The sequence below is a fragment of the Paenibacillus pasadenensis genome, from assembly GCF_023715725.1.
GTDB classification, from domain to species: Bacteria; Bacillota; Bacilli; order Paenibacillales; family Paenibacillaceae; genus Paenibacillus_O; species Paenibacillus_O pasadenensis_A.
This window is the reverse complement of the sequence record NZ_JAMBOT010000002.1, coordinates 228,706-286,376: the sequence shown is the minus strand read 5'-3', so window position 1 is coordinate 286,376 and position 57,671 is coordinate 228,706. Positions and strand designations below refer to the sequence as shown.

At 51.9% G+C, this 57,671-nt stretch carries 40 protein-coding genes (2 of these 40 only partly in view); 8 read left to right on the top strand and 32 right to left on the bottom strand.

Translation table 11 applies throughout. The features are described from left to right. From M3223_RS06615 to M3223_RS06590, 6 genes are all read right to left on the bottom strand, one after another. Positions 1 to 788: the 5' portion of a carbohydrate ABC transporter permease gene (locus tag M3223_RS06615; RefSeq protein ID WP_251560283.1), read on the bottom strand. It extends 103 nt beyond the left edge of the window; only the first 788 of its 891 coding nucleotides appear in the window; the start codon lies at positions 786 to 788; the stop codon falls past the left edge of the window. Continuing rightward, the gene (locus M3223_RS06610) at positions 781 to 2,262 is read right to left on the bottom strand and encodes a HAMP domain-containing sensor histidine kinase (RefSeq protein ID WP_251560281.1); all 1,482 of its coding nucleotides are present in this window, start codon (positions 2,260 to 2,262) and stop codon (positions 781 to 783) included. Before M3223_RS06610 ends, M3223_RS06615 begins: the two co-directional genes overlap by 8 nt. Next, positions 2,259 to 2,939 carry a response regulator transcription factor gene (locus M3223_RS06605; RefSeq protein WP_251560279.1) on the bottom strand — a complete coding sequence of 227 codons (681 nt, stop codon included), beginning with the start codon at positions 2,937 to 2,939 and terminating at the stop codon, positions 2,259 to 2,261. Before M3223_RS06605 ends, M3223_RS06610 begins: the two co-directional genes overlap by 4 nt. A gap of 224 nt (positions 2,940 to 3,163) precedes the next feature. Further along, positions 3,164 to 7,048 carry a discoidin domain-containing protein gene (locus tag M3223_RS06600; protein ID WP_251560277.1) on the bottom strand — a complete coding sequence of 1,295 codons (3,885 nt, stop codon included), beginning with the start codon at positions 7,046 to 7,048 and terminating at the stop codon, positions 3,164 to 3,166. 226 nt (positions 7,049 to 7,274) lie between these two features. After that, entirely contained in the window at positions 7,275 to 12,077 is a 4,803-nt protein-coding gene (locus tag M3223_RS06595; protein WP_251560275.1) for a discoidin domain-containing protein, read from the bottom strand. Positions 12,078 to 12,239: 162 nt separating this feature from the next. Further along, positions 12,240 to 13,577 carry an ABC transporter substrate-binding protein gene (locus M3223_RS06590; protein ID WP_251560273.1) on the bottom strand — a complete coding sequence of 446 codons (1,338 nt, stop codon included), beginning with the start codon at positions 13,575 to 13,577 and terminating at the stop codon, positions 12,240 to 12,242. A gap of 265 nt (positions 13,578 to 13,842) precedes the next feature. Here M3223_RS06590 and M3223_RS06585 point away from each other — a divergent pair, with 265 nt between their 5' ends. Beyond that, the gene (locus tag M3223_RS06585; protein WP_251560272.1) at positions 13,843 to 16,530 is read left to right on the top strand and encodes a family 78 glycoside hydrolase catalytic domain; all 2,688 of its coding nucleotides are present in this window, start codon (positions 13,843 to 13,845) and stop codon (positions 16,528 to 16,530) included. A 73-nt stretch (positions 16,531 to 16,603) separates the two neighbouring features. Here M3223_RS06585 and M3223_RS06580 read toward each other — a convergent pair whose 3' ends face one another. The 12 genes from M3223_RS06580 to M3223_RS06525 form a co-directional block, all read right to left on the bottom strand. Further along, positions 16,604 to 18,172 (bottom strand): response regulator, encoded by a 1,569-nt coding sequence (locus M3223_RS06580; protein WP_251560270.1) that lies wholly within the window; start codon positions 18,170 to 18,172, stop codon positions 16,604 to 16,606. Further along, complete coding sequence (locus tag M3223_RS06575; RefSeq protein ID WP_251560267.1) at positions 18,165 to 19,955, bottom strand: cache domain-containing sensor histidine kinase; 1,791 nt, start codon at positions 19,953 to 19,955, stop codon at positions 18,165 to 18,167. The genes M3223_RS06580 and M3223_RS06575 overlap by 8 nt, the downstream gene beginning before the upstream one ends. Positions 19,956 to 20,011: 56 nt before the next feature. Beyond that, positions 20,012 to 20,839 (bottom strand): carbohydrate ABC transporter permease, encoded by an 828-nt coding sequence (locus tag M3223_RS06570; protein ID WP_251560265.1) that lies wholly within the window; start codon positions 20,837 to 20,839, stop codon positions 20,012 to 20,014. After that, entirely contained in the window at positions 20,839 to 21,729 is an 891-nt protein-coding gene (locus M3223_RS06565; protein ID WP_251560263.1) for a carbohydrate ABC transporter permease, read from the bottom strand. The genes M3223_RS06570 and M3223_RS06565 overlap by 1 nt, the downstream gene beginning before the upstream one ends. 218 nt (positions 21,730 to 21,947) lie before the next feature. Continuing rightward, entirely contained in the window at positions 21,948 to 23,576 is a 1,629-nt protein-coding gene (locus M3223_RS06560; RefSeq protein WP_251560261.1) for an extracellular solute-binding protein, read from the bottom strand. 83 nt (positions 23,577 to 23,659) lie between these two features. Beyond that, positions 23,660 to 24,436: a response regulator transcription factor gene (locus tag M3223_RS06555; RefSeq protein ID WP_251560259.1), complete on the bottom strand. Its 777-nt coding sequence runs from the start codon at positions 24,434 to 24,436 to the stop codon at positions 23,660 to 23,662. A 34-nt stretch (positions 24,437 to 24,470) separates the two neighbouring features. After that, positions 24,471 to 26,102 carry an extracellular solute-binding protein gene (locus tag M3223_RS06550; protein ID WP_251560257.1) on the bottom strand — a complete coding sequence of 544 codons (1,632 nt, stop codon included), beginning with the start codon at positions 26,100 to 26,102 and terminating at the stop codon, positions 24,471 to 24,473. A gap of 96 nt (positions 26,103 to 26,198) precedes the next feature. Further along, the gene (locus M3223_RS06545) at positions 26,199 to 27,089 is read right to left on the bottom strand and encodes a carbohydrate ABC transporter permease (protein ID WP_251560255.1); all 891 of its coding nucleotides are present in this window, start codon (positions 27,087 to 27,089) and stop codon (positions 26,199 to 26,201) included. 16 nt (positions 27,090 to 27,105) lie between these two features. Continuing rightward, a complete protein-coding gene (locus M3223_RS06540; RefSeq protein ID WP_251560254.1) occupies positions 27,106 to 28,008 on the bottom strand; it encodes an ABC transporter permease in 903 nt (300 codons plus the stop codon). A gap of 501 nt (positions 28,009 to 28,509) precedes the next feature. Further along, positions 28,510 to 29,355 carry a carbohydrate ABC transporter permease gene (locus tag M3223_RS06535; protein ID WP_251560252.1) on the bottom strand — a complete coding sequence of 282 codons (846 nt, stop codon included), beginning with the start codon at positions 29,353 to 29,355 and terminating at the stop codon, positions 28,510 to 28,512. Between the two features lie 12 nt (positions 29,356 to 29,367). Continuing rightward, positions 29,368 to 30,297 carry a carbohydrate ABC transporter permease gene (locus tag M3223_RS06530; RefSeq protein ID WP_435367993.1) on the bottom strand — a complete coding sequence of 310 codons (930 nt, stop codon included), beginning with the start codon at positions 30,295 to 30,297 and terminating at the stop codon, positions 29,368 to 29,370. 55 nt (positions 30,298 to 30,352) lie between these two features. Next, positions 30,353 to 31,615 (bottom strand): ABC transporter substrate-binding protein, encoded by a 1,263-nt coding sequence (locus tag M3223_RS06525; protein WP_251560248.1) that lies wholly within the window; start codon positions 31,613 to 31,615, stop codon positions 30,353 to 30,355. Between the two features lie 467 nt (positions 31,616 to 32,082). Between M3223_RS06525 and M3223_RS06520 the strand changes: the two genes are divergently transcribed. From M3223_RS06520 to M3223_RS06505, 4 genes are all read left to right on the top strand, one after another. Then, the gene (locus M3223_RS06520; RefSeq protein WP_251560246.1) at positions 32,083 to 32,961 is read left to right on the top strand and encodes a radical SAM/SPASM domain-containing protein; all 879 of its coding nucleotides are present in this window, start codon (positions 32,083 to 32,085) and stop codon (positions 32,959 to 32,961) included. A gap of 34 nt (positions 32,962 to 32,995) precedes the next feature. Further along, complete coding sequence (locus M3223_RS06515; RefSeq protein WP_251560244.1) at positions 32,996 to 34,594, top strand: response regulator transcription factor; 1,599 nt, start codon at positions 32,996 to 32,998, stop codon at positions 34,592 to 34,594. Positions 34,595 to 34,914: 320 nt separating this feature from the next. Beyond that, positions 34,915 to 36,777: a family 16 glycosylhydrolase gene (locus tag M3223_RS06510; protein WP_251560242.1), complete on the top strand. Its 1,863-nt coding sequence runs from the start codon at positions 34,915 to 34,917 to the stop codon at positions 36,775 to 36,777. Between the two features lie 151 nt (positions 36,778 to 36,928). Next, positions 36,929 to 38,692, top strand: coding sequence for a cache domain-containing sensor histidine kinase (locus M3223_RS06505; RefSeq protein ID WP_251560240.1), 1,764 nt, complete (start codon positions 36,929 to 36,931; stop codon positions 38,690 to 38,692). A 67-nt stretch (positions 38,693 to 38,759) separates the two neighbouring features. On the opposite strand, the gene M3223_RS06500 is transcribed toward M3223_RS06505, so the two are convergent. From M3223_RS06500 to M3223_RS06440, 13 genes are all read right to left on the bottom strand, one after another. Continuing rightward, entirely contained in the window at positions 38,760 to 40,007 is a 1,248-nt protein-coding gene (locus M3223_RS06500) for a copper amine oxidase N-terminal domain-containing protein (protein WP_251560238.1), read from the bottom strand. 522 nt (positions 40,008 to 40,529) lie between these two features. After that, on the bottom strand, positions 40,530 to 42,101 hold the full coding sequence (locus tag M3223_RS06495) for an extracellular solute-binding protein (protein ID WP_251560236.1): 1,572 nt from the start codon (positions 42,099 to 42,101) through the stop codon (positions 40,530 to 40,532). A gap of 47 nt (positions 42,102 to 42,148) precedes the next feature. Then, on the bottom strand, positions 42,149 to 43,027 hold the full coding sequence (locus tag M3223_RS06490) for a carbohydrate ABC transporter permease (protein WP_251560234.1): 879 nt from the start codon (positions 43,025 to 43,027) through the stop codon (positions 42,149 to 42,151). Between the two features lie 10 nt (positions 43,028 to 43,037). Beyond that, on the bottom strand, positions 43,038 to 43,991 hold the full coding sequence (locus M3223_RS06485) for an ABC transporter permease (RefSeq protein WP_251560232.1): 954 nt from the start codon (positions 43,989 to 43,991) through the stop codon (positions 43,038 to 43,040). 42 nt (positions 43,992 to 44,033) lie between these two features. Next, positions 44,034 to 45,905 (bottom strand): glycoside hydrolase family 97 protein, encoded by a 1,872-nt coding sequence (locus tag M3223_RS06480; protein WP_251560231.1) that lies wholly within the window; start codon positions 45,903 to 45,905, stop codon positions 44,034 to 44,036. A 162-nt stretch (positions 45,906 to 46,067) separates the two neighbouring features. Beyond that, positions 46,068 to 46,502 carry a DUF1801 domain-containing protein gene (locus M3223_RS06475; RefSeq protein ID WP_251560229.1) on the bottom strand — a complete coding sequence of 145 codons (435 nt, stop codon included), beginning with the start codon at positions 46,500 to 46,502 and terminating at the stop codon, positions 46,068 to 46,070. Between the two features lie 70 nt (positions 46,503 to 46,572). Further along, a complete protein-coding gene (locus tag M3223_RS06470; RefSeq protein WP_251560227.1) occupies positions 46,573 to 48,468 on the bottom strand; it encodes a beta-N-acetylhexosaminidase in 1,896 nt (631 codons plus the stop codon). 33 nt (positions 48,469 to 48,501) lie between these two features. Further along, positions 48,502 to 50,709: a helix-turn-helix domain-containing protein gene (locus M3223_RS24445; protein WP_251560225.1), complete on the bottom strand. Its 2,208-nt coding sequence runs from the start codon at positions 50,707 to 50,709 to the stop codon at positions 48,502 to 48,504. A 62-nt stretch (positions 50,710 to 50,771) separates the two neighbouring features. After that, positions 50,772 to 52,406, bottom strand: a complete 1,635-nt coding sequence (locus M3223_RS06460; RefSeq protein ID WP_251560223.1) for an extracellular solute-binding protein — start codon at positions 52,404 to 52,406, stop codon at positions 50,772 to 50,774. A gap of 32 nt (positions 52,407 to 52,438) precedes the next feature. Next, positions 52,439 to 53,350 (bottom strand): carbohydrate ABC transporter permease, encoded by a 912-nt coding sequence (locus M3223_RS06455; protein ID WP_251560221.1) that lies wholly within the window; start codon positions 53,348 to 53,350, stop codon positions 52,439 to 52,441. 11 nt (positions 53,351 to 53,361) lie between these two features. Further along, positions 53,362 to 54,297 carry an ABC transporter permease gene (locus M3223_RS06450; RefSeq protein ID WP_251560220.1) on the bottom strand — a complete coding sequence of 312 codons (936 nt, stop codon included), beginning with the start codon at positions 54,295 to 54,297 and terminating at the stop codon, positions 53,362 to 53,364. Positions 54,298 to 54,528: 231 nt separating this feature from the next. After that, entirely contained in the window at positions 54,529 to 55,128 is a 600-nt protein-coding gene (locus M3223_RS06445) for a GNAT family N-acetyltransferase (protein WP_251560218.1), read from the bottom strand. Positions 55,129 to 55,131: 3 nt separating this feature from the next. Then, entirely contained in the window at positions 55,132 to 55,728 is a 597-nt protein-coding gene (locus tag M3223_RS06440; protein WP_251560215.1) for a TetR/AcrR family transcriptional regulator, read from the bottom strand. Between the two features lie 152 nt (positions 55,729 to 55,880). Here M3223_RS06440 and M3223_RS06435 point away from each other — a divergent pair, with 152 nt between their 5' ends. The 3 genes from M3223_RS06435 to M3223_RS06425 all read left to right on the top strand — a co-directional run bounded on the left by M3223_RS06435 (position 55,881) and on the right by M3223_RS06425 (position 57,440). Next, complete coding sequence (locus tag M3223_RS06435; protein WP_251560213.1) at positions 55,881 to 56,273, top strand: VOC family protein; 393 nt, start codon at positions 55,881 to 55,883, stop codon at positions 56,271 to 56,273. 100 nt (positions 56,274 to 56,373) lie between these two features. Then, positions 56,374 to 56,853 (top strand): small multi-drug export protein, encoded by a 480-nt coding sequence (locus M3223_RS06430; RefSeq protein ID WP_251560211.1) that lies wholly within the window; start codon positions 56,374 to 56,376, stop codon positions 56,851 to 56,853. A 125-nt stretch (positions 56,854 to 56,978) separates the two neighbouring features. Continuing rightward, positions 56,979 to 57,440, top strand: a complete 462-nt coding sequence (locus M3223_RS06425; RefSeq protein WP_251560209.1) for a hypothetical protein — start codon at positions 56,979 to 56,981, stop codon at positions 57,438 to 57,440. Positions 57,441 to 57,477: 37 nt separating this feature from the next. Here M3223_RS06425 and M3223_RS06420 read toward each other — a convergent pair whose 3' ends face one another. Further along, a protein-coding gene (locus M3223_RS06420) for a TetR/AcrR family transcriptional regulator (RefSeq protein WP_251560207.1) crosses the window boundary here: on the bottom strand, positions 57,478 to 57,671 show its 3' portion. The gene runs 397 nt beyond the window's last position; the window shows 194 of its 591 coding nt (coding positions 398-591); its start codon lies off the right edge, out of view; its stop codon occupies positions 57,478 to 57,480.

Here is a 57,671-nt window from a genome sequence, read left to right as displayed (position 1 = left end):
TCGAGCTGCTGGAACATGTTATTCATAAAATGCTGCAGCATGTACAAGCTCTGATGCGGATAAGGGCCTGCAAGCATGTACGTTTCGCGGAATACCTTAAACGAATTGATGATTGACATGATGAAGACGAAGAATGTAGTCGGGGTCAAATAAATGATGGTGATGGAGCGCCACTGCCGCCATTTTCCCGCTCCGTCGATCCGGGCTGCTTCATAAAGATGCTCCGGCACGTTTTGCAAGCCTGCCAAAAACAACAACATATTGTAACCTACATTTTTCCAAATATAGATTAAAATCGCGATGTACAGCGCCGAATTGCTGTCCAGCCAATCAACCGGCGCCATACCCCAAGCTTCCAACCAGCCGTTCAAAGTTCCATTTCGTTCAAAGAAAATCTGCCAAATCAACACGACGGAAGCAACCGGTATGACTAGCGGCGAGATAAAGGATAGGCGGAACCAGCGCTGCCCGTATACCTTTCCGTTCAGCAGGCTGGCAAGCAGCAGGGAAAGAACCATATTGATCGGTACGCATAGAGCGGTGAATAAAAACGAATTCCACAGCGCTCTTTTAAACGAATTGTTGCTTAACAGATCCAAGTAGTTGCGGATGCCGACCAGTTTCCCGTCGATCGGCGTATCCACAAGCGAATAATAAAAGCCGATCCCGAAGGGCAGGAAGAAAAACAGCGTCACTCCTGCCAGGCTCGGAATTAAAAACAATGCGGCGTACGACCCGTCGGAGCGGAAAACCCGCAGGAGACGTCGGCCGAAATTCATCTTATCCATCGGATGGTTCCTCCTCCGGCAGTGCGATTCTAAATGCAACTCCGGTCTTTTTATTCACGACTTCAATTTGCGCGCCGATGCTGTTTAAGATCTGTTTGACAATCGCCAATCCAAGTCCAAATTTGCCGTAAGGCCCCGTCCGGAAAGTGGAAAACATGTTCGCCAGCAGCGACTCCTCCACCTGAGGCCCGTCATTATAAATCTCAATGATCATGGAACGGGGGCCCTCGCCTTTAACTGCGGAAACTTTAATTTCTTTTGAAGCATAACGGATAGCGTTGTCGATAATATTCTCGAAGACAACCTTCCACTGTTCCCGGCTGCCCTGAATGATCCACGGCTCCAAATCAACGCTCCATTCCAGATTGGCTCTGCGATACCGAAGACGCTGTACAACATCCTCCAGCACCTCTTTGATCTCAAGCGGCTTCATCTCGCTTTTACGGGTTGTCGACGTCACATATTGGAGCCGGTTGAGCCGCAAAAGACTATGAATTTGCTCATCCAATCGGTCAGCCTCCGAAATGATCGTTTCAATGCTGCTTTCCAAAGAGCCCTTTGGGAAAACCCCGTCTTTAATGGAATGCGCATAACTATGAATGACCATTACCGGTGTTTTCAGCTCGTGAGAGGTATGCTGCAAATAGGACTGCTGCGCCTGATCCTGCTGGACGAGCCGCTGGCGCATCGTTTCAAACGCTTTAGCCAGCCGCCCAATCTCATCGCGGCGCTGCAGATCAACCGGCTCATGCCAGTCGCGATCTGCGATGCGGGTCATCTGTGTCTCCATTTCGTTAATCGGCTTGGAAAGATATCTGGACAGCCATATACATGGAATCCAGCATAGGAGCATCAGCGCAACCAGCAGCAGGCTGAGATTTTTAAATAACGCCCCCGCCTGTTCGTTCCGGTAGCTTCCCCATGTGTATGAAACAAGCGAATCGGTGCTGCTTCCGTTTTTTTTGTTAATGACGTAAAAGAGAGTTTGGCCGCCGACACGCCCCTCGTAGGTAGCTATCGTCTCCTTCTGCGATGCGGCCTGCTGCGCGATCTGGTAGTACATATTCTGGGAGAGCTCTTGCCCGGAATTGAACAAAAGGTAGATCTGGTCACCGCTTAAATACAGATGACGAATATCCGGCCCCCCTGTTGTAGTAGTCTGAGCCACACCGCTAAACTCTCTGCTTCCATTAGACGGGAGAGCCACTTTAGTTTCTGAGCTCACCGGGATTCTCGGTATAGCCTGTAGAGAAGCGGTTCCGTTATCGTCCATTTTGCTTATAAAAACCCCTTGTGCAGGGTCAAAGGTCAGATTTTCAAACGGCTGCTGCGAATCCTGAATCATACCGTAAATCTGACCGGTAAAAAAGTCTCGCAACATGGATGGCAGCAGTGAAGACACGGCAATGAACAGACATAACATCACAGCTGCAAAAACCGACCAGATCTTCACTGCCATAGGCCAGTTTTTCATGCTTTCACCAGCCTGTAGCCGGAGCCGTATACCGTTTCGAGCCTAAGTTCCGGCATTTTTTTGCGCAAACGCCGAATCAGGTCGTCGACGACGCGGTCCGTTCCGTAGAAGTCCTCCCCCCAAATTTGCCTCAGTACCTGCTCCCGCTGAATTAGCTGTCCGGGATGAAGCACAAAATACATAAGCAGATCAAACTCTCTTGCCGTCAAATCAATGTTTTCTCCAAGCTCATTTTTGACGCTTCTGGCTCGCCCTTCAATTAAATAAGCGGCTACCTTAAATGTCTTGAGCGTGGCGCTTTCCCGGTCGGGCTGGCCATATATGCGCTCCAGCAGCTTGCGGGCGCGAATGACAAGCTCCCGCGGCAGAAACGGCTTGGCCAAATAATCGTCGCTTCCAAGCTCCAGGCCGACAATGCGGTCCAGATCGGCGTCCCGGGCCGAAATAAAGATAATCGGCGCGCTGTTATTCTGAAGCTTGATTTCTTTGAGCAGCTGGTAGCCGTCCATGCCCGGCATCATTATATCGAGAATCCACAGCTGCGGATTGTCGCCGATTGCCTGTTTGGCGTCTTCTCCATTCAAAAAGGTAACGACATCCCAGCCTTCCTGCTGTAAATAATAAGCAAGAATTTGATTTAGGTTCATATCGTCTTCGACAAGGTAGATCGTATACATGAGGAAGTAGCTCCTTTTCGTTCCTGGCCTAAGTCTAACAAACGATTTCAGCCAAAATATCAAAAGATTATGTGAAATTATGTGAATGCATTGATATGTCGTTATGAACCCATTATAAGGATAATAAGCAGCAAATGCGGCAAAGGGAATAACAAAATTTTGCTCCATCGTGTACATTTCGATACAAAAAATCCGGCTCCGGTATGCCCGGAGCCGGAACCATATTAGGATATCGATGCAACTGCGTCGCTAAACGAATTGGACACGCTCGAATAGGAAGCGAGGCCGCCGGTCAGCGTGCCCGTAAAGCTTACCGTAACGGAAGATTGCGCGGCATTCGTTTTAATCGGAACCCACGACGTTCCCTTTTTATAATAACCCGTGACCGTGTTAGCTTGTTTCTCCAGCTTAAGCTCAACCGGCAGTTTTACATAATCGCCGTTGATTGTTGTTATTGTCCCCGACGAGTTGCGGTAGGACAGCTCTGTCCGTCCTTCAGCGTTGACGGACAGCAACACGCTGGACGGCTGAGGAGCCGTGCCGGCGCTGCGCAGCATAATGCCTGTTTTGCCGCTTGAGATTCCCGCACCTGCATAACGCAGCGATTCAATGTTAGACGTCAGTGTTACTGGCGAAGTATTGTTCACCGTATTGTTCACCGTTTTATTCACAAATACAAATTGCTCGCTTGTCTGCCCGGTCCCGCTGCCGGACGCCTGAATACGATAACTTCCGTTTGGCTGAACGTCGGCTTTGCCGTCGGCGCCGCCGATAAAGCTAACGCTCCACGGGGCTGCAAATTGTCTCACTGTAACCGCGAAGCTTTTCGTTTCCGTGCCGCCGCCTGCTCCCGGTACTGTAACGGCAATGGTGGTCGTTCCTGCGGCAACTCCTGTTACAACGCCTTGAGCATTAACCGAGGCAACGGACGGGTTGCTGCTGCTGAAGCTTGTTTGGCCGCTGATCGTTTGCAAAGTACCGTCCGTTTGCAGGCGTCCAAGGGTCAGCGTGCTTTGCGCGCCTACGTACAAGTCGGATGGAAGCTGCTTCGCTCTTAAATTGGAGAAACCCGCAGCATCTTTATACACCTCAACCTCCGCAAACTGCATACGGAAATTATTGTAGTTATCCTTGCCTAGTTCGGTCGCTTCGACCTTGACATATCTGGCATTGACGGAAGGGAACGTTATGTTCCGCCTTGTTGCCGGTCTCTCCGTGTAGTCCTGAGTTGTATGAACAGTCGTCCAGTTTACGTTGTCGGAAGATACCTGAACGGTGTAATCAACCGGGAAGCCTGTTCCTTCATGCCATTGATCCGTTCTCGGGAATAGGCTGACCGCGCCAATTTGCTGGGTGGAGCCCAGATCGATCGTAATCCACTCCGTATGATTGACGCCAAGATCAAGCGAATTGCTCCAGCCGTATGAAGACTGGGTTGAATTGCGTTTGCCGTCAATGGCAAACGGCGCGTTCCAGCCCCATTCCACGCCTGTGTCGGTGCTTCCAACCGCTTTTTTGCCAAAGGCCAGATTATCCGGCGATGGATTATTCAGCTGCGATACATCCGCTAGCGCCGGATAGTGGCGAATGAACGTTTCCGGCATGGCGTACAGTCTGCCCTCGCCCGGCTGGAAGCTGGCCGACAGCTGCGAAGTGGCCGGGTTGAAGTTCGTGGCGATTTCCGCGCCTGTTACGTTTGATACCTCGGTAACGCTAGTGATGCCGGTAGTGCTGTTTATGGCAAAAGTGAAGTTTTTGCTCGTTGTCATCGATTTGTTCACGACCATCACATAACGCCGTCCGGTATCTTTGTGGACAAAATTCGAAATGACCATGTCGTCTCCGGAGTTCGGTGCGGACACCGGCTGGAAGTAGAAGCTGGACGGCAGCTGAACGGTGTTCTCTGGAATCTGGCCATAATGGTAGACATCCTTTGCGTCCAGGTTCAGCAGCGTGGTGCCCAGCTTCAGCATGACGCTGTTCATCTGTTTGACCGGCTCGAACAGATCGGTCTTTTGGCCGTCCGCCGTAATGATCGCCGTCGTGAACGGCTCGCCGCGGTTCGTCGGTGTCCACCAGGTGAACCAGGTCAGCTTTTTGAGGCCGTAGGCCAGGTTCAGGTATACTTCGTAACGGATAATTTCCGGAGTCGGCCGGATCAGCCGGTTGTCGATACCGACGCTTTGCAGATATCCCGCCGTTTTATAATTGTTTTTCAAGCCTAATTTGCGAATTCGGTCAAGCAAGTAGTAAAAATCCTGGCCCATGCCGTTAATGCCGAACGGATAGGAGTCAAACGTCAGAAACTCGATATTTTCGGCACCGACAAGACCGGTCCAGGTCGCCCAGTGATCGCTGCCCGGCAGCAGATTCAGATGCGCAAGGCGGGCCGGGTCCATCTCTTTGACTTTTTTGTACAGCCGCGCGGAATCATGGAAATCCTTAAACGCCACCGGTTCATCCCGGATGAAGTAACCGCCGGTTGCCGGATGCGGCTTGAAGTGATTCACAAACTCCTCAACCTCGTGATCGGACACGCTGGACAGGTCCTCAGTGTTCGTCACGCTGACCTTCATACCTCTTTCTCCGGCCAGATCAAGCATTCTGTCGTTCACTTCGACCGAGGTGAGGTCACCTGTTTCCACCACTTCGATGAAATTCACGTTTGCTTCCTGCAAGTAATCATACTGCTGCGCGTTCACGTAATCCTTCGTTGGCGGCCAGAATACGGCAACCTTAAACGTGTTTGGAGCCTCCGGAGCCACGTTCGGATACGGCTTTAGTGTGACGGGGAAGTCTTTCGTTTTGCTTGCCGTTCCTTTTTTCACCGTTGCCGTGAGCGTTACCGTCAGCGCGCCTTCATTCCAGGCAGGCCGGTTCATTAATTTGCCGTCGCCGCGCAAATAGGCGGGGTGTGAGCTTGCCCAGGTAACCTGCGTATTCTCCATACTAAATGTCGGCAGCGTCATATTGGTATAAATATTAGTCGTGCCCGTCAGCGTCAGCCATTGATGTCCGGCGTCCACCGCTTCCTGATCGGTCAGCTGGCTGATCGCCTGCAGAACCTCAAGCTCGGCCAATTGCATGACGTAGGCGTTGAAGTCGTCCTTAGACAGCTCCGTCGCCTCGATTTTCACATAACGGGCGTAAGCGGAGGTGAAGCCGATTGCCTGTCCGCCTGCTTGCGATGGAGCCGGATAATCCGTTTTGGTTGCGACCGTTGTCCAAGTCGTTTTATCCGTGGAGGCTTTGATAGTAAAATCAATCGGAAAACCGCTGCCGATATGCTGGCCCTCGTCGTTTCGCGGCCATAAAACCACTTTGTCGATCCGGTCCACGTAGCCAAGATCTACCATGATCCACTCGGAAGCGGGGGCGCTGGATTTCGGCTGGCTCGTCCAGCCTTTATCCCCGGTCGCCGTATTGGAGCCGATTTTAACACCGTCCACGGCCAGCTCCGGTCTCCAGCCCGAGCCGACGTAGCTGGAGGAAGCTTCGATTGGTTTATTCAGCGCAAGATTTGCCTGGACAGTCGGAACTGGATAGATCTCTACCTCCGCCAGCTGCATCACATACGCCTGAAAAACATCCTTGGACAAAACGGTGCCCTCTACCTTAACGTAACGGGCGTTGGCCGCGCTGAAGCTGAACGTTTGCGCGCCGCCGCTGACAGGCGCAGGATAGTTGGTCTCGTTTGCCACCGTGGTCCAGGTTAAATTGTCGGTTGATACTTTGATGTTGAAGCTGGCCGGGAAACCCATCCCTACATTTTGCCCCTGGTCGTTACGCGGCCAGAGCACAACTTTATCCATGCTGTAGGACGCTCCAAGATCAACGGTTAGCCATTCCGTTCCCGGGTTGCTGGCAACTGGCGTGCTGGTCCAGCCCTTGTCGCCGCTTGCCGTGTTGACGCCGGTCCGTTGGCCGTCTACGGCCCGCGCCGGACTCCAGCCTGAACCGACATAACTGCTTGATGCGGTTACGGTCTTGCCGAGAGCAAGATTTGTTTGCATCTCCTCGGCAGCCGCCTTAGACGGCCCGAATGGAGAGACGGCTCCGAGCATAAGCGCAACCGCCAAGAGCATGGAAAGCACCGCTCTTCTTTTCATCAATGATCCCTCCTCGAAAATTGAACTGATAAAGCGATGGTACGAACTCTATTGTAAGAGCTTTCAATCCGGCGAAAAGGACAGATAATTCGGAATCGGTCTGTTTTATTCGGTGAAAGATGTCGCTGCGCCATAGGCCGGCCTTAGAAGACGTACTGCCACAAAAAAACGGGAGAAAGCTGAGCTTAACTCACCTCCTCCCGTTATTGTTTTTTCCTTAGATGTTCTATTTGTTCATTAGTTCCAGCAATCTCATAATCATGGTAACTGCCTCCGCACGAGTGGCGGATGCGCCGGGATCAAACTGCCCGTGTTCCTTCCCTTGCACAAGCCCGGCATCATAAGCCGCAGCGACATAAGGTCCAGCCCATGACGGTATTTGCGCTGCATCGGTAAACATGGATAATTGCGCTGACTGGTCCGCCTTGATCCCCAGCGCTTTTACCACGATAACAACCATTTCGGTCCGAGTCATCGATTTCCCAGTTCGGAAGGTATTATCCTCGAATCCGTTAATTACGCCCTTTTCGACCAATTGGGATACAAACGGCCTGGCCCAATCCGGTATGCTGGCTTGATCGGCAAAAGCTGGAGCTTCGTTTGAGGCTTCATCCAGCTTAAGAGCCCTTCCCAGCATGGCCGCAAACTCTCCGCGCGTCGTTTCTTTGTTCGGCTTAAACGATCCGTCCGTGAACCCTCTGACAATGTTTAGCTCAACCGCTTTTTGAATGAGCTTTGCCGCCCAGTGCCCGACAGTCAGGTCCGTCCACGGCACTGGTGTCGATGATGGCGTTGGCGTCGCTGTCGGCGTTGGCGTCGCTGTCGGCGCTGGCGTTGGCGTCGTGGTCGGCGCTGGTGTTGGCGTCGTTGTCGGCGCTGGCGTTGGCGTCGTGGTCGGCGCTGGTGTTGGCGTTGTTGTCGGCGCTGGTGTTGGCGTTGTTGTCGGCGCTGGTGTTGGCGTTGTTGTCGGCGCTGGTGTTGGCGTTGTTGTCGGCGCTGGCGTTGGCGTCGTGGTCGGCGCTGGCGTTGGCGTTGTGGTCGGCGCTGGTGTTGGCGTCGTTGTCGGCGCTGGCGTTGGCGTCGTGGTCGGCGCTGGCGTAGGTGTTGCCGACGTTGAAATAACAGGCGCTGTTGCAATCGAGCTGCTGTAGCTGCCTTCCGTATTTGACGCTGCTGCAATACCTCCAAGGGTCAACGCAATCTCACTGGATACAGCCAAAGTAGAAGCAGCAGAAGTTCCGTTGATTGGAATCCAATCGTTGGCTTTTTTATAGTATCCGCTGACTTGATTGCCGCTTCTAGATAGCTTCAGCTCAATCGGGAAGGCGGCATAATCACCTTCGATACTGGTCCCGTTGCCGCTGCTGTCTCGAACCGTTAATTCCGTTCTGCCTTCCGAATTCACGGACAAGTAAGCATAAGGAGAGCTGCTCGCGTCGGAAGGAACCGCACTCAGCATAACGCCGGTTTTGCCGTTTAATCCAGCCGTTCCTGTACCCGCATAGAGGACAGATTGGATTTCGGATGTCACCGTAATCTGCGAAGCAGTGCTAACGGTTTTATTTACAAACACGAATTGCTCGTTCAATGCTTCAGCTCCGCTGCCCGCAGCCTGAATTTGAAAACTTCCGCCAGGCAGCGAGTCTACTTTTCCGTCGGCTCCGCCTTTAAAGGCAACGTTCCAAGAATCCGCCAGCTGCCGCACCGTTACGGAGAAGGTTTTTGTTTCTTCCCCTCCGGCTTCACCCGGAACTGTGACGGATATGACAGCCACGCCTGGGGCTGCTCCCGTTACGACGCCTTGAGCGTTAACTGCGGCGACGGATGAATCGCTGCTGCTGAAAGCCGCTGGACCGCTAATCGCTTGCACGGAGCCGTCCGGCTGCAGTCGTCCGAGAGTAAGTTCAGCTTCCGAGCCTGCATACAGATCCGACGGCAGCTGTTTTGCCCGAAGATTGGAGAAGCCTGCAGCATCTTTATACACTTCGACTTCGGCAAACTGCACTCTGAAATTATTGCCGTTGTCCTTGCCAAGCTCGGTTGCTTCTACCTTGACGTATCTGGCGTTGACGGAAGGGAACGTTATGTTCCGTCTTGTTGCCGGTCTTTCCGTGTCATCCTGGGTCGTATGAACAGTCGTCCAGCTCACGTTGTCAGTGGAGACCTGGATGTTGTAATCAACCGGGAAGCCCGTTCCAGCGTTGCCTTGATCCGTTCTCGGGAACAGGCTGACCGCTCCAACTTCCTGTTCGGAGCCCAGGTCAATCGTAAACCATTCCGTATGATTCACACCTGTGTCAAGCGTGTTGCTCCACCCGTTAGCAGCCGGTGTTGAGTAACGCTTGCCGTCTACCGCAAACGGCGCGTTCCAGCCCCATTCCACGCCAATATCGCTGCTTCCGGCTGCTTTTTTGCCAAAAGCCAGATTATCCGGCGAAGGATTGGTCAGCTGCGACACGTCCGCCTGCACAGGATAGTGGCGGATGAACGTTTCCGGCATGGCGTACAGTCTGCCCTCGCCCGGTTGGAAGCCGGCCGAAAGCTGCGAAGTGGCCGGGTTGAAGTTCGTGGCGATTTCCGCGCCTGTTACGTTTGATACCTCGGTAACGCTAGTGATGCCGGTAGTGCTGTTTATGGCAAAAGTGAAGTTTTTGCTCGTTGTCATCGATTTGTTCACGACCATCACATAACGCCGTCCAGTATCTTTGTGGACAAAATTCGAAATGACCATATCGTCTCCGGAGTTCGGTGCGGACACCGGCTGGAAGTAGAAGCTGGACGGCAGCTGAACAGTATTCTCTGGAATTTGCCCGTAATGATAGACGTCCTTCGCGTCCAGGTCCAGCAGCGTGGTGCCCAGCTTCAGCATGACGCTGTTCATTTTTTTGACCGGCTCAAACAAATCGGTCTTTTGGCCGTCCGGGGTAATGATCGCCGTCGTGAACGGCTCGCCGCGGTTCGTCGGTGTCCACCAGGTGAACCAGGTCAGCTTTTTGAGGCCGTAGGCCAGGTTTAGGTATACTTCGTAACGGATAATTTCCGGAGTCGGCCGGATCAGCCTGTTTTCGATGCCGACGCTTTGCAGGTATCCCGCCGTTTTATAATTGTTTTTTAAGCCTATTTTGCGGATGCGGTCCAGCAAGTAGTAAAAATCCTGGCCCATGCCGTTAATACCGAACGGATAAGAGTCAAAGGTCAGAAACTCGATATTTTCCGCACCGACAAGACCGGTCCAGGTCGCCCAGTGATCGCTGCCCGGCAGCAAATTCAGATGCGCGAGACGGGCCGGGTCCATCTCTTTGACTTTTTTGTACAGCCGCGCGGAATCATGAAAGTCCTTAAACGCCACCGGTTCATCACGGATGAAATAACCGCCGGTTGCCGGATGAGGCTTGAAGTGATTCACAAACTCCTCAACCTCGTGATCGGACACGCTGGACAGGTCCTCGGTGTTCGTCACGCTTACCTTCATGCCTCTTTCTCCGGCCAGATCAAGCATTCTGTCGTTCACTTCGACCGAGGTAAGGTCACCCGTTTCCACCACTTCGATGAAATTCACGTTTGCTTCCTGCAAGTAATCATACTGCTGCGCGTTCACGTAATCCTTCGTTGGCGGCCAGAATACGGCAACCTTAAACGTGTTCGGTGCCTCCGGAGCCACGTTCGGATACGGCTTTAGCGTGACGGGGAAGTCTTTCGTTTTGCTTGCCGTTCCTTTTTTTACCGTTGCCGTGAGCGTTACCGTCAGCGCGCCTTCATTCCAGGCCGGGCGTTTCATCAGCTTGCCGTCACCGCGCAAATAGTCGGAATGCGAGCTTTCCCATGTAACTTGCGTGTTCTCCATGCTGGAGGTTGGCAATGTCATATTCGTATAAATGTTCGTCGTACCCTCAAGCGTCAGCCACCCATGTCCGACGTCAACCGCTTCCTGATCGCTAAGCTGGCTAATCGCCTGCAGCACCTCAAGCTCGGCTACCTGCATGACGTAGGTATTAAAATCGTCTTTGGACAGCTCCGTCGCCTCGATTTTGACGTAACGGGCGTAAGCGGAAGCGAAGCCGAACGCCTGCCCTCCCCCTTGCGTTGGAGCCGGATAATCCGTTTTCGTCGCAACCGTAGTCCAAGTCGTTTTGTCTATGGAAATTTGTACGGTAAAATCTACCGGAAATCCGCCGCCGATATGGTGGCCTTCGTCGTTTCGCGGCCAGAGGACGATTTTGTCAATCCGGTCCATGTAGCCAAGATCAACCATGATCCACTCGGAAGCGGGGGCGCTGGATTTCGGCTGGCTCGTCCAGCCTTTGTTCCCCGTTGGCGCATTGGAGCCGATTTTTTCGCCGTCAACGGCCAGCTCCGGTCTCCAGCCCGAGCCAACGTAACTGGAAGACGCCTCAATCGTTTTGTTCAGCGCCAGATTGGGCTGTTCCACCACTGGAACGACGGTTTCATATACTTCAACCTCTGCCAGCTGCATGACATATTTATGAAAAACATCCTTGGGCAGATCGGTACCTTCCACTTTGACATAACGGGCGTTTGCAGCGCTGAATTCGAACGTCTGCGCGCCGCCGCCAACCGGAACCGGATAGTAGGTTTTGCTCGTTACGGTCGTCCATTCCGCATTGTCGACCGAAATTTTGATGTCAAAGCCAACCGGGAAGCCGGCTCCAACGTTCTGTCCCTCGTCGTCGCGCGGCCAGAGCATAACTTTATCGATGTTGTAAGCTGCGCCAAAATCAATTGATAGCCACTGGGGCGTATTGGTGTCGGCGGGATTGCTCGTCCAGCCTTTGTCGCCGCTTCCCGTATTGATTCCGGTTCGTTGTCCGTCCACAACCCGCTCCGGGCTCCAGCCGGAGCCGACATAACTACTTGAGGCAGTAACGCTTTTGCCAAGCGCAACATTTGTTTGGCCCTCCGTCCCTCCGGACGGCTCCTCGGCTGCCGCACTGGACGGCCCAAACGGGGAAACAGCGCCCAATACAAGCACAACCGCCAAGAGCATGGAAAGCACCGCTCTTCTTTTCATCAATGATCCCTCCTCAAAAATTGAACTGATGAAGCGATGGTACGAACTCTATTGTAAGAGCTTTCAACCCTTTGGACGTGAAGCTTTTTATAGAAGGAGAGGAAAGAGCCGCCCTAGTGTCATCTGCGATGTAGGGCGGCTCTTTGCGGAGTTAAGATTCAATTATTTCGTTTGGCTGGCAGCCTGCTTCCATGCCTTATCCATATTCTCCAGCATCTCTTGAGGAGAGATTGCTTTCAAATAGACTCCTTGCGCGGAAGTCATCATCTCGGCGGTAGCTGCGCCGCCGTTTATCCAGCCCTGATCCAGGAACGGATAGCTTTTGCCGGCCGCGACAACTGCAGCGACTTCGCTGAATGCCGGATCGAGATCGCCCGTCTCGCCTTTAATCGTCATGAACGCTTGCTGGCTTTTCGCCCATGCCGTTTGAGTTTCCGCCTTGCTCCAGAATTCAAGGTATTTCTTCGCCGCATCGAGCACTTTAGTATCTTTATTGATGGCAAATGTCGTTCCAACTGCCGCGGAAGCAATGACGTCTTTGCCGGCTGCGTTGGAAGGCATCGCGAACATGCCGACCTCAAGATCCGGGTTCGTTTTTTTGATTCCTGAGAGCGACCAGCTGCCGTCAATATACATGGCCGCTTCGCCTTTGGCGAACGCCTGCTGCGCTTGGTCGAGGCTGACGCCGGTGCTTTTTGGCGTAAGATAGCCCTTCTCGTCCAGCGAGAACCAGTTTTTGTTCATTTCCTGCCATCCCTGCGCAAAAGTTGCTGTGCCGCCATTCAGCTGGCTGTCAAAATCCGGCGTGCCGGTGTAGACCAGGGATGGAGCCATCGTATAAAGCGCGGCCAGCGTCATCCAGCCGTCGTTGTTGCCGATCGAGATCGGAAGCTTGCCGGAAGCTTTGATTTTTTCGGCTGCGGCAAGGAATTCATCCCAATTTTGCGGCGTCGCGATCGACAGCTCGGAAAACAGCTTTTTGTTGTAGTACACGCCGAGAACATTCATATCATTCGGGATTGCAAATATTTTGCCCTCGCCCGTGGTAGCTTTAAGCGATGCTTCGGTAAAATTTGAGATCCATGGCTCGGCGGTCAAATCGTACAAATAACCGGCTTTGCCGTAGGAGATTACTTCCGACAGACCCGGATGCAGCATGATGACATCGGAAGCGTCGTTTGAGGCAAAACGTGTTTTGATAAATTCCTTGAATTGCCCGCCCGGCATTCCCTCGTACTCTACTTTAATGTCCGGATTCTCCTTCATGAACTTATCGTTTAACTCCGGAAGAGCGCCAAGCTCGGACCCTGATTTAAAGCCCGTCACCTTCAGCGTAACCGCTTCTTGCGGTTCCGGCTGTGCGCTGGCGGCCGGGGCGGATGGAGCCGGACTCGCCCCCTTATCGGTATTGCCCGGGTTGTTTCCGCTTCCGCTGCTGCATGCGGTCAAAGCCAATGCAAGCGCTGCCGTTAATGCTGCCGCTGATCCCTTTTTGCTCAATTGATGCATCCCCCTCGTGTGTAAGTTCATCTCTCAAACACTATGTTAGGTAAAAGACTCTCAAAAAAACAGGACTAGAATTTCATGTTTTTTCCTTTATTTTCGGATCGTTCGTCCTTATTGAACAGCTCCGTCCCAATTGCCTCCTAAAGCCAGAAAAAAACGAACCGTTTCGCAATTTTGCACACTAGGTCATCCCGAACTCTGCCTCTATAATGAGGAAAGATTCAAGCGACTAAGACCTAACGCAAGGAGAAGATGTCCTTTGAACGACAAGGAACATATACAACTCGATTCTCTGGCTATAGATGGGAACCCGAACCGGATCGGCGCCGACCCTTCCGAATTCTCGTTCAGCTGGAAGCTGGTCAGCGACAAACGCGGCGTTAAACAGAAGAGCTTCCAGCTCTCTCTATTTCCCCTTCATGCGGACGGAACCCGGGAGCCTGAGCTGTGGAACAGCGGCGTAACCAGATCCCGCATGACCTTTCACCGTTATCTCGGCCCCCGTCTGCAGCCGCATCGGGCCTACGGCTGGAAGCTGCTTGTTTGGGAAACGGGCGCTTCGGATCCGGTTGAGGCGGAAAGCCGCTTTGTGACGGGTCTGGCTGCTGAAGATTGGAGCGCCGAATGGATTTGGGACGGCGGCTCTCTGTCTCGCAACCAATTTGTCTACTTTCGCAAGGAATATTTGCTGGAGCAGCAGGCGGAATCGGCTTACGTATCCATTAGTGCCCATCATTACTTTCAGCTGTATGTCAACGGAGAAAGAGCTGGCGGATATGTCAGTCCCGCTCCATCCGACCCGGCCAAAGGCAAGCTATACGTTACGTACGATATCGCTCCGCTGCTGAAGCCGGACGGCCGCAACTGTTTGGCGGTCATCGCACTTTACACCGGAGATGGCGGGCAAAATAACGTAGACGGATTGCCGGGCTTAATCGTTCAGGCGGAATTGCAGCTGCAGGACGGCAGCAGGCGGAGATGGGCCACCGGAACGGACTGGCAGCATCTGTCGAGCGGCGCTCATCAGAGCGGCGCGGCATTTCAGCAAAACCGGAAAATTACGCCGATTGAAAGCGTAGATGCGCGTCTCCTGCCGTCCTCCTGGATGGAGTACAATTTTCATCATAAGGGGCTCAAGCCCGCATCCCTCTCGCTTGCCCCGGATACGAGCTGGCAGCTGACGCCACAGCTCATACCCGAGGGAATAATCGATGAGGAGATACAGCCAAAGCTAGTATTCTCGCAGCCTACGGAGGACGGGATCTGCCACATTTATGATGCCGGCCGCATTGTCTCGGGCTGGGTGAGGCTGCTGGCGCCAGGCGTAAGAGATGTTCAAGTGCGCGCCCGATATGCCGAGCAGCTCGGCGAAGACGGCTTGGTAGAGCGCAAGGTGGCCAATGAGTGTTCCGAGCGTTACTACGACGAATATACGATGCGCGGCGATGCGCTGGAGGAATGGCAGCCCGCCTTTACCTACAAGGCTTTTCGTTTTATTGAGGTCACCGGTTATCCGGATACGCTGCAGCAAGGCCAGCTGACCGTTATCGCTGCCCGCACCGGATTGAAGGAGCTTGGTTCATTTCGCAGCTCGGATGATTTCCTGAACAAGCTGTTCTCCGCCTCAATTAAAACCCAGAAAAACAATATTTTAGGCCAGGTCGTGGACTGCCCGCATCGCGAGCAAGCTCAGTATTTGGCCGACAGCGATCTTCAGGCGGAGCTGCTGCTCTATCATTTCGGATCGGCGGTCGGCATGCTGGACAAAACGCTCACCGACTTCCAGAACGCGCAGGATACGGACGGCGCTTTTCCTTTTGTCGCTCCATGCAATGCCGGCAATCCCGACTTTTCCATCCGCATACCGGAGTGGGATCTGCACTTCATCAGCCTGCTCTGGAAGCTGTATGAGGCATCCGGGGACGAAAGCCTGCTGCGCAAACATTACTGGACGGCCAAACGCACGGCGAATCGCTGGCTGGCGATGCGCGGCGACAACGGACTCGTGCCCAAAAGCGAATGGTGGCATATTAGCGACTGGCCTTATCCCGTTGTGGATGACAGCGGCTCGGCGCTCACGGTGCAAAACACGAAGCTGTACCAAGGGGTGCGTGATCTGGAGCGGATCGCAGCTTTAATCGGGTTGGGAAAGGAAAGCCGGCAGTGGAAATCGGATGCCGATGCTCTATCGGCTGCAATTGCCGATTCCCTGTTTGACATCGAGACAAACGGCTTCATGGACAGTTACGGCTCGCCGGCGAGGCATCAGGGCGTCAACGCTTTGGCCGTGTTGGCCGGACTTGCGCCTCCGTCGGCCGACCGGAAAAAGCTGCTGAGACGGATCGCAACCGAGGCGTGGGAAGCCCGCACCGTCCTATCGCTTCCGCTGCTGAAGCTGCTGTTCCAGGAAGGCATGGGCGACGAAGCCTACTCTTACATTCATCGAACCGAATATCCCGGTTGGGGTTACATGATTGCTCAGGGCTCCCCTACGTTATGGGAAGGCTGGGATGACAGGGAGTCGCACAGCCATGCCTGGAACGGGTACCCTGTCCGTTTGCTCAGTGAATATGTAGCTGGCATCCAAGCCGGAGCTCCAGGTTTTACTACCATTCGCTTCCGTCCATTTTGTCCGAATGGATTGCAGCAAATTGAAGCTTCGGTGCCAACCCCGTTTGGCATAACAAGCGCGGGATGGATTAGAAATGAAGATGGGCTTGAGCTCATGCTGCAAGTACCGGCTGGAGCGGAGGGCGAACTATGGCTGACTGCGGAGACGCTTGGCCGTCCTTTGGAGGAGCTGCGGATTGATGAATCCGGCAGCCCGATCTGGCAGCAGAATCGTCTGCTGCCCTCCGCCAAATCCCGGGAGGTGTGCGGAGATAGACTGCCTGAAGCAATCAGACTGCAGTTCGAAAGCGGCACCTACCGCTTCCGAATCGCCTGATCGCCCGCTATTCAAAAAAACGCCAGGCCATTGCGCGGAATGCGCAGCGGCCTGGCGTTTATTGAATTTCGGTTCAAGCCGAATCCCCGGTTGTGACGTTTGGATAAGAGCCGCTCTCCCGGTACTGGGTCGGCGTCACGTGAAACCGTTTGCGAAATAACGTACTGAAGTATTTCGAGCTTGTATACCCGACCGCGGCGCAAACCTCGCTCATCTTCATATCGGTTTCCAGCAGCATGCGCCTTGCTTCGTTCAGACGAACGTCGGTAACAAAGTCGATAAATTTCTGGCCCGTGGACTCCTTGAACAGCTCGCTTAAATACGTCGCATTCAGATAAACGCTGGAGGCAACCTGCTCCAACGTGAATTCGGAATTGGCGTAGCCGCTCTTAATAATTTCCTTCACTTTCAGAATGACTTTGCGTTCCTCCTGCGCTTGCGGCTCCAGACGGGAAATCCGCTCGATAAACCGCTCCATTTCTTGAAGCAGCACACCGGGATCATAGGCAAAAAGCAGCCTTCCCGTCAGCTCGTCAATGGCCGGACGCATCTGCTGCAGCAAATTGGAATTGATACGCTCCGTACGCGGTCCGGCAAAAAGAGCAATCAAGGAAATAATGCCGCGCAGCGCTTGAAAAGGTTCCAGCTGCTTCCAGGACTCCACCCGCTGGCGGAGCACGGCAACCGTTCCGGCCAAATCGTTCATTTCCAGAGCAAGCGTTAGGCGCGAAAGGCTTTCCGCCTCCTCGGCCGGCGTGACATTTGTCTCCGCCATTCTGCCCAGCAGCCGCTCCTGCGCCTGCCGGAAACAATCCGGCAGCTCGGTCGGATGAGCAACCGGATCGGATGAAGCGGTCAAGCCGTTCGCGGTCATATTCGGAATCAAAGCGCGAGCTTCCGAATCTGGAGGCAAATTATCCTCCTGCACTCTGCGCCGGGAAGCATCGCCCAGGCTTTTTCCTGCCAGAAACAGCAAATCGCAGGTTTTCGCCAGCGGAACGACCGCCCATTTGCGGATTTCGGCGCCGAAGCGCGTCAGCGTCTCAACTTGATTAGCCGCTCGAGCGAGGCGATCCTCCCGGGCGCTGCCTGTCCCGCTTAAATCAGGCTGGGTGTACACAGTCAACTGCAGCTGATAACTCATATCAAGCCCTGTATGACCCTCACCGGCCAACAGCTCCAGTAAGGTGTTCAGCGCCTTTTCCTCACCTGCCACGATCCACTCCGACAACGCCTGTGAAAGCAGCTTGCCGCTTTCATAATGCCGCTTGGCGATTCGCCCGCCAGCCTTGAGAATCGCCTCCTTCAGCTCGTCGCGCTGCACCGGCTTGAGCAAATATTCCACAACGCCGCTGCGCAAAGCGGACTGCACGTATTCAAACCGGTCGTACCCGGTCAGCATAATCACTGTGATGTCCGGCTTGAGCCTGGCAAGCTTGTCGGCAAGCGTCAGACCGCTATCCCCGGGCATTCCGATATCGAGCAGCACCAGCTCCGGCTCCTTCAGCAAGACGGCCTCCCATGCGCTCGCCGCATCGGGGCAAGCTCCGACAACTTCCCACTCCGGCAGCAGCCTGGGAACCATTTGGGAAAGGCCAGCCCGGATCATTTCCTCGTCGTCCACAATGAGCAGCTTAGGCATCGGTACTGTCCTCCTTCTTGAGAGAGCTCAAATAAATCGCAACTCGTGTCCCGCCGTCAGGCAGCGGCTCGACCTGTAACCCGTATCCTTCACCGCATAAAAACAAGATGCGCCGGTGCACATTTTGCAGGCCGATATGATCGCCCTCCTCCAGCTCCTCCAAAGCAGTGTTGCGCAGCCGCTGGCGAATCCAGTCCAGACGCTCGGGAGGAATGCCCGTTCCGTTGTCCTCGACGTATATGGTCAAGCGTCCGTCCGTCACTGCTGCCCGAATGCGGATTTTTCCATCCGGCTTGCCCGTCACCTGCCCGTGCACGATGGCATTCTCGATCAGCGGCTGAATGATCCACTGCGGAATTTCCGCCATCATCAGCCCTTCGGGGATATCGGTTGTAACCTTCAGCTGCGGGAATCGAATCTGCTGCAGCTTCATATATACGCTGACATACTCCATTTCACGGTAAATCGGAACCGCCTCCGCTTCGGAGCGCAGAGAAAGCCGGAACAGCTTGCCAAGCAGCGTCACCATATCGGCGACCTCGTAATCGCCGTTCATTTCCGCCCGCATATTAATGGATGCCAGCGTATTGTACAGAAAATGTGGATTGATTTGGCTGCGCAGCACCTGCACCTGAGCCTGCTGACGGTAAATTTTCATATGCAGCACGTTGTTGACCAGCTCGTTGATTTTGGACACCATCGCGTTAAAGGAGCGGCCAAGCTGATTCATCTCGTCATTGGACCGCGGACGAAACATGACGTTGTAATCGCCCAGCTCTACGCGCAGCATCAGACGTTTCAGCTCCTTAAGCGGCCGGATGATCGTCGTTGTCAGCACAGCGGACAGCGTAATGGACAGAAGCAGCAGCACGGCTGCGGATATCCAGAGCAGATTGCGCAGCAGCTCCAGCTCATTGGACACCTTGCGCACTTCAATCGTGTTCACGACCGTCCAGTTGGAAATCGCGGAGCGCACATAGTGCACCATCGTTGGCTCCCCGTTAATATCATCGGTGTAGTAGCCGTAAGAAGGACCGGGCTTAAGCGGAAAAGATTCACCCATCCGGTCCGGGTCGGGATGATATACGACGCGCCCCTGCCCGTCTACAACGAATAAAGTTCCGGCAGAGGAGCTTTTGGAGTTGTCCATCAGCTCCGCCATGCTCTCCAGCGAAAAATCAAGCAGCAGCACGCCGTAGGATTGCCGGTTGGCAATGTTGACAATGCTTCTGGCGTAAGAGAACACATACTTCTGTTCCGAACCCATCGTCACTTGATACGGCTCGATAAGCAGTCCCTTACCATCCAGCTCCAGCACTTTTTCATACCAATCCGCCTGTTGGAACCCGGAATGATCGACCCAGCTTCCCGTTCCATATTGGGAATAGAGAACTTCCCCGTCGGCAATCCAATAGGCGCCCGCAAGATCGGAAAAAGGAATCGCCAAAATCGTGTTACGCAAAGCGCGGTCGACCATTACCTTTTCGCGAAAGGCGTTGGACGGATTCTCGCGATCCACCTTGCCGCCGATGCTCTCTCGAACGTCCAGGTAGAAGGTTGACGCCATCCGGTCAATTTGCTGAATATAGGTATCCAAATTTTTGCTGACCTGATCGGAAAGGCTGAGTCCGTATTCTCCGACCTTTTTCTGCATGTTCTCGTTGTAATGGTTGTATCCCAGCAGCGTCAGCACGATAACCGGAATAATGATCGTGATGGAGTAGGCAGAGATCAGCTTGGCATTCAGATTCCATTCCTTGTACGAAAAGGTGCTCAGCTTCAATGCTTCAGCCTCCTGCCTCTGCAGCGGCGCAAGCGGCATTTGCCGCCCGGTCCGGCTTATCCTTTGACCGAACCTGCGGCGATGCCCTTAATAATATATTTTTGCAAAAAGAGATACACGAGCAGCAGCGGCAGAACGGACAGCACCATCCCGGGGAACAGCAGCGACCAGTTTGTTACATGCTCGCCGACAAACATATAGAGCTCAATTGTAATCGTCCGGCGGCTGCTATCCTGCAGGAATAACAGGGGAATAAGAAAATCGTTCCATGTGCTGAGCGAGCAAAGTACGGCCACCGTAGCCGTAGCTGGCTTAATTATCGGAAATACAGCGACCCAGTAAGCGCGGAATTTGGAGCAGCCGTCGATCCAGGCCGCCTCCTCCAGCTCCCTGGAGGTTGATTTGAGAAAGCCGGTAAATAGAAACACCGTCAGCGGCAAATTAATTGCCGTATAAATTAATATAGCACCGTGATAGGTATTGACCAGAGAGAGCGCATTCACAAACCGGTACAGCGGCACCATAGCGAGTTGAAAAGGCACCATAATGCCTGCGATAAAGTAAATATATAGAAAATTATAGGTTTTGCTCGATTTTCTAGCAAGCGGGTACGCCGCCATAGAGCCAAAAATAATGAGCAGAGCTACCGTACTGACGGTAATAAGCAGAGTATTGGCAAAAACAAGCGGGAATCTCATCATCGCCCAGGTTTCCGCATAATTGCCGAAGCTTAGGCTGCCAGGCAGAGATAACGGGAAGCCGGCCATTTCCTCCGGCGATTTAAACGTCATGGAGACGACGAAATACAGCGGAATCATAAACAGCACTGCCAGCGCAATGAGGCCGATTTCCAGCATGGCATAACGCGGGGATTTTGTTCTCATTACACTCCTACCTCTCTTCTGCGCAGCACAACGATTTGAATGAACGAGATCATCAGAATGATGAAAAACATGACAACCCCGATTGCGGTGCCGTAGCCAAAGCTGCTTTCGGTGAAGGCGGTGCGGTACAGCAGCGTTGTGAACGTTTCCGTCGCATAATAAGGACCGCCCTTAGTCGTCACATAAATAATGTCAAATGCCTTGAGCGAGCCGATGCTCGCCAGAACCACATTGATTGTGATCGACGGAGCCATCAGCGGAAACGTAATCGAGAGAAACTTGCGCCAGCCGCCAGCGCCGTCAATATCTGCAGCCTCGTAATAGTCACCGGGAATCGTTTGCAAATTCGCGATAAAAATGACCATAGAATAACCGACAAACTGCCAAAGCACAATCGCCACGATGCCGTACAGCGCGTATGCGGGATCGCCGAGCCATGACTGCTGCCAGGAGCCCAGGCCTAAGCCGGCGAGCAGCTCATTGAGCAGGCCTCCATCCGGCTGGTAAATATACATCCACGTATAACCGACCACGAGCGGGCTTAAGATAGCTGGCACAAAAAATGCGGCCCGAAGCACGGACTTCGATTTGATTTTGGAGTCGAGCGCCATCGCAAGCGGCATCGCCAGTCCGTTCTGCAGAATGACAACCAGCAAAGTAAACCAGAACGTATTGCGCAGCGCCCTCAGAAACTTGTCGTCGGAGACGAGCTGGGTGAAGTTTTGCAGCCCGACAAAATCCATCGTTTTGTACAAGCCGTTCCAATTTGTCATGCTGTAGTAGAAGCTCGTAATAACCGGCCCCAAAAAGATAACCGTATAGATCAGGAAGGCCGGAGCGATGAACGCGGCCCATACCAGATGCTCTTTTTTGCCGAGCGACCATTTCATAAATGTTCTCCCCTTGTCCTAGTACATGAAACGCAGAAGCGGTTGCAGCGGATATGTTTAGCATACTAGGCGGGCTTTGGATGCAAAATGATGCAAAATTCTCTTTAGCTCTTTTTTTTTCGGGTTTTGTACGAAGGGCGGATGTGAAAGCTTATGAGAATACAAAAGAACCGCAAAAAGGCGCTCCGCCAGGAGAGCGCCTTTTTGCCATACGCAGTTTATGTTCCGTTGCCCGGCCAAGCAAACTTCATGCCCAGCTTCTCTTTTGTCGCGACGAACTGTTCGTTCCAATAGGCGTAAAGCTCGCCGTAACCCAGCTTTTCCTCCTGCTCCGTCATGCTGTCGAACAGCCGTTTAACATCCTCCGGCGACTTCGCCAGCACCATCTTCGCCTCCATACTTTTGCGGTAATCGGCGATTTTGATCTCAATTGCGGCCAAATCCGTCCCGCCCTCAGGTTTGATCGCCTCAAACGGCATCGTATTATAGCTGTACTGAGAGAAATACTTTTCGGTTTCGGCTTCCCATTTGTCAAACGCCGTTTCAGGAACGGGGAATGCGGACTGAATCGGCATCCAGTTTGTAAACCAGTCGAAACCCGCGTATTTTAAAGCGGCCGCATCCGCGTCCTTGGCATAATCCTCGACCCGTTCCTTGCTAAACTTGACATGTCCTTCGGCATCATAGTCCCATGCAATGCCCTTAGGCCCGTATTGGACCTCGATAGACTTTTCGTCCTGTCCGTAATATTCCAGCATTTTCGCGATTCTAGCCTCGTGTTTCGTGCTTTTGCCTGCCATCGTAAGCGTCCAGCCGGAGACGGTGCTCGGCGTCAAATGAAACGGCTTGCCGCTGTCCCCTTGAATGGGACCGGCCGGCACGTAATAGGCGGCAGGGTCCTGGCTGACAAGCGCATTCCATTTGACCAGCCAATTGGTATACATGAACACGCCGCCGCCATTCACCTTCTCCTGCACTTGCGGGCGCGTCAGCGTTAAGGCATCCTGCGGCATCAGCCCTTCGCGGTATAGCTGATTCAAAAACTGGAACGTTTCCAGCGATTCCGGCTCACGGAACGAGTCCACATACCTGCCCTGGTCATCCTCGCGTTTGGCCCCAAAAAACTGAACGAGATGCTCGTAGGTAAAATAAGCAGGAACGACGTCGAAACCGTTGTACTTTAGCTTGGCGTCTCTCACTTTGCGCAGCGCCCCAAGTGTGCCATTTTTTGTGCCAAATGAGGCCGGATCGATGCCGAGCTGGGTCAGTAAATCATGGCGAACCCGCATCGTTGTATGCGTCGGCAGGAAATTGTCCGGCTTCATCGACTCCGGCGCTTTAAAATAACTCGGTAATCCATAATAGTGGCCGTCCTCGGCCCGGAACCAGTTCTGAATTGAATCCGGCACGTTAAATTCCGGAGCATGCTTGGCCAGCAGATCGTCCATCGGAAGGATGTAGCCCGATTTCTCCAAAATTGCCCGCTGCGGCGTATTGCTTTCCAGCGTAATGAGATCGGGAATATCGCCGGTTGCAATCATCGCGGACAGCTTATCCGGGCTGCCTGACGTAAAGTTGATTTCGATGCCGAGATCATCCAAAAGCTGCTTGTCCATCAAGTTAACGCCGGGGTTCCAGTCCCGTTTATACCAGTCCAGCGCAACAAACCAATTCAACTTGATTGGCGTTTTGTCGTCGTTTGAGCTTGAAGGCTCGGCTTCCTTTTGCGCTGAAGCAACCGGAGCGTTGCTCTGCACTCCTCCATTGGAGGAGCATGACGCCAGCAGCGCTCCTGCCAGCAAAACCGCAGCAACTGCCGGAAGCGGCCTTCCATGACCTAATCGCATATTCGATGCCCACCTTTCATTTCCAACCATCACGCTGAGGCATTTATACAAAGGAGCCCCCGATATCTCGAAGGCTCCTCCTGTTATTCAATAAAAATTTCGCTGCGAAATTGATTCGGCGAGTAGCTGTACACATTTTTGAAGGCGCGGGAAAAATGATGGGCGTTGTCGTAACCGACGCTTTCGGCGATTTCCTTCACACGCTGAGTAGGGTCGCGCAGCAGGCGGCAAGCCTCCTCCATGCGGATTTTGGTCAGAAACGCCGTAAAGGTCATGCCGGTTTCTTTTTTGAACAGAGAGCTGAAATAGGAGTAGTTCATGGAGTAGCGGTTGGCGACCTCAGCCAGCTGCAGATTGTGGCGGTAATGCTGCTGAATGTAAGTTTTGGCAAGCTCAATGACGGAGGGGCCTTCCTCCGGCTTATGGCGCGCTGCAGCTGGCTTGGCGAAGCCGCTCACATGATGCGTAGGCTCGGCGGCCGGCGGCTCTAAACGCCCGATGACATGCCCTAGCTGATCGCTTAAATCAGCATAGCTGACCGGCTTGAGCAAATAGTCGAAAACGCCGTATTTGAACGCTTCGCGCACATATTCGTAGTCTCCGAACCCGCTAAGAATGAGGAATTTAATGTCGGGATGAGTTTGGGCCACGCTGCGCAGCAGCGTGATTCCGTCCATCTGCGGCATTTTGATATCGGTAAGGATGATGTGCGGGGCGGCGTCATGAATCATGCCCACCGCTTCCCGCCCGTCATGCGCGATGCGAATCCGGCCGATATCCGGACGGTCCATCCGTATAATTTTTGAACGGATTCCTTCACAGATTAGCGGCTCGTCGTCCACAATTAACAGATTGTACATCGCGCTGCCTCCCGTTCGTTGTTGGGATTATCGATTACTTCTGATTATCCGGCCAAGCGAACTCGATGCCAAGCTTTTTCTTCGTTTCGATGAATTTCTGATTCCAGTATTGGAACAATTGGTCGTAGCCAAGCTTGCGCTCCTGCTCCACCATGCTGTTAAAGATTCGCTCTACCTCTTCCGGCGACTTCGCCAGCACCATTTTGGCTCCCATGCTGGTGCGGTAGTCGGCAATTTTGACGTCAATTGCAGCGAGATCCGTGCCGCCGTCCGGCTTGATCGCCTCAAACGCCATTGTATTGTAGCTGTATTTGGAGAAATATTTCTCGGTTTCGGCCTCCCATTTGTCATGCGTCGTCTCCGGCACCGGGAACGCTGCCTGAATCGGAAGCCAGTTCACCAGCCAGTCGAAGCCAACGTATTTTAAATTTGCCGACTCCGCATCTGCGTCGTAATCCTTCTTCCATTGCTCCGTGAATTTCACGTGGCCATTGGCGTCGTAATCCCATGCGACCCCTTTAGGCCCGTAGGTCATCTCAAGCGACATCTCATCCTGGCTCAAATACTGGATCATCTTGGCGATTCTTGCCTCATGTTTTGTCGATTTGCCAACCATCGTCATCGTCCAGCCGGAGACGGTGCTCGGTGTAAAATGGAACGGTTTGGCTTCGTCGCCCTTAATTGGCCCGACCGGCACATAAAAAGCGTTTGGATCGGCAGTTCCGAGCGCCTGCCATTTGACGAGCCAGTTCGTGTACATGAACACGCCGCCGGCGTTAACCTTTTCCTGCACCTGCGGACGGGTAAGCGTCAGCGCATCCTGCGGCATCAGCCCTTCCCGGTACAGCTGATTCAGAAATTTGAACGTCTCCAGCGATTCCGGCTCACGATAGGAATCGACGTAATTGCCCTGCGCATCCTCGCGTTTTGCTCCGAAAAACTGAACAAGATGATCGTAGAAAAAGTAGCCGGGAACGACGTCGAAGCCGTTGTATTTCAGCTTGGCGTCCCTTACTTTACGCAGCGCCTCCAGCGTTCCTTCCTTCGTCTCAAAGGCGGAAGCGTCGATAGACAGCTTTTTCATCAGGTCGTCCCTGGCGCGCATCGTGTTGTGCGTCGGGAAAAAATTGTCCGGCTTCATCTGCTCCGGCGCATAGAAATAGTTCGGCAGGCCGTAGTAATGATTGTCGCTTGTGCGGAACCAGCTTTGAACCGTCTCCGGCACATTGAGGTCGGGCGCGTACTTCGGCAGCAGCTCATCCATCGGAAGCACGTAGCCGGACTTCTCCAGCACGCCGCGCTGCGGCGTATTGCTCTCCAGCGTAATCAGATCGGGAATGTCGCCGGTAGCGATCATGGCCGACAGCTTTTCCGGACTGCCGGACGTGAAGTTGATCTCAACGCCGAGCTCTTCAAACAGCTTTTTGTCCATCAGATTCACTTCCGGATTCCAATCGCGTTTATACCAGTCCATTGCAATGAACCAGTTTACCTTGATTGGCGTTTTGTCTTCTCCCGCCGGTTGTCCGGATGCTTGCGGCGCAGGGCTCTCACCGCCGTTGGCGGCATTTGTGCCGTTATTGCCGGAAGAGCTGCAAGCGGTCAATACAGCCCCCGCCATAACAAGAGCGGAAAATAAAAGCGTGAACTTTTTCCCCAGCTTCATTCTCTGTTCCTCCCTCTGTGTGTTTCCCCTTGTATTTGCTGCTATGTTAATTTGCGGCACCGGCCGCAAAGATTAACTTTTGCCGCGGGCTAGCCTTTAACCTTTAATCGAGCCGATCATGATGCCTTTGACGAAATATTTTTGGAGAAACGGATAGATAAGAATGATCGGAATGCTGACAACCATCATCATCGCCAGCTTCATCGTCTCGGGGCTGATTTTCATTGCCTGCGAAGGGATATTAGCCAGCGCCGAGGCGTTGACACCCTGCGCAAAGTCAGCGCTTGTCACCATCCGCATCAGAAACAGCTGCACCGTCTGAAGCGAATCCTTGGTCGTAAACATCATCGCGTCAAAATAAGAGTTCCAGTGATAAACGCCGTTGAACAGCGTAATTGCGGCCAGCACCGGCTTGGAGAGCGGAAGAATGAATTGCAGGAACAACCGGTATTCGCCCGCCCCGTCCATTCTCGCCGACTCCAGAAGCGCATCGGGAATGGTGCGCATGAACGACATGATTATAATCATATCCCACACGCTGAACATGCCCGGTACGATGTACACCCATACCGTATTGAGCAGCCCCAGGTCTTTGTAGAGAATGTAGGTGGGAATGAGTCCGCCGCCGAAAAACATCGTGAACATGATTACCGCCATGTAAAAGTTCCGGCCAATCAGATACGTCCGTGACATTCCGTAAGCGATTAGCGAGGTAAACAATACGTGAATGAGCGTACCGACAATCGTTCGGAAGCCCGTGACCATAAAGGCCTGGTAAATGGTTGAATCGACGAGCACGGCCCGGTAGTTCGCCCAGGTAAATTCCCGGGGCCAAAAATAGACGCCGCCGCGCAAATAGTCCAGTCCGTTGTTCAAGGAACCAACGATCGTGAACCAAAACGGCCCTAGCGTTACGATAACAACCGCAATCATGACGAGAACATTGAAGATGTCGAAGGCCCGTGAGCCAAACCGGGTGCTGCTCATGCGTTAACTCCCCTTTCTAGAACAAACCTTTATCGGTAATCCGTTTGGATACGTAGTTGGCAGATACGAGCAGGAACAGAGCGATGACGGATTTGGCCAGCCCGACCGCAGTGGAGTAGGAGTACCGCATCGATTGGAAGCCAAGCTTGTACACGTACGTATCGATCGTTTCGCTCATCTCGCGGTTCAGCGCATTTTGCAGGACGAGAATTTGCTCAAAACCCGTGTTCAGCAGAGCGCTGATGGCAAAAATCAGCATAATGACAATTGTCCCCATAATGCTCGGCAGCGTAATATGCCACATTTTCTGAAACCGTCCCGCTCCGTCGATCTTGGCAGCCTCGTACATCTCGGCATCAACGCCCGCAATAGCGGCGATATAGATGATTGCCCCCCAGCCGAGTCCCTTCAGCATCTCGCCCGCAACGAGGATATATTTGAAATAATGCGGCTCGCCCATGAAATTGAGAGGTTCCTTGAGAATACCGAGCTGGATGAGAATCTCGTTAATGACGCCGTTGGAAGGCGAGAGAACGTTGATGATCAGCCCCCCGAAAATAACCCAGGAGACAAAATGCGGAAGGTAGGAAACCGATTGAATGAATCTCCTAAACTTGGTGCTGGTCACCTCGTTCAGCAGCAGAGCGAAGATAATCGGTGCCGGAAACGCAACCGCCAATGCTAGCAAATTGATCGTCAGCGTATTTTTCAGCACCTGCGCAAAGTTCGGATCGTTGAAAAACTCGCGGAAATGTTCCAGACCGGCCCACTCCGAGCCTGCTATGCCTTCCAGAAGGTTGTAGTCCTTAAACGCAATCACGATGCCGTACATCGGGATGTACGAGAAGATGATCAGAAAGATAATGCCCGGCCACACCATGCTTTGCGTTTCCCATTGGCCGATGAATTTTTTGAACATGAGCGACCTCCTCTATGACAGCGTTTTCTCTATTGTAAAAAAGGAGAGCTGACGCTAAAATAGCACCATTTTGTTTTTAGGGGCTTATTTTTTGGTACCTAAAAAAACCGCTCCTCCACCTTCGATCGCTTTGAACTAGGAATTTCTAGAATTTCTACTTCATTTTAGAGATGGAACTACCGCTTCCAATAAGGCTGCAATTAAAAAAATACCCCGATTACCCTGCACTAGGCAGGATGATCGGGGCGTGCTTCTTCGCTAGAATTGGGCCGACTCAACTTGTTTGTGTGATTAATCGTATAAAATCCTTTTGGAGCCAACGCATTTCAACGTTTGTGTGATAAAACATACAAAACTCAAACTTTTTCGTCCATGCCCAGTCAATTTGTATGATTTATCGTACAATAACCGAAAAATAGACGCTGTCCAAACATAATTTGAGTGAATAATCACACAAAATTCTAAAGGATCCATTCCATATCCTGAATTTGGAACCTAATTTCAGCCCTTAATCCCGCTAAACGTAATGCCTTGAATAAACGTTTTTTGCAGGAAGAAAAACAGCAGAATAATCGGAGCGGTCATCATCGTTGACACCGCCATCATCAGCCCCCATTCCGTGCCCTTCTGGCTCTGGAACTGCTGCAGGCCGAGCGACAGCGTGTAGGAATGCTGATCGGTCAGATATAACAGCGGCCCCATGAAGTCGGTCCAGCTTGCCATGAACTGAAACAGCCCGACAGCAAGCGCAGCTGATTTTGCCAGCGGCAGCATGATCTGCCAATAGATCCGGAACTCGCTTGCTCCGTCGATTCGCGCGGCGTCCTTCAGCTCGTTGGGGAGTCCTAGAAAAAACTGCCGCAGCAAAAAGATATAAAACGGAACCCCGAAAAACGCCGGGACAATGAGCGGTAGCGACGAGCCGATCCAATTCAGCTTCTCGAACAGCAGAAACAGTGGAATCATCGTCACCTGACCCGGAATCATCATGACGGCAATCGTCAAAAAGAACAGCGGGCCCTTCCCTCTCCACTCCAGCTTGGCGAAGCTGTAGGCGACGAGCGGGCAGACCAGCACAACGCCAAGCGTGCTGAAGCCTGTAATGACAACGGTATTTTTTAAGTAGGTGAAAAACGGGATATAATCCATCGCCGCCGAGTAGTTGCTCCACTGAAACGGCTTCGGAATCCACTGCGGCGGGAAGGTATACACCTGAGTGGACGGCTTGAGCGATGTCGACACCATCCAAATGAACGGAGCCAGAAAAAAGACCGAAGCGACAATAAGAAATGCTTGGGCTAAACACGTTTTCAACGGTTTTGCCGATTTAACGGTTCGGGCGGACATGGCCTCCCCCTCCTATTCCCCTTGGTAGTGAACCCATCTGCGCGAGGTCGCAAATATGAGCGCGGTTAGTCCCATCACGACCGCGAACAGAATCCAGGCCATGGCGGAGGCATATCCCATCTTAAAAAACTTGAAGCCGTTATCATACAGATACATGACGTAAAACTTCATGGAATCCGCCGGCGTGCCCCTGCCCCCGGTCATCGTATACGGCAGGGCAAATTGCTGAAAGGCATGAATCATGCCCATGACAAGATTGTAAAAGATGACCGGCGTAAGCAGCGGCAGCGTTACGCTTTTCATTTTGCTGAACCAGCCCGCACCGTCGATTTCCGCCGCCTCGTAATAATCGCTGGAAATATCGTTCAGACCAGCCAAATAAATAACGATCGACTGTCCGATGCCCCATAGCGACATTATGATGAGCGACGGCTTGGACCAGGTTTCGCTGCCGAGCCAGGCCGGACCCTGTATGCCAAAAGCGTCCAGCATGCCGTTGACGAGGCCAAATCCGGGATTGAGCAGCCACATCCACAGAACGGCCATCGCTACGCTTGGCACGAGCGTCGGCAGAAAAAACACCGTCCGGTATACGGACATCCCCCTCACCTTCATATTCAGCAGCATAGCGAGCGCTACACCCATGAAGATGCTGAGCGGCACGAAAAATATGACGTAATAAACGGTGTTGACGATCGATTTCCAAAATACCGGATCATGCATCAGCGCCGCATAGTTGCCGAAGCCGACAAATTCGCCGGGCTGCAAAATGCTGTAGGTCGTCAAGCTGAAGTAAAACGACGATAATAAGGGAATCGCGTAAAAAACGAGCAGCCCGGCAATCCATGGAGATGCGAACAACCAGCCGTACAGAGCTTCGCTGGGCCGTTTAGCCTCATTGGACCGCTGGAGCGGTGTTGCAGTATTGGGGCTAACCTTCACATCCGGCATCTCCTCTCACCTGTCGTTCCGACCAGCACAAAGGTCATTGAAATCATCATTTGCCTAACGCTTTCGTGACGTTCGCTGTGACCGTGTCCAGCAGATCCTTCGGCGTTCCGTTGCCGCGAGTGGCGTTGTCAACCGCCGTAGCCAGCTCGTTCCAATAAAGCGAGCCCTGCGGCATAACCGGACGAGCATGTGATACCGGGAGCAGACCGATGAATTCCTTAAATACCGGATCTTCCTTGTAGCCCAGTTTTTCGTTCACCTTGTCATTAATTGAAAAGTCGCCCGAGATGCGGCTGAAAATTTCCTGGCCTTCCTCACCTGAGAAAAACTTCATGAATTCCCATGCCGCTTCCTGATTTTTGGAGCCCTTCGGCATGACGGTCGCCCAGCCGCCCGACCAGGTCGTATGATTGTCTCCGCTGGGAGTAGGGATTGCAAACACGCCATAGTTCAGATCAGGATTGAACTTTTTCGCCTGGGACACCGTCCATGGGCCGGACACCTGTATGCTCAGCTGACCCGTGAAAAACGGGTCCATCGTAGTTGTTCCTTGCGAATCCGTAAACGAGGCGATGTCCTCGATGTTATACTTTTTGGCGTAGTCCGCCATCCAAGCAAGCGCTTCCACATTTTTCGGATCGTTAGCGGTCACTTTGCCTTCGGCATCGGTGAACTCTCCGCCGAACGACCAGCCCCAGCCGTAAAACCAGCCTTGACCGTACCAGGGAATGAAGCCGATGCGCTGGAATCGCCTGCCGTCCTTTTTCATTAGCAGATCGGCCGCATGCTCCAGCTCCTTAATCGTTGTGGGAGGCTTTTCCGGATCAAGGCCGACTTCCTTGAAATGATCCTTATTGTAAAAGACCAGCCTGGCGTCCGTCGTTGTCGGCATCGCATACAGCTTGCCGTCGTAGTTGGATTCTTCCCAGGCAAACGGATAGAACTGCCCTTCGCCTATCCCGTCCTTTTTGGCAAATTCCGTGAGGTCGGTGAGCGAGCCCTGCGCCGCCCAAGTCGCAACCTCGAACCGGTCAAAATAGGCGACATCCGGCGGATTTCCGCCGGCAACCGCCGCCAGCAGCTTTTCGTTTTTGCCCTCGCCCTGCTGAGCGATATAAACGGGATTTACTTTAATTTCAGGATGTTTGACCTCAAACGCTTTCACAACTTCCTCCATCGCTTCCCCAGTGAGCTCCGTCATCGGATGCCAGAGCGTAACCGTCGTTTTGCCCGCCTTGCCTCCCTCCGGTTCGCTATTCCCGGAGCAGCCTGCAAGCGCCATTGCCCCAAGAGATATTGCAACAAGCATGCTGGTTCCTCTTTTCATTCCGTTCAAACCATTCATCTCGTAACACCTTCCCTTTCAATGGTAGATGACTGAAGATATCGTTCATGGTTGATGCCGGTGCAGATGCAATTGCTGCGGAGCAGAAGAAGCTGAGACATTGAGATCGCTTTCAACCTTTTAGACATATTTAACATATTAAACATAGTGATCAAAGGCATGACTATATTCTTAGTCAAATTGAAGCGAAAAGAAACTGCAATATGACGACACGATATTGAAATCACGTCGATTTGAACATCAATTACTAGTACTGTAAACATCGATATAAAATTAATAGGTACATATTTAATAATAGTTGAGCAAACCTTTGCTCTCTGCCTGTTTGGTTCCTTGTGTGCGAGCACAGGGCTTCATGGTATGATGGAGGTTAGCATAATCAATGCGGACTTGCTCTCGCATTCGAACCTAGAGAATAGAGGCCGACCGACGTGAAGAAATTCAAAAAATTTTATATCGAGATTACGAGCATTTGCAATCTTGCTTGCACGTTCTGCCCACCGACAAAGCGGGAAAAGAGCTTTATCAGCACCGAGGATTTTACCAAACGGCTGGACGAAATCCGCCCTCACACGGACTCCATCTATCTTCATGTCAAAGGTGAGCCCTTGCTCCATCCCAAAATCGATCAGCTGCTGGATTTGAGCCACGAACGCGGCTTCAAGGTCAACATCACGACAAACGGCACGCTGATTACAAAAAATAAAGCGAAGCTGCTGAATAAACCGGCGCTGCGCCAAATGAATTTTTCGCTGCACAGCTTCGACGGCCATATCGGCTCCACCAATAAGGAAGCCTATGTGACGACGATTATTTCCTTTATCAAGGAAGCGCTGGAATCAACGAACATCCTGTTTTCGCTGCGGTTATGGAATTTGCATACGAATAACGCGACCAATCAGGAGCGGCAGCGGAACCGGCAGGTATTAGAAATTCTGGAGAGAGAATTCGGGCTCGACTACCAAATTGAAGAGAGATTCGAACGCGGCGGCGGACTAAAGATTGCGGATCGGGTGTATCTGAATCAGGATCATGAGTTCGAATGGCCGGACTTGAGCGCTGAAGAGGATGACGGAAAAGGCTTTTGCCACGGACTGCGCAACCAGGCCGCCATACTCGCTAACGGCACTGTTGTCCCCTGCTGCCTCGACGGCGAAGGCATCATTAACCTGGGCAACATCAATCAGAAGCCGTTTTCCGAAATTATCGAGGACGAGCGGGCGACACGTCTCTATGAAGGCTTCTCCCGACGGGAAGCAGTCGAGGAGCTGTGCCGCAAATGCGGCTATCGCAAGCGGTTCGGAACTTAACGGTCCGATTTTCTGCCAATGAGGTGAAATACACTTGAAAACAGTCATTTTGGTAGATGACGAGGAGCTCACAAGGGGACATATCCGGGAGGTGTTTCCGTGGGAGAGCTGGGGCTACCGGGTTGCGGGCGAGGCTGGAAACGGCCAAGAAGCGCTGGAGATGATGCGGGAGTTAACCCCGGACATCGCGCTTGTCGACATTACGATGCCGGTCATGAACGGGCTTGAGCTGCTGAAACAGCTTTCGAAAGAAAGCCTGGACACCAAATGTGTTATTTTGACCGCCCATAGGGAATTTGAGTATGTCAAACAGGCACTGGAGTTCGGAGCATCGGGTTACATCCTTAAATCCCCGATTAATCTGCCGGATGCCAAAGCAGCACTGGACAAAGCGATGCTGGAATCCGAGAAGGAGGTTAAGGCCCGGTCTGCCTTCAGAAGCCAGCTCGCCATTCAGACGAACCAGTATCCGCTGCGAAAGCATTTTTTCCGTCAGCTGCTTACGGGTGTATACGATGAAAATCAGGAAATAATCGATCAGGGTCATTCCATCGGCGTTAATTTTCAAGGCGCTGCTTACATGCTTCTGCTCGGCCAAGTCGACCGGATCGGCCAATTCCAGGCCCGTTACTCCGAGCGCGACCTTTCGCTTCTTGAATTCAGCCTGCTGGAGATAATTCGGGAGTCGCTGCATTCCATTGACTTTGCGCAGGTCGAGCTGTTTCCTCTGCACTACGGCAAACTTGCTATTGTGCTGAACTTGAACGAATCAATGCCGGGTCCGGAGGAGATCACCTCCATGTGCCGTCAAGTTGAACAAGCTATTTTCCCGCCGCTGCAAGCTTATTTCAATCTGACGATGACCCTTTCGGCAAGCCCCATTTTTGCTAATCCGGCGCAAATTCGAACGAGCTTTAAACAAGCCGACGGATTGTTCGAGCACCGTTTTTATCAAGAAAAGCCCGGAACGCTGCACGGACACGGCCTGCAAAGCTTTCAAAACGCTGGCGCGGAGCAGTCGGCAGCGCTCCAGCAGCTGGCAGAACGTCTCAACGAGGATTTCAACGCTGCCGAGCGCGGATTGAACAGCTTAAAAAGCTTTTTTTACCGCTACAGACCTGCCCCAAAAGAGGTTTTGGCGTTTTTTGCTTCCTTGGAGGGGAAGCTGCGTCAGAACAACGGGCAGCCGGAGTGGCCTAACATGACGGAGGACGATACGCTGAACGATTTGCTCGAAGCTGTGCGCAATTGGCTGCATAACAACCATCGCCAATCGGCCGAGGCGGTGCTTGCCCGTCCCGAAATCGTGCGGACAATTCAATATATTCGCGAGCATATCGGGGAGGAAATCACGCTTGAAGCATTGTCCAATGCAATTGGGCTCAGCTCCTCCCATCTAAGTTATTTATTCAAAAAGGAAATCGGCAAGTCCGTTATCGACTTTGTGATTGAGCAGCGGATCGAATTAGCGAAGCAATATTTGACCGAGGGCAGCTACCGCAATTACGAGCTTGCTGAAAAGGTCGGATTTGTGCACTACTCTTACTTTTCCAATATGTTCAAAAAAGTGACCGGCATGAGCCCGAACGAATATAAACGGTCCATTCGGCCGCAGATTCATTTAAAACCATGATCCGATGTCAAGAGTGAACGCCGCGTTTTTCCAGGCTCGACTTTTGGCCCCGCTTCGTTTTTCATCGGCCCAGCCGCATGCGGCGGGCTTTTTTTTGCGCTGCTCCATTTTAGAAGGCATGTCCGCCGGATTACGCATATTTCCCTCCAATTGTGCATGTTTCGGGAACTGCACGCGGATTATACTGGATTCACTCCGGCAGGTTAAAAACCGAGGAAGATCAGACACATGACTCTGTATGAAAGGAGTGTTTACTTCATTTATTGTAAGCGGATACATTTAATCGCAATAACATCTCCCGATGAAAGGATTTGTCCATAATGAAGAAAAAAACAATTGTATTGGGCATTGGAATTGCGGCAGCGATCGGATTATCGGCAGCAGCAGATGAAGCGCAGGCCGCTCCGCCTGCGGGCTACAGCCTGGTCTGGTCGGACGAATTTGAAGGCACAAGCCTGAACGAGGATGAGTGGGGATACCGGCAAAACCAGAATACGCTGGAGCAAAATGTGTCCGTGACGGACGGAGTTCTCGAGCTGGATATGACCAAGGCCAACACCGGCTTTCGCGGGGCTGGCGTGACGAGCAAACGCACCTTCGGCTATGGCTATTACGAGGTCAAAACAAAATGGACCAATCCAGGCGGGTTTCACCCCTCAGCCTGGACGCAAATTTGGGACGGACAGCTTCCCAAAACGAACAGCAACACCCCGTTTACCGAGATTGATTTATTTGAGGATTTTGAGCATCAGGTGAATGCCGGCTACTTGAACTGGAATTCGGCGGTAACTAATCCCAACGGCGGCGGAGATCAGTACACCTCCGGCTCATCCTCACGAAAAGTATATTACGGCGATCACGAATCCTATCATACCTATGCCGTTGACTATCAGCCCACCTATATGACCTTTTACAAGGATGATGCGGCAATCGGAACGTTTACTTACGGCCAGTCCGGAGCCGCAATGCCCCATAATTCTCCTATGGTTTTCTATTTATCTACGATTCCCTACGGCACCAATCCCGACCCAAATCGTCCGGCGGGCTACGTGTACGGCACGATGTACGTCGATTATTTTAAATACTACACGGCAACCGGCACGATGCCCGTGACGACGCCTGCTGCGCCGTCGCCTCATAATCCAGTCCGCAGCGATAATTTCGAGAGCGGCGTTTTGTCCAATTGGAATTTAGCTAGCGGAACTTGGGATGTTCTTGACGACGGCAGCAAAAGAATGAGATCAACAACGTCTAGCGGTACTGGCATGGCGCTGTATAACGACAAACCCGCCTCTTCCTCCAGCTGGTCGGACAGCACGGTGGAAACGAACATCAAGTTTAACGGTTTAACCGGAAGCGCAGGCGTAATCGGCCGGGTCAGCAACAACAACAATTCGTTTTATTATTTGCGTCTTAACAGTGTGAACAGCATGCTGGAGCTTGTCCGTTATAACAATTCGACTAATCCCGTGCTTGCAAACGTCCCGGTTACGGTAACAGCCGGTAAGGACTATCGGTTGAAGCTGTCCATGGACGGCCCTATTTTGAAAGGATACTTAAACGGAGCGGAGCTTTTATCCGTTGAGGATGAGGCCTACGCCCTCGGTTATGCAGGAGTCAGGTCATGGAATCAGGCGCTGAGCATAGACGATTTCAGAGCTGCCCGGATTATGTTCAGCGACGATCTTGAGTCCGGGAACGCCAGCAAATGGAAAGCCGTTAACGGCCTATGGTCGGTAACCGCCGATGGCACGAACATACTTCAAAACAGCTCAACAACGGGAGAATCGCTGACCGTTGCCAACAGCGCCAATTACAACAACGCATCCGTATCGGCCAAAATAAAGCTGCTGACGTCCGGCGGTTATGCCAGCGTGGTCGGCCGTTATGCGGACAACAACAACTTTTACTTCCTCCGTCTCGACAAGGCTGCCGGCAAGCTCGCCATCAGCAAAAAGAGCGGCGGACTGGTCACGGAGCTGAATTCCGTTCCGGTCACCGTCAACGTGAACCAATGGTACAGGCTTGAGCTTTCCTATTCCGGCGGAGCGTTGAAAGGCTTTCTGAACGGCGAAGAAAAGCTGAGCGTCACGGATTCCGCTCCCCTGTCCGGCGGGAAAGCCGGCATCCGCGGGTATAACGCAAGTTATGGAATCGATGAGTTTACGATAGAAGCCAGATAATGCGTTGCCGCAGCCCCTTCCGGTTCCGGCGGACCGCCCATGAGCTCCTGCATGCGCGGCCGCTAACCGGCAAGGGTTTATTGCCTGACAAGGGATTTTTAGCCGGCTGCTCGAATTTTAAATTATTCCTAGTTTACAAGGAGCACCCACCATGAGAAGGTTGAGCTTAAAAAGGCTGCAGATTACCTCCAAAATGTTTCTGCTCATATTTCTTTGTTTTGAATCGCTGATTCTGCTGCTCGGATATTCCTACCATAAATATTCGTCCGGCCTTCTTATCGAATCCCAAATGAATTACGCGTCTCAGATGGTCCAAAAGGCCGACCGTTATCTGGAAATGAATATGCGGCATATCCGCTCCAGTCTGCTCACTCTATGTGCCGATCCCAGATTTGCGGAGCCGGATGCTAACGAGCAGCTCCGCAATTGGCTGCGCGGCAACCATCATTCCTATCTTCCCAATGTAAGCAATATCCATATCGTTTCAGACGGCAGCGTAATTGCAAGCACATCGCTGAACAGCTGGGATCTGTTCAAAAACAGCATCCTGAAAGAGAGACTCGAAGGCCAGAAGGAGCTGAATCGGGTCCAGTGGATCGGCCCTTATTTTTCCAGCGTATCGGGGCAAACGCTGACTGTCGCGATGAGGTTCGTTCCGGTTCCCGGCAAAACATACGAGGTCATGATGGATGTCGACCTGGAAAGCCTGTATGCGGAGCTGCTGCCGGTGGAGCCTTCCGCGTCTATTGGCGAGCTTATGATTCTGGACAGCGAACGCAATCCGGTCTACGGCAGAAAGCCCTATTTGCTGTACGATTACCGGTCGCACAGCTTTTCCATGGGCGCGCTCGACTCCGAATTTTTCCGCAACGACTGGCTGCAAACTCCCGCCTCCGACCGTGCCGGAAACGAGCTCATCGTAACGCGGGGCATCAATGATTTTACGGGCTGGCAAATTGTCTGGATCATGACAAAAAACGAGCTGCTGAAGCCGCTTGATTCCTTCCTTCGGCTATCCGGCTGGCTCGCGCTGATTTCCCTGATGCTGTCGGTTGTCATTTCCTTTATCCTGTCAAGCTTCGTCAGCAGGCCGATCCGGCAAATCGCCTCCTCCCTTCACGAAGTCGGAAACGGCAATCTGGATACCGAAATTCGCATGAACCGGATGGATGAGATCGGCTTCCTCGCCTTTCAGTTCAATCATATGACACGCAAAATCAGAGATTTAATCCGGGATCTCAAGGAAACGGAGCAGCAGAAAAAACGTTCCGATTTTCAGGCGCTTCATTTGCAAATCAAGCCCCATTTCCTGTACAACACGCTGAACACAATCAGCATGATGGGCAGGCAGGGACGAACCGACCGGGTGGACAAGCTGATTTCAGCCTTGACCAATCAGCTGCATTACACGCTGGACTTGTCTCCGGCGCCCGTCACGTTTCTGGAGGAACTAAAGGCGGCGGAAAACTATGCGGATCTCATGAAGGAGCGATACCCGGGAGCCTTCGAGCTAAGCCTGGATATCGATCCGCTGACCTTTAATCAGAAGCTGCCCAAGTTCATTTTGCAGCCGCTGCTGGAAAATGCGATCTTTCACGGTCTTGCGCCCGGCCAGCGGGAAGGAACGTTATTTATCGGGGCTTGCATGAATGAAAACAGCTGGGAAATTCTCATCGAGGACGATGGAACCGGTATGAGCGAAAATACTTTGCGCCAGTTGAAGGTCGATATAAAAACGCCAATGTCCGAGCGGAGCGGCGGAAAACATATCGGTCTAGCGAATGTTCATGAGCGTCTCCAGCTTATGTTCGGCTCAGATTTCCAACTGGAAATTGGCAGCGAGGAAGGAATCGGAACGCGAATTACGTTGAGGCTGCCGTTGACGTTACTGGACGAGCGCATGCTGTCAAAATAAAAAAAGAGGCTATCCGCCAGATAGCCTCTGCATAACCCTTCATGAGTATGCCGTTTATCTTTGGCCGCTACCTGCCTTTCGGTCGTACTTCAACTGCAATTTCCGCCCATTTAACCGAGCCGTACGGTGATGTCATTCCTCCTGCGAATAAGTCTGGACTCAGTATATTAATCAAATAAGTGCCAGGCTCATTGATTGCGACCGACCCGCTAAACTCTCGTTTCTCGTTCATCTGAACGACTGTTTTTGTGCCGTTTGTTTTAAAGTCCCCATTCTGAAACTTCGTCAATTGAAATCCAACAACCTGACTCTCAATATATTCGTCTGTAATGACAGATCCGCTAATCTCTATGGCTTCTCCAGCCTGTACCTGCAGATAGCCCTGTGTTGGCTTATTAAACACGATATTATTCGCATCCGTATCATGGTTATATCGGATAGGTATTACGGCTGGATCCTTAACGTTCCGATTCACAATGATGTCTGCCGATGGATTGTCATTGGAATGAATCTGCAGCGGATTAGGTCCTGGACGGAGATCAACGGAAAACTCAACGCGACTAAATTCACGACTTCCAATTTTGATGGACTTGTCGATGGTCTGCTCAGTCCCTTTTAATGAACTAGTACCACCGATCGCAACGCCGGTCATTCCGCCAAATCCCATGCTTTGCATTAAATAGATGCGTCCGTACTCTTTTTGAACCAATGCACTGAACGTGATCCGCCCTGCCTCTGTCGCATAGACAGGTTGCAGAACCTTTACCGACTTCTCGCTCCACTTTAACTGCAAAGTTCCTTGGCTCCAGTCATAGTTGATCCCCATCCGCGATAACATGGACACTGGCACGTACAGCGTGTTTTTTTTCATAAAAGGCGGGGGAATCTTCGGCTTGTCGTCGAGCTCGGTAAGCTTTCCGTTTAATTCAACATATAACTTGGAGCTGTCAGCTTTAAAACGAATGATTGAAAAGTATGTCGGATGTTCCGGACTAAAGTCGATCCAATAACTATTCGTTTTGGTGCTTTTCATAATCCGTCCAATACCCGCTAGCTCCAGCCATTTGATCGGTATGTATAGGTTTCCGTTCTTCATGAGCAGCGGCGAAGCTTGCAAAGAATTTGAGTCCAACATGATGGATGGCTTGTTCAATTGTGCAGATATTTTGTGTTGTATTACTTGAAACACAGCAGCGTCATTTTGAGTGACTGGCAGCTCAGATTTTAATGCCTGAGCATGGCTGGGCTGAAAAGAAGGGACTGCAGAAGCAAGCAGCCCAGCACAAAGTAATAATTTGGTAATTATTTGTCGCACGCATCAACACCACTTTCCATTTTTTATATAAAACGAATGCAAATGGAAATTGTTGCACTTAAGTCCTAAGCTTGGATATATAAAGACATCCGGGGTTAAAAAGGGGCGCATGCGCAGTTTGTATGATTTTTCACTCAAAACCAATTCAACAGCACCGATTTCCTGGATTTTGTACGAATAATCATACAAATTGGCTGGGAAAGGACGACAAAAGCCGAGTTTTGTATGATTTATCACACAAAGTATTTGAAAAAAGGCGGATCTGGACCGATTTTGTACGATAAATCATACAAAAAAGCTTCGGGGGCCTAACCGAAAGTCGAGCTTAAGCCAAATTCAATTCGAGAAACGAAACACGCCCCGAAAAATCCTGCACAACGCAGAATCCATCGGGACGTTTTTGTTTGGAATCACCTTATCAATCGCAATGATTCCAATAAATAATGAACGAAGAAACCTTCCGTTTAAGGTTTCTCTAAACGCTAAAGCGCAGCGATTACTCGCTGCGCTTTTCCAATCCTCTTACTTGCTTGCGCCTTCCGACTTCTCAATAAAGGCGTTCATTTCCTGCACATATTCCTCGCCGCCGTTTTTGTACCAGCCGTCAAGCAGCTCGTCGAACTTGTCGACCGGCGTTTGGCCGAGCACGATGCTCATAATCGTCTGATCCCATGTTTTCTTGTAATCCATGAAATTCGGCTTTTTCGAAGCTTCCGGCATAAAATCAAGATTTTTAGACAGGACAACCGTGTTCACCGATTTCTCGAGCCAAGGCTTGCTCATATCGATTTCTTCCTGAGGCGTTGCAGCCGTAAAGTAGATCTGAATGTCGCCTGCCCGGCGCATTGTATTGCGGCGCACCGGCGCTTCTTCTTTGTTGTCCGCAACTGTCAGCTTGCCGTTCTCGTTTTTGTAATCGATATCCTCGTAACCGTTCATCATCGTCTCATAATTGGCGTCATCCAGGTAGTACTCCAGCATATCTACGATCTTTTGCGGGTCTTTAGCCGTGCTCGTAATTCCCCAGAAGCCCCACAGTCCGACTCCGAAACCTTGACCGGCTACTTTGCCGTCAGTTTCGTTTTTGACGAACAGATAGGTGAGGTCAGCATTTGCATTAAGCTTTTTCAGCTCGGTTGAATGCCAGCTGTAGTGCCCGGCAAATCCGCCCATGACTCCCGTAATGCCCCGCCAAAACCGCTCTCTCGCCGAAACGGCGTTGTTCACTGCCGCATCGGGATCAAGCAGGCCTTCTCCGCTCAGACGCGCCGTATAGTCCAGCGCTTTTTTGTAGGCATCGCTTTTCCGGTCATAGGTTGCGTCCAGATATTGATAGTCGCCGCCCTCGGTTTTTTGCCAGCCCAGCAAGCCAAACTGGCTTGTCAGCACGGGCTGCAGCACCTTGTTGCCGTCAACGCCGGCAGCCAGTCCGTAAGTGTCCGCTTTTCCGTTGCCGTCCGGATCATCCTTCGTGAACTTGGTTAAAATCTCGGTAAATTGATCCACCGTAATTTCAGAATCAGCCGGGATGTCAAAGCCGATTTTGGCCAGCCAGTCTTTTCTGAACCAGAAAGCGTCATTGCGGATAACCGTTGTTCTTGGAATGCCGTAAATGTTCTCGTCCTGCTGAACCTTCAACGCGTTCCAGGATGTTTCGTAGGTATATTTTTTAATATTTTCGGCACTCTCGATATATTTGTTCACCGGCACAATGAGGCCGTCCTTAACAGCGTTCACAAAGCTCTGGTCGTTCGTGCCTGGAAAATAAACGAGGTCAGGATAATCGCCGGAAGCGAGCATAAGCTGAACCCGCTCCTGATACCCCGTAACCGGCGGGATTTCGTATTCGATATCTACGCCCATATCCTTTTCCATCTGCTCAATCCATTTTTTGTCGGAAGCCGAAAGCGTCGCTTGATCGTGATTGGCCATAACTTTAATTTTGAGAGTCTCTGAGCCGCTTTGCTCTTTCTCTGAGTTGGCGGAAGTGTTGTTCCCCCCGGCATTACCGCCGTTTCCTCCGCTGCATGCGGTCACGAACAGCATCGCGGCTGCAGCTGTCAGGGCAAAAGCCCCTTTCCATGTCTTCTTCATTTCGTTTCCCCTCTCTGTTATCAGCTTATCTATGGAGCAGCGGGTTGTCATCCTTTTACGGAGCCCAGCGTGATCCCTTGAACAAAATATTTTTGGACGAACGGATAAACGCATAAAATCGGCACCATGACGATCATTAACGTGGCGTATTTGAGCGTTTCCGGCACAACCGCGTTTTTTCCCACCTCTGCGGCGTTCGCGCCTGATATTTCCTGCATTCTCGCCCCTTCGATAATCTCTCTTAAAAAGAGCATCAGAGGCCAGTTTTCAACACTGCGGATGTAAATGACGGCATTGAAAAAGTTGTTCCAATAACCAACAGCCGTGAACAGACAGAGCGTGGCGATAATCGGCATCGATAACGGCACAATAATGCGGAATAACAGGTAAGGCTCGCTGGCTCCGTCCATTTTGGCCGCCTCCTCCAGCTCCTCGGGCAGGCTTTCCATAAAGTTTTTCATCAAAATCAGATTAAAGCCGGACAGCAGCATCGGCACAACAAGCGCCGTTAATGTGTCTAACAGCCCTAACTCGCGGATCAGGTAGAAGTTCGGAATGAGGCCGCCGTTGAACAGCATCGTGAAGATGACGATAACCATGAAAAAATTGCGGCCTTTAAGATGTTTTTTGGAAAGAGGATACGCCGTAATGATGTAGAGGAAAATGCCGATCGCCACGCCGCAGACGGTGATAATGATCGTGTTCGTATAACTGCTGAGCAATACGGGATGAGATAAAATTTGATTGTAAGCGGCGAAGCTTAGCTGCTTCGGCCAAATCATCATCGGATTTTCGAGAAAGCTGCTGTACGAGCTGAACGACACCGCCGCCACGTTAACGAAGGGGTACAGCATGATGACGCAGATCAACAGCAGCAGCGTATAGTTGACGGCATCAAACCATTCAAAGCGCTTCCAAATTCGCATTAAAATTCACCTACCATATCTGATTGCCGAAACTGCGCGCAATCCGGTTTGCTATGAGGATAAGCACCAAACCGACGAGTGATTTGAACAAACCTACCGCAGCTGCGAACGAAAGCCTGCCGTCGATGAGGCCGATCCGGTACGTATACGTTTCGAAGACATCCGCGACAGAGTAGGTCATCGGGTTGTACAACAGGAATACTTGCTCAAAACCGTTGTCCAAAATGACGCCGACCTGCAAAATGAGGAGCACAACGATGGTCGTCGTAATACCGGGAAGCGTGACATACCAGATTTGCTGGAACCGGTTCGCTCCGTCAATTTTGGCGGATTCGTAACGGGTCGGATCAATTCCGGTCATAGCAGCCAAATAAATGATCGTTCCCCAGCCAACGCCCTTCCACACCTCGGCGGAGACTAGGATCGTCCGGAAGTAATCCGGTTCAATCAGGAAGTGGATCGGCTTCATGCCGAGCGCTTCCACGATATGATTGACAAGACCTGTTGAAGGGGACAGGAAGTTAATGATCATGCCCGCCAGAACGACCCATGAGATAAAATGCGGCAAATACAAAATCGTCTGGGACACGCGCTTGAACAGCATATGCCTGACTTCATTCAGCATCAGCGCCAGCACGATCGGAGCCGGAAACGCCCATAACAGCTGATACAGGCTCAGCAGAAGCGAGTTGCGCAGCACCTTGTAAAATTCCTGGGATTCAAATAAGTATTGAAAATGCTCCAGCCCTACCCATGGGCTGGCCATGATCCCTTTGACGAGGCTAAGTTCTTTAAAAGCAATGACCAAACCAAGCATCGGGATGTATTTGAATACAAGCAAATATAGAAAACCCGGAACGAGAAACAGATACAGCCATTTATTCTGAAGCACATAGTTCAAAACGGTATTTTTCCTGCGGGCCTGATGTTGTGCCGAAATGATCGGCTCCGTGCTTGCTTGCATGATATGACCTGCCTTTCTGGAGCTGCTCCAAAGATCGGGCTTCTAGATCCGGTTAAACCGCGCCACGAATCCGCCGACCGGCTTTAGCTCAACGTTCAGCTTGAAATCCTGCCCGGTTCCTTCTTCCATACGATTAACGAGCGCTCCCGCAGGAGTTGTCCGGCTGGCGTCAATCGCATCTTTAAGTTCGGCATCCTCGACGTAATAGGCGTTATACCTGCCTTCTCCAAGGAAGGAGAGATCGACGTTCTCCAGCCGCACCGGACGATCGAGACCATTCAGCCAGGCTACGAACCAGGTGTTCCCCGAACGGCGGGCAAATGCGGCCAGTTCACCGATGGAACTGGAAGCAAGAACAATCGTTTCATCCCACACTGATGGAAGTGTGCGAAGAATATCTACAGCCGGAGCTATAGCGGGCTGCTGAAGCAGGTAACGCGGATGCTCGGCAATGACCTGGATCGGTGAGGTGAACACGATCGCCGTTGCCAGTTGATGCGCCGCCGTAGTGTGACCCGGGTTGGAAAAGCCGACTGGCGTATAGTCGCCGTGCCCCGCCACAAAACGGGTAAACGGAAGCGCCGCATTATGCCAGGCCGGGATTGGCCCTTCCTCCATTTTGTTCAGCTCCAGCCCGCGAATGCCCTCGCGCGTCAGCTCGTTTGGGTACGTTCTGCATTCCCCGGTCGGCTTGGAGATGCCGTGAAAATTGACGATCAGCTTCCGTTTAGCCGCTTGTTCCAGCGCCGCAATCTCAAAGTCAATCGCCGTTTTGGCCTCATTGTCGATAAAATCGATTTTGACTCCTGCAACGCCTGCGTCGCTTACCCGGTCAAGAAACTGCCGAAGCTGCCGCCAATCGTCTCCCGGATCATCGATTTCCTTGGATCTTTTCCAGACAAATATGCCGACGCCCGCATTCCGGCCGTATTCCGTCAGCTCAGCCAGCTGCTGCCATGGTTTTGGCCACAGCTCCCAGCCCTCGTCAATCGTCGTATATTCAAACCCAAGCTCGGCAGCCAAGCCCATCATTTCCCGTTCATCCTCGACCGTACCCGTATCAGAGCTCCACCAGCTCCACACCGAGCGTCCCGGCTTTAAATAACCGGTATCGGCAAACAGCTCCTCCGAAGGCGGCGGATTCAGATTCGTCAGGAGATCGCTGTTAACGAGCCCGTTCAGATCGGCGGCGCATAAGGTCACTCTCCATGGAGTCAATATCGGGCCATCCACCGCAAATCCCCGCTCTCCTTCCGTAAAGTTAGCGCGTACGATACCTTCACCGACCGCTTCAAGCCTCATCCCGCTATAATCGTATAAAGCCGCTTCCATAATCGCCGCATATCCTTGACCCGAAGGCAGCTCAATAACAAGCGGCGTCCCCTGCAGCGGGCCTTGACTGGAGGCTTCATGCAGCCGGGCGCTCTCGGTGTGAATAAACTCCCCCGCGTAGCTTTTGAGCTTCCAATCGTTGTTGCGCTCAAAATACCAGACTCTGCTGCCATCCGGTATTCGCCAGCTTGATGCTTCTCCATTAACCGTCCGCTCTCCCGATCCGGGAACGAAATATCGGAAAGCAGCTCCGTCATCATACAAACGCACATGCAGCTCGCAAGCCGCCGTTTCCTCCGTATACACAACCGGAATTGTCCATTCCATGCAGCGGTTGACGCCAATGCTGTGCCCGCCTCGAACCGGGTAAGTCTCGTTCATGCTTTTTCCCTGTAAAGGCCCAAAACATTCCGCCAAGCCAAGGTCCCGTCCGTCAACGGTTACGCCAAGATCCGCCGCTTCCATCACGACTTGACCCTTTTTTTGTATCGCATATTGCAAACGCCCTTTTGTCAGAAAAATCTCGATGGCGATCGTTCCGTCCGGGCTTTCCAGCCTGTGCTGCAGTAGTTCCGCTGTCATATTCTCACTCACCTCTGCTGTTTCTGAGTCGAGTATACAATCCGCTTTGAAGGCGCTCTATTAACAATGCCACGATTTGTTGAACTATCAGACGATCTTGCATAATTCCGCCAAACGCAAAAAAAGCCGGGCGAGGCGCCCGGCTTTCAAAAACAGATTCAGTTAAGCATCGTTACGTTCTGCGGGATACATTTTTTGCGTATGCGTCATCGATTGCTGAATGAGCTCCTTCAACACTTCGACGTCGACATCGTCAAGTTTGTTGATATAAACGCAAGCTTTGGCCGACGTATGTTTGCCGAACCGCTGCAGCAGCTCCTCCCGCTCCGAGCCAGCATCAAAATACAGGCTTATCTTCGCTTTGCGCGGCGAAAAGCCGGCAAGCGGAGCATCTCCTTCATGGCCTGTCGCATATTTGTAATGATAGGATCCGAAGCCGATTATGCTAGGCCCCCACATTTTCGCAGGATAACCTGTCGTTTCCGTGAAAATATCGAGCAGCTTGAAAGCATCCTCGCGTTTTTTTAAGCTATCGATGTTGTCGATGAACTCGATGACGCTGTTGTCGGTCTCTTTTGTCTTCGCTTCATAAGCCATGCTTCTTCCCTCATTCCGTCCTTGGTTACGATTCGTTTGCCGCCGTTGCTCCGGCCGCTGAAGCCCGGCCTTATTGCATGCTGGCCGAGGCGATGCGGCGGTACTGATTGCACCAGCCGAACACTGCGCCTTCCGGACGGTCCGGCCCGTCAAAATAGAGCCGATCGGCTGCAAGCTCCTCCACGTTATCGGTATGTCCTTGCACATAATCCTCTATACGCCGCCTTGCCGTATCAATCCGTGCCAACAGGCCTCCATAACGCAGATCGATGACTTCCCAGCCAAACGCTTTATAGGTGCCGAACCACTGCTTGCAATGCGCCGCTCGCAGTTCCTCCACCCGCGCAGTCAGGTCGGGAAGAACATTCCCGGCAAGCTGCCGCAGCGCTTCGAGATCGTTCCGGTCATAGCTGTCCTTGAGCCGGATGCCAATATCCGCCTTAACCGCCAGCACCGCAGCGAGCTTCTGGGGCATATCAAACACAAACGCCCATTCCCCGCTATTGTCCCGATGTCCTGCTAGCTTAGCTGCCATTGTTTCATAATAGCCGCTCAGCTCTTTTCCCTCCGCATGACGGTCGAACAGCCCGATCAACGGGTCCTGCCACAGCAGGTACTTGGATGGATTCGGCGGCAGCTTCCTCCATTCCTCCTCGTTAAGCGGAGTTACATCCATTTCCGTCAAACTTAAAAACGCTTCCGCATTGCCGCCTGTGCAGAATTGGAATCTTCGGTGCAGCTTCTCCATATCCAGCTCATGCGAGTATCCGTGCTCGGCATACAGCTGCAGGCCAAGCAGCGCGGAAAATACGTTCGTTTCCGTCCCGTTGTCGCCCCACAGCGTCGCAAACACTTCCTTAATGCCCTGCCGCTTGCAAGCCGTCAACGCGGGATTTGTGTTGCCAAAGCTGATTTTATAGTTGACGACCGTCCCGCCCCAGGTCCAGATGCCGCCCGCAAAAATAACGTCACAGCCGAATTCTTTGTGCTTGCTGATGAAATTCTCATATTCTTCCGTGCTGCTATGGTAGTAGTCCCAATATACGAGCTGAGCGTCCTTCGGCATGTCGCGGATAATGTCCTCCGGCACAACGGCGTCGGGATCATAATAACCGCCAAACTTGGATGCCAGCCGAAAATACATGTCGCTCCATAACATCGGCTTGAGCCCTTTGGCGGCAACAATTTCCTTCACCCGCGCCAGATGCTCGTTCATAATATCAATTCTTCTGCGATAGCCGTTATGCGCCAAATAATGGCCCAAGCCAAGGCTCATCGCCTCGTCCATGCCGATATGAATTCTCCGGCTTCTGAATGGCGCCGATGCCGCATCAATCATTTCATCGATAAAAGCATACGTTTCTTCGCTGCCGACGAGCAAAATGTCGCCGCTGTCCTTCATCGGCTCGGCAAAGCTCCATTTCAGCGCTTCGCTAAGATGGGCCAGCGTCTGAATGCAGGGAATGATCTCAATTCCGAGCTTGGCGGCGTAATCGTCGCATTCCTTCAGCTCGTCAAAGGTGTAACGGCCCCTCATATAACCGAAATACGGCCGTGATTTAATTTCGTACGTGTCCTCGGTGTACAGCATCATCATATTAAGCCCCATTACCGCCATTAGCCGCAGCATGCGCTTGATGCCGTCCACGCGCATAACGCCGTTTCGGGAGGCGTCAATCATCATTCCGTTCATCGTGAACTGCGGCTCTTCGATAATATGGAAGCTCTCGCGCTCCGCAGCAGCTTCCATGAACAGGCCAAGGCAGCGGAAAAAATGGATATTATCAGCAAAACGGATGCATCCGCCTTGCTCCGTCAAGGAAACCTCCAACGGTCCGTCAGCCCGTTCAATCCGGACCGGAAGCCCCTCGTCATCCCATTGCAGTCCCAGCTGCCCGGCCAGCAAAGCGATTCCTTCTTCCAGCCCTTCCACATCGCCATGCAGCGATAGCTTGATTGCGCTCATTGTCTTCCTCCTTCAAATATCCGGTGCAGAAGCTTATGCGGTCACATTAGCGTACTCATCAGGCTTGATCCCCTCGTAGCGGGCAAAGGCCCGCCGGAAGGAATAAACATTGTCGTAGCCGACCCGCTGCGCCACAACGTCAATACCGGTATGGTCGCGCAGCAGCTCCTTAGCCATTTCCATGCGCAGCCGGCATACATAATCATAAAAGTTAATTCCGGTCGCCTCTTTAAACATCCGGGAAATGCGCGGCGTGGACATCTGCAGCACATCCGCCATCTTTTTGAGCGACAGCTCCGAGCTGGTGTAATGGTCATTTACATAAGCGACCAGCTTCGCGCCAATCTCCAGCTCCGCTGCGCTGTTGGAATATCGAATCCGCTCGCACAGCAGCGTTCCGACCTCGAACACATAGCTCCACATCGCCTCGATATCCGTCTGTTTCGCCTTCACCGCAAATTGCTTCGCGTAAATGCCGGCATCAATGTTGAGCTCATCCATGACGCGCAGCATCGTATCCATCAGCCGGGACACAAGCTGCGCCATGAAAGGCTCCTGAAGCATCCGCTTGCGGTTTTCCGTGCTGATCTCGTCCAAAATCCGCATGACCGTTTCGAGATTGCCAACCTTCAAATTGTTGATCAGCTGAATTTCCCAATCGGTCGGATAATAAGACTGCGCATCCGGAAGCGATGTCCCCCCTGGATGGGAACGCATGCTGCGGCCGGAAAACAGCCGTGCCTGCAAGCTTTCATTCGCCGCGTAGTAAGATTTGCTTATGCCGACGAGCCCTTTTTCGGCCGGTCCGTACAGCACCTCCGGCGTTAAGGCGCATGCTGCCCGGACCCGCTCAGCCAATTCGCCAGCAATCCGCTCCATGACCGCGATATCCATTGCCTCGCTTGAGGAGAGAATCAACGCCATATCGGCCGCCGCAACCTCAAACAGCTCATAATGAAGCGGATATCGGCTCAGCACAGCTTCCGCGGCCATAATAACTGCGATTTCCGCCGTGCGGTCCGGCAAACGGTCCGGCGAATCGCCGGCGGTCTGGAAGCTGACGAGCAGCGAACTATAAAACATATCGTCCGTATAGCTCAGGCCGAATTTTCTAAGACCGTTCATGTTCTGGTCATCGGCGAAATAACCCTTCAGCAAGCGCAGCAGCAAATTGGATTTGGCTGCGCTTTCATAATCACTGACGGCCTGCTGCAAATGCTGGTTTTCATCAATCAGCCGGTCGAAAGAGCTTTCAATCAGCTTGTATTCCGAGCCTTGATCCTCCTTGCGGGATACCGCGGCAAATCTTTGCAGGAGCATGCCCAGCGGCCGATAGCTGATAATGGACAGCAGATAAGAGGTGATTACGCCAATGACAATGGAGAGGATGATGCCAAGCAAAGAGCCGACTATATTTTGGATGCCGACTGCGACGGGGGAAACATACGTGACGGTGTAATGCCAATCGCTGATCCGGGAGTTAAGCTGCTGGATATATACGTTACCGTCAGGCGATTCGGTTTGGTTAAACTCTTGGCTGTAGACGGGTTTATTACCAGCTGTAATCCGAATCCGGCTCGGCTCGGCGCCGCCGAAGCGCTGCAAATACTCAGAAAAATATGCCATGTCGATAAACAGAAGCAGAGAAGCTCGCGGATTGTTGACCACCTCAAGGCTTTGCACGACAGGTATAACCTGCCGCCGTTCCGTACCAAGCTTAATCCAGGCTGGCTCCAGCACGTTAAAATAGTGATATAGCTTCATTTGTTCATTGAATTTCTGCAGCACGGATTCGTCAAACGAGGCGACCGAGGCAAAAAACTGCTTTTGCTCAAAGCTCCCCCACGTCGATACTACCTGCTCCTTATCCGGAAAGATCACCGCTCCAAACGGCAGAACGCCGAGGCCGTTGACGGTATTTGCAAACTCCTTGCGGATTTCCAGCATTTTAATCAGATCGAACTCCCGGTCGTACACCTGCGTATTCTGCATCATTTTTTGAATCCACATCTGCTCGCTGATCGCATTGCTAGCGTTTTTCAGCTGCGCCAGCTTGCTGTCGATTACTTCCGCGATTCGCTTAGCGTCCGCCAGATGTTTGTCGTTGGCCGAGTTCCGCTCCTCCAGGATCGTTTTATGCACATTTAGCACGCTGAACACGATAATCGGGATCAATAATATGGCCGTGTAAGAGAAGAACGTTTTACGAAACGTTTTGCTTGCAAAGCGTTGTCGGCGCACTCGCTGCCCCTCCCTCGTCCTTCAATGTACTTGAATGTGTGCCCTAAAGGAGCCGGATCGGTCTACTCAATCTCGTTGTAGCGGTCATGAAGCTGCTGCTCAATCTCGATCAGCTGATCCAGTCCGAGCTCCTTCAGCTCTTTCATGTATTGATCCCAGTCATCCAGCGATTTTTGGCCCAGCGCCAGCTTCGTGGCAAGCTCCATGGAGTACGTGGACAGATTGTTCATGATTTTTGTTTTTGTCTCCAGCTGTTTGTCATCCGGTATTGCCAAGTACTTATGGTTCATGTTGACGTAGTACGGCTTGTATTCCATTATCGCCAGCTGCTGATCCGCTTTGTGCTTCGGCACATTCGTCAGCTCAGACTCGAGATTTGCAAACTGTATTCTTGGGAAAATGCCTCCTCCATAAATCAAACCGCCGGGAGCAAGCTTGGACTTTGCTTTGTCCTCCTCGGTGCCGTTGTCGATAAACACCTTGGCGCCGTTCTCGTACGTATACGTCTGACCTTCAATGCCCCAATAGAGCAAATCCGCATATTTCTCGGAATAAACGATATCAAAAAACTTGATCGCCGCCTCAACGTCCTTGGCATCCTTCGTAATAGCGTACTTCTGCCAAACGAGGTACGGATCCTCCAGCTGAGCCGCAGGTTTAATGCCATCCACTGCCTTCAGCGGCATAAGCGGCAGGTACTCCCCGCCTCCCCGGATCGTTGGCTCCAGCCACATCTCCAGGTTGTAATCGCTAAGCGAAATTACTTTGTTGTCGGCGATTTTTTGCTGAACAAGCTCCTGCCGCGCGCTAATCAGACTTGTATCAATCAGGCCGTCCTTGACCAGCTGCTGCATGTAGCGGAAATAATCCTTAATGCCGTCCTGGTACCACGGAGACACGATCTTTTTGTTCTCCACATCAACGGCTGTCACACCTGTGCCGAGACCAAACCACTGGGCAATCGCACCGGCAAAATTCCCCGGGTTATACACAAGCACCTCGTCCTTCTCGCCATTGCCGTTTGCATCACCTTCACGCATCGCAAGCAGCGCGTTGCGGTAAGCTTCCGCCGTTGCAGGCACGGAAAGGTTCAGCTTCTCCAGCCAGTCCTTGCGGATGAGCATCGTCAGAGCGACCGGAGCCGGTTTGTCGCCTTCATACGTTTTTTTGTGCAGGTCGCTAAGCCAAAACAGCTTGCCATCCGGCGAAGTTGTCGTTTTTTTGGCAAACGGGAACTGCTCGTTGTAAAGCTTTTTAATATTGCCGTTGCTGTATTTTTCAATGAGGGGATTCAAATCGAGAATAACGCCTTGTTTGGCCAGATTGAGTACAGTCGTATCGTCAAGTGCGGACAGGTTCACGATGTCCGGAAGGCTGCTGCCGGATGCCATCCTTGTTTTGATTACAACGTCGTACTGCTCGTTCGGAACGAGCTCATACTCCAGATCCAGTCCCGCTCCATCGAACATTTTGTCTACTTCCTGCCAGACGGGGTACTGCTCGCGGTCGTCAAATTTGACGAATTTATTCGCTTTGGTCGGCCCGAGCAGCTTCAGCTTGCTTGCGCTTTCATTTTTTGGCGCAGAGGCGGTCTCCGCATTATTATCCGGCTCGTTTCCGTTGCTGCATCCCGCTGCGGCGGCTAGCGCCATCGCGAATGCCAGCGTGCAGGTGATTGATCTTTTCAACTTTGTCATCCCTGTTTCCTCCCATGGCGGATCATCATTTTTTATTCCTTCAGCGAGCCGAGCAGCGCGCCCTTCATGAAATACTTTTGAAAAAAGGGATACGTGAAAATAACCGGCAGCGTCGTAAACACGATAATGGAATACTTAAGCTGCATGTTCGAAAGCATCGTCGCTACCGCCGTGCGGGTTTCTTCCAGAGACAGCAGCTTAAGATCAACCGACTGCTGGACAACGACCCGGTACAGATACATCTGCAGCGGATGCAGCTTTTCGTTCGGTAAATAAACGAGCGCATCGAACCAGCTGTTCCAGATGCCAACGATGGTATAGATCGCGACAACGGCAATAATCGGCTTAGATATAGGCAGCATAATTTTGAAGAGCAGCTGCAGATGCGAGGCTCCGTCCATAAATGCGGATTCCTTTAGCGCCTCAGGAATCGTCGTGAAATAGGTGCGGACAAGGATGATGTTCCAGATGCCTACCATGCCCGGCACGATAATGGCGAGCATCGTATTGTACAGGCCGAGCTTGTTGACTAGCAAATAGGACGGGATGAGCCCGCCGCCAAAATACATCGGCACGAGCAGAAAGGTAACGACCCATTTGCGCCCCTTTAATTTGCGAACGGTAAGCGGATAAGCTCCAAGCACGGCAGTTAAACAGTTGAGCAGCGTGCCGGCCGCAACATAGATGATCGTATTGGAATAGGCCCACCACATCTTTGAATCACGGACGATCAGCTCATAGGAGTCGAGGAAAAATCCTTTAGGCCACCAGTAAACGTTCATGGCTGCTACCTCCAGCGGAGAGCTGACCGACATAATGACCACGTAATAGAAAGGATATAGCGTAACGAGACAGATAAACAGAGCCGCTGCATAAAGCGCAACGTCGACTGCGGCCGAGCCCTGCTTGATTTTGTTCGGATTCGGTTTAAAAAGGGCGGCCATCGTACTCCTCCTTACCATAGCGCATAATCGGAATATTTGCGGCTGAGCGTGTTGGCCGTATACAAAAGCGTAAAATTAATGACAGCGATGAACAAGCCTACCGCCGTTCCCGCGCTGAAATTTCCGCCCAGCAGCCCGTCGCGGTACAGATAAGTGCCGATGACATCGGCCGTTTCCAGCACCATTGGATTGTAGATCAGCAGAATGAATTCACTGTTAGCCGACAATAAACCGCCAATTGCAAAGATCAGCAGAATGAAAATAGTCGGCCGAATGGAAGGCAGCGTAATATGCAGCATCTGTTTCCAGCGGTTCGCCCCGTCCATTTTTGCTGCCTCATACAGGTGGGGATCGATGGAGGACATAGCGGCCAAATACAGAATGCTGCTCCAGCCGAACGATTTCCAGATGCTCGTGATCGTATAAATAGCAGGAAAATAACCCGGCTCCGTATTCAGCGCAATCGGCTTGCCGCCAAATAGCTTGATCGCTTCGCTCACCAAACCGTCGATGTTGATGAACGACAAAACCATACCGGCCACAACAACGCTGGAAATAAAATGAGGCAAATAACTTGCTGTCTGGACGTACTTTTTAAACCAGCCGTTTTTCAGCTCGTTCAGCAGCAGGGCGAACAGGATGGGCACCCAGAAGCCGAAGACGAACATATATAGGCTAAGCAGAAACGTATTGCGCATAAGCCGCCCAAAGTAAGGACCTTGGAAAAAATCGATAAAATGTTTGAGGCCGACCCAACGGACGCTTCCATCCAAAGCGAAAAAGGATGCGCCGGGGAAATAGTCCTGAAACGCAATGATAATGCCGTACATCGGAATGTAGGAAAAAATGAGAATATGCAAAAGCACAGGAAGCATAATCAGATAAAGCTGTACATTTTCGTAACTGCGATGTTTCAGAAGCTGCTTCCTCTGAATGCTTGCTTTCATGACCGTCTCCTTTCTTCCACATGAATGAGGAAAACCGGGCCCGTTAGCTTCTATTATAGAGAGCGTGCCTACTGACTCGGCAAGAAACATAAATTATCCCAATTCGCAATTTTTGCAGGGCCGGATTTCCTTGATTTAACGCGGAAAATTGAGTTTAGCATCAATAACGAAGAAGCCCTCTTCCGGCGGAAGAGGGCTGTTAAACTCGGCTCAATTTATGGATTGTACTTCTTAAGGCTTCATATAACGGAGTGAAACAAGACGGTTAATCCCGTTTTTTCGGGCATGCTTTTCAGGCATTGCCTTGCTATTGTACTCCTGAAAACCCAGCTTGGCATACAGCCTCATGGCGGGTTCATTCGTATCGGCTACCTCTTCGATCAGAAATTCCTTAAACGCTGCATGTTGGAGCAAATATTGAATTATCGCCGAAGCTGCGCCTTGGCCCCTGTATGGAAGAGCGGTGCCGACAAACTCAATCGAGCATTTGTCTCCGCCGGGATTGTGCAGCAGCTGCTCGAATTCTTTTTGGAGCACCATTCCGGCAAACGTTCCGCGAATCAGCCCGAGATGCTTCCGCAACTGCGCTGAGTCAAGCCGTACCGACGTTGCCGTTCCATCGGTGCAGGCTGCCATTGCGGCGACCTGTCCATCCTGCAGGGCAACATAAAACTGGTCTAGCACAAACATATGCGCAAACGCCTTGGCAATCCGGTTCCGGTCTTTGGAGAAATAATGAAGCCACTGGGTGAATCCATCCGCAAAAATCTCTGCCATTTGTGTTCTGACATCGGCTCCCGCCTGATCCGCCCTTATGATTGTGAACGTCATCCGTCATCCCTCCTTGAATAAAAAAGCGGTAAGCAGTTCGGCTGAAGGCATAACAAAACGTGAGCCCATGTTCAGCTTCATCTCCGCCAGCCCCTGCAGCGCCGCGAAAAACAGCAGCGTCATCGCATCGGGATCACCGGCGCGAAACTCGCCCAGCTGCTGCCCTCTTTGAATAAGACCCGCAGCAGCATTCATCATGCGTTCGTTTTGCCCGACAATTAGCTCCGTTTCCCCTGCCGGCTCGGCCGCATAACGGCTCATCAGGATAAGCAAGTTTGCCAGCTCATCTCCTGACGTCATATCCCGCCACACTTCCCCGGCAAAATTGCTGATGACGAGCCGGGGCGAATCGCCCGATTCAAAGCGCTCCGCCGCTCTGCCCATCCCTGCCGCAGCAAACTCTACCAATTCGCGGAATAGAACCTCTTTGGTTTTATAGTGGCGGTACATGAGTCCGATGCTAATTCCGGCCGTCTCGGCAATGTCCTGAACGTTGGCCGCTCCAAAGCCCTTCCGTGCAAATACATGCATCGCAGCCGCCTGAATTTTCTCGCGGGTTGCTCTGCGCATCTCCTCATACTGCTCTTTTGTGCGCGGCATCACTGTCACCTTTTTTGAATGAATTTTTACTCATTGTAAAACCATTTCGTACTGTTGACAAGATGAAAGTAGGAGAACTTGTCCTTTCCGTAGAAGTAAACGGAATCGAGGATGAAGTGAAATCCATTTCTTAAAACGAGGAGAGCGATTCCATGCAAAATGTAACCCCCTTCCTTATGTTTGAAGGCAACGCTGAAGAAGCTATGAATACTTACACATCATTGTTTGAAGACTCCAGCATAACAAGCATCACCCGTTACGGGCCTGACGGGCCGGGAGCCGAAGGAAGCGTAATCCAGGCCACCTTTACGTTAAAAGGCCAAAGCTTTATGTGTATCGACAGCCACGTCAAACATGCGTTCACGTTTACGCCGTCCTTTTCCATCTTCGTCAACTGCGATACGGAAGAAGAACTCCAACGGCTTTACGACAGTCTTTCGGCAGGCGGAAAAGTGTTAATGCCTCTTGGCAACTACGGCTTCAGCCGTAAATTCGGCTGGCTCAACGATGTGTTTGGCGTATCCTGGCAGATCAATCTGCCCTAATCCTCATCCTTCTATGAGGATGCTATCTTGAAACGTTTTCCTATGACAAACGTATAGGAGTGCGGAATGTGAACTCGCTTGAGCGTCAGGGGGAACGTACATGTTGGAATTAGTCCAGCAGGCAGAAGGAGTATGGGCCTATATCGCCTTGTTTTTATTGGCTGCAGCTCCTTGGCTGGATGTGTTTGTTGTAGTACCGCTCGGAATTGTCGCAGGCTTATCACCGGTAACGGTATCCATCGTAGGATTTGCAGGAAATTTCCTAATGATTGTGCTCATTGGATTATTCTTTAAACAATTCTCGTTATGGAGAGAGAGCCGCCGGGTTAAAAGCGGCGGCCTATCAGGGCCAAGCAAAAAAGAACTGCGGGCCAAAAGCATTTTGGAAAAGTACGGCCTGCCCGGACTCGCTTTGCTCGCTCCGGTATTGCTGGGCACGGATATTGCTGCTGTACTCGCCTTTTCATTAGGCCTGTCTCGCACTCGAGTTATTCAGTGGATGGGCATCAGCCTCGTTGTATGGACCATCGCTATGGCGATCGGATCCGTGTACGGATTTGGATATATGGCATGGATTTAAATCAGTCCTGAATAAAGCCCGCTTCCCTCTGTGGAAGCGGGCTTTATTTGTTTTACGCCCAAACGGGCAATCGGGCAGCTCCATATAGTAGTAGAGAGCAACTATTTTCATAGGAGGACGGCAGTATGATCGAAATATCTTCAAATCAAGCAAAACTTACAAGAAAACAAGTTATTTTAGTGCTGTTTATATTAATTCTTCTTTTTCTCAAACGAAAGCGGAAATGCGGCGGTTCGGTAGGAGAAACGACGGAGGGGTTCACCGTTTATAACAAAACGGCCAACTACTCTTTAGTTGCTACTTCCTATTCGGGAGATTTCCAATCGCCGAAACCGGACTTGAATACAATAGCGGCAGGCGGTAGTTACAATTATGAAGTTGTCACATCTTTTGGTGATATTGAGGATGCCGAGGCTAAATATAATGTAACCAATAGCAGTAATCAAACTGTAGGAACGCTTAGCTGTACGTTTCGAAATGGCGCCGGCCTTGGCGCAGCTCCGATTATAAGATTTGTTAAAACAACGGGTCCTATTAGTGCCAGAGTCAGTAACAGCAGAAATTTAATTGTTACCGAAAATAGCTAATTGTAAAAAAAACACGGCGAATTTAATCGCCGTGTTATTAGCTATTTTGTTTAAAGCCTCCCAGAAATACGGCGAGAGCTTTCATCGTTTCATTCAGAGCATCCGGCTGTTCCGATTCATTCGCTAGCCAAAGCGCCGTCTCGTTCAATCCGCCAGAAATAAAATGAGTCGTCACATCGAGAGGAACTCTGCTTAAATATCCTTTGTCCTGCATCTGGCTAAGCTGGCCTC

Excerpts from the sequence above, each read along its gene's own strand:
- M3223_RS06545 (WP_251560255.1), bottom strand. The coding sequence starts at position 27,089 with ATGAGCAGCACCCGGTTTGGCTCACGGGCCTTCGACATCTTCAATGTT.
- M3223_RS06425 (WP_251560209.1), top strand. The coding sequence starts at position 56,979 with ATGATCGAAATATCTTCAAATCAAGCAAAACTTACAAGAAAACAAGTT.
- M3223_RS06600 (WP_251560277.1), bottom strand. The coding sequence starts at position 7,048 with ATGAAAAGAAGAGCGGTGCTTTCCATGCTCTTGGCGGTTGCGCTTATG.
- M3223_RS06505 (WP_251560240.1), top strand. The coding sequence starts at position 36,929 with ATGAGAAGGTTGAGCTTAAAAAGGCTGCAGATTACCTCCAAAATGTTT.
- M3223_RS06560 (WP_251560261.1), bottom strand. The coding sequence starts at position 23,576 with ATGCGATTAGGTCATGGAAGGCCGCTTCCGGCAGTTGCTGCGGTTTTG.
- M3223_RS06540 (WP_251560254.1), bottom strand. The coding sequence starts at position 28,008 with ATGTTCAAAAAATTCATCGGCCAATGGGAAACGCAAAGCATGGTGTGG.
- M3223_RS06535 (WP_251560252.1), bottom strand. The coding sequence starts at position 29,355 with ATGTCCGCCCGAACCGTTAAATCGGCAAAACCGTTGAAAACGTGTTTA.
- M3223_RS06510 (WP_251560242.1), top strand. The coding sequence starts at position 34,915 with ATGAAGAAAAAAACAATTGTATTGGGCATTGGAATTGCGGCAGCGATC.
- M3223_RS06580 (WP_251560270.1), bottom strand. The coding sequence starts at position 18,172 with ATGCCTAAGCTGCTCATTGTGGACGACGAGGAAATGATCCGGGCTGGC.
- M3223_RS06485 (WP_251560232.1), bottom strand. The coding sequence starts at position 43,991 with ATGCAAGCAAGCACGGAGCCGATCATTTCGGCACAACATCAGGCCCGC.
- M3223_RS06525 (WP_251560248.1), bottom strand. The coding sequence starts at position 31,615 with ATGCTTGTTGCAATATCTCTTGGGGCAATGGCGCTTGCAGGCTGCTCC.
- M3223_RS06430 (WP_251560211.1), top strand. The coding sequence starts at position 56,374 with ATGTTGGAATTAGTCCAGCAGGCAGAAGGAGTATGGGCCTATATCGCC.
- M3223_RS06495 (WP_251560236.1), bottom strand. The coding sequence starts at position 42,101 with ATGAAGAAGACATGGAAAGGGGCTTTTGCCCTGACAGCTGCAGCCGCG.
- M3223_RS06450 (WP_251560220.1), bottom strand. The coding sequence starts at position 54,297 with ATGAAAGCAAGCATTCAGAGGAAGCAGCTTCTGAAACATCGCAGTTAC.
- M3223_RS06460 (WP_251560223.1), bottom strand. The coding sequence starts at position 52,406 with ATGACAAAGTTGAAAAGATCAATCACCTGCACGCTGGCATTCGCGATG.
- M3223_RS06595 (WP_251560275.1), bottom strand. The coding sequence starts at position 12,077 with ATGAAAAGAAGAGCGGTGCTTTCCATGCTCTTGGCGGTTGTGCTTGTA.
- M3223_RS06470 (WP_251560227.1), bottom strand. The coding sequence starts at position 48,468 with ATGAGCGCAATCAAGCTATCGCTGCATGGCGATGTGGAAGGGCTGGAA.
- M3223_RS06475 (WP_251560229.1), bottom strand. The coding sequence starts at position 46,502 with ATGGCTTATGAAGCGAAGACAAAAGAGACCGACAACAGCGTCATCGAG.
- M3223_RS06565 (WP_251560263.1), bottom strand. The coding sequence starts at position 21,729 with ATGAAATGGTCGCTCGGCAAAAAAGAGCATCTGGTATGGGCCGCGTTC.
- M3223_RS06605 (WP_251560279.1), bottom strand. The coding sequence starts at position 2,939 with ATGTATACGATCTACCTTGTCGAAGACGATATGAACCTAAATCAAATT.
- M3223_RS06550 (WP_251560257.1), bottom strand. The coding sequence starts at position 26,102 with ATGAAGCTGGGGAAAAAGTTCACGCTTTTATTTTCCGCTCTTGTTATG.
- M3223_RS06455 (WP_251560221.1), bottom strand. The coding sequence starts at position 53,350 with ATGGCCGCCCTTTTTAAACCGAATCCGAACAAAATCAAGCAGGGCTCG.
- M3223_RS06555 (WP_251560259.1), bottom strand. The coding sequence starts at position 24,436 with ATGTACAATCTGTTAATTGTGGACGACGAGCCGCTAATCTGTGAAGGA.
- M3223_RS06440 (WP_251560215.1), bottom strand. The coding sequence starts at position 55,728 with ATGCCGCGCACAAAAGAGCAGTATGAGGAGATGCGCAGAGCAACCCGC.
- M3223_RS06445 (WP_251560218.1), bottom strand. The coding sequence starts at position 55,128 with ATGACGTTCACAATCATAAGGGCGGATCAGGCGGGAGCCGATGTCAGA.
- M3223_RS06490 (WP_251560234.1), bottom strand. The coding sequence starts at position 43,027 with ATGCGAATTTGGAAGCGCTTTGAATGGTTTGATGCCGTCAACTATACG.
- M3223_RS06610 (WP_251560281.1), bottom strand. The coding sequence starts at position 2,262 with ATGAAAAACTGGCCTATGGCAGTGAAGATCTGGTCGGTTTTTGCAGCT.
- M3223_RS06570 (WP_251560265.1), bottom strand. The coding sequence starts at position 20,839 with ATGAGAACAAAATCCCCGCGTTATGCCATGCTGGAAATCGGCCTCATT.
- M3223_RS06480 (WP_251560231.1), bottom strand. The coding sequence starts at position 45,905 with ATGACAGCGGAACTACTGCAGCACAGGCTGGAAAGCCCGGACGGAACG.
- M3223_RS06435 (WP_251560213.1), top strand. The coding sequence starts at position 55,881 with ATGCAAAATGTAACCCCCTTCCTTATGTTTGAAGGCAACGCTGAAGAA.